This window comes from Streptomyces sp. NPDC001914, assembly GCF_042891215.1.
Taxonomy (GTDB): Bacteria; Actinomycetota; Actinomycetes; order Streptomycetales; family Streptomycetaceae; genus Streptomyces.
Window position 1 is genome coordinate 296,515 of the sequence record NZ_JBIASW010000009.1, and the last position, 55,240, is coordinate 351,754.

General features: G+C 72.2%; 52 protein-coding genes and 1 pseudogene (2 of these 53 running past the window's edge). 24 read left to right on the forward strand and 29 right to left on the reverse strand.

Translation table 11 applies throughout. The features are described from left to right. The 7 genes from ccrA to pssA form a co-directional block, all read left to right on the forward strand. Nucleotides 1-189: the 3' portion of a crotonyl-CoA carboxylase/reductase gene (ccrA, locus tag ACFYYF_RS25975; protein ID WP_388779716.1), read on the forward strand. It extends 1,149 nt beyond the left edge of the window; the window shows 189 of its 1,338 coding nt (coding positions 1,150-1,338); its start codon lies beyond the left edge, outside the window; its stop codon occupies nt 187-189. Nucleotides 190-198: 9 nt separating this feature from the next. Beyond that, on the forward strand, nt 199-2,226 hold the full coding sequence (locus ACFYYF_RS25980; RefSeq protein ID WP_361693791.1) for a protein meaA: 2,028 nt from the start codon (nt 199-201) through the stop codon (nt 2,224-2,226). Then, entirely contained in the window at nt 2,223-3,188 is a 966-nt protein-coding gene (locus tag ACFYYF_RS25985) for a CoA ester lyase (protein ID WP_103551078.1), read from the forward strand. Before ACFYYF_RS25980 ends, ACFYYF_RS25985 begins: the two co-directional genes overlap by 4 nt. A 5-nt stretch (nt 3,189-3,193) precedes the next feature. Further along, nucleotides 3,194-3,721 carry a MaoC family dehydratase gene (locus tag ACFYYF_RS25990; protein WP_037621470.1) on the forward strand — a complete coding sequence of 176 codons (528 nt, stop codon included), beginning with the start codon at nt 3,194-3,196 and terminating at the stop codon, nt 3,719-3,721. 2 nt (nt 3,722-3,723) lie between these two features. Further along, on the forward strand, nt 3,724-4,929 hold the full coding sequence (locus tag ACFYYF_RS25995) for an acyl-CoA dehydrogenase family protein (RefSeq protein ID WP_103551079.1): 1,206 nt from the start codon (nt 3,724-3,726) through the stop codon (nt 4,927-4,929). A gap of 170 nt (nt 4,930-5,099) precedes the next feature. After that, nucleotides 5,100-5,747, forward strand: a complete 648-nt coding sequence (locus ACFYYF_RS26000; protein ID WP_328552592.1) for a phosphatidylserine decarboxylase — start codon at nt 5,100-5,102, stop codon at nt 5,745-5,747. A gap of 22 nt (nt 5,748-5,769) precedes the next feature. Continuing rightward, nucleotides 5,770-6,588: a CDP-diacylglycerol--serine O-phosphatidyltransferase gene (gene pssA, locus ACFYYF_RS26005; RefSeq protein ID WP_361693812.1), complete on the forward strand. Its 819-nt coding sequence runs from the start codon at nt 5,770-5,772 to the stop codon at nt 6,586-6,588. A gap of 137 nt (nt 6,589-6,725) precedes the next feature. Here the strand turns inward: pssA and ACFYYF_RS26010 are convergent, their stop codons facing one another. The 5 genes from ACFYYF_RS26010 to ACFYYF_RS26030 all read right to left on the reverse strand — a co-directional run bounded on the left by ACFYYF_RS26010 (nt 6,726) and on the right by ACFYYF_RS26030 (nt 11,765). Next, a complete protein-coding gene (locus tag ACFYYF_RS26010; RefSeq protein WP_388779722.1) occupies nt 6,726-7,988 on the reverse strand; it encodes an ABC transporter substrate-binding protein in 1,263 nt (420 codons plus the stop codon). Next, nucleotides 7,985-9,049, reverse strand: a complete 1,065-nt coding sequence (locus ACFYYF_RS26015) for a branched-chain amino acid ABC transporter permease (protein WP_388779963.1) — start codon at nt 9,047-9,049, stop codon at nt 7,985-7,987. The genes ACFYYF_RS26010 and ACFYYF_RS26015 overlap by 4 nt, the downstream gene beginning before the upstream one ends. Nucleotides 9,050-9,110: 61 nt before the next feature. Next, a complete protein-coding gene (locus tag ACFYYF_RS26020) occupies nt 9,111-10,001 on the reverse strand; it encodes a branched-chain amino acid ABC transporter permease (RefSeq protein ID WP_365486576.1) in 891 nt (296 codons plus the stop codon). Continuing rightward, on the reverse strand, nt 9,998-10,783 hold the full coding sequence (locus tag ACFYYF_RS26025) for an ABC transporter ATP-binding protein (protein ID WP_365486686.1): 786 nt from the start codon (nt 10,781-10,783) through the stop codon (nt 9,998-10,000). Before ACFYYF_RS26025 ends, ACFYYF_RS26020 begins: the two co-directional genes overlap by 4 nt. 175 nt (nt 10,784-10,958) lie before the next feature. Then, nucleotides 10,959-11,765: an ABC transporter ATP-binding protein gene (locus ACFYYF_RS26030; protein WP_361693818.1), complete on the reverse strand. Its 807-nt coding sequence runs from the start codon at nt 11,763-11,765 to the stop codon at nt 10,959-10,961. A gap of 180 nt (nt 11,766-11,945) precedes the next feature. Between ACFYYF_RS26030 and ACFYYF_RS26035 the strand changes: the two genes are divergently transcribed. Next, nucleotides 11,946-13,175: a PucR family transcriptional regulator gene (locus ACFYYF_RS26035; protein WP_388779725.1), complete on the forward strand. Its 1,230-nt coding sequence runs from the start codon at nt 11,946-11,948 to the stop codon at nt 13,173-13,175. Between the two features lie 92 nt (nt 13,176-13,267). Here ACFYYF_RS26035 and ACFYYF_RS26040 read toward each other — a convergent pair whose 3' ends face one another. Beyond that, nucleotides 13,268-14,419, reverse strand: a complete 1,152-nt coding sequence (locus ACFYYF_RS26040) for a glycerate kinase (protein WP_388779727.1) — start codon at nt 14,417-14,419, stop codon at nt 13,268-13,270. A gap of 134 nt (nt 14,420-14,553) precedes the next feature. On the opposite strand from ACFYYF_RS26040, the gene ACFYYF_RS26045 reads away from it, so the two are divergent. Then, on the forward strand, nt 14,554-15,621 hold the full coding sequence (locus ACFYYF_RS26045; RefSeq protein WP_388779730.1) for an ADP-ribosylglycohydrolase family protein: 1,068 nt from the start codon (nt 14,554-14,556) through the stop codon (nt 15,619-15,621). A gap of 28 nt (nt 15,622-15,649) precedes the next feature. After that, nucleotides 15,650-16,141 (forward strand): NUDIX hydrolase, encoded by a 492-nt coding sequence (locus tag ACFYYF_RS26050; RefSeq protein WP_361693804.1) that lies wholly within the window; start codon nt 15,650-15,652, stop codon nt 16,139-16,141. Nucleotides 16,142-16,362: 221 nt separating this feature from the next. Here ACFYYF_RS26050 and ACFYYF_RS26055 read toward each other — a convergent pair whose 3' ends face one another. After that, a complete protein-coding gene (locus ACFYYF_RS26055) occupies nt 16,363-16,650 on the reverse strand; it encodes an SHOCT domain-containing protein (RefSeq protein WP_361693806.1) in 288 nt (95 codons plus the stop codon). 342 nt (nt 16,651-16,992) lie between these two features. Between ACFYYF_RS26055 and ACFYYF_RS26060 the strand changes: the two genes are divergently transcribed. Then, the gene (locus tag ACFYYF_RS26060; protein ID WP_388779734.1) at nt 16,993-17,427 is read left to right on the forward strand and encodes a hypothetical protein; all 435 of its coding nucleotides are present in this window, start codon (nt 16,993-16,995) and stop codon (nt 17,425-17,427) included. Between the two features lie 123 nt (nt 17,428-17,550). Here ACFYYF_RS26060 and ACFYYF_RS26065 read toward each other — a convergent pair whose 3' ends face one another. Further along, nucleotides 17,551-17,967, reverse strand: coding sequence for a DUF6325 family protein (locus tag ACFYYF_RS26065; RefSeq protein WP_388779965.1), 417 nt, complete (start codon nt 17,965-17,967; stop codon nt 17,551-17,553). A 133-nt stretch (nt 17,968-18,100) separates the two neighbouring features. Then, a complete protein-coding gene (locus tag ACFYYF_RS26070; RefSeq protein WP_388779967.1) occupies nt 18,101-18,745 on the reverse strand; it encodes a GAP family protein in 645 nt (214 codons plus the stop codon). Nucleotides 18,746-19,179: 434 nt separating this feature from the next. On the opposite strand from ACFYYF_RS26070, the gene ACFYYF_RS26075 reads away from it, so the two are divergent. Together ACFYYF_RS26075 and ACFYYF_RS26080 are read left to right on the forward strand one after the other, a co-directional pair. Next, entirely contained in the window at nt 19,180-20,598 is a 1,419-nt protein-coding gene (locus ACFYYF_RS26075) for a DUF2252 domain-containing protein (protein WP_388779737.1), read from the forward strand. A 107-nt stretch (nt 20,599-20,705) separates the two neighbouring features. Beyond that, nucleotides 20,706-22,523, forward strand: a complete 1,818-nt coding sequence (locus ACFYYF_RS26080; RefSeq protein WP_388779740.1) for a glycoside hydrolase family 15 protein — start codon at nt 20,706-20,708, stop codon at nt 22,521-22,523. Here ACFYYF_RS26080 and ACFYYF_RS26085 read toward each other — a convergent pair. Continuing rightward, nucleotides 22,474-23,778, reverse strand: coding sequence for a chloride channel protein (locus ACFYYF_RS26085; RefSeq protein ID WP_361686562.1), 1,305 nt, complete (start codon nt 23,776-23,778; stop codon nt 22,474-22,476). The genes ACFYYF_RS26080 and ACFYYF_RS26085 overlap by 50 nt on opposite strands. Nucleotides 23,779-24,236: 458 nt before the next feature. Here ACFYYF_RS26085 and ACFYYF_RS26090 point away from each other — a divergent pair, with 458 nt between their 5' ends. Beyond that, nucleotides 24,237-25,691 (forward strand): FG-GAP and VCBS repeat-containing protein, encoded by a 1,455-nt coding sequence (locus ACFYYF_RS26090; RefSeq protein ID WP_388779742.1) that lies wholly within the window; start codon nt 24,237-24,239, stop codon nt 25,689-25,691. Nucleotides 25,692-25,738: 47 nt separating this feature from the next. Here ACFYYF_RS26090 and ACFYYF_RS26095 read toward each other — a convergent pair whose 3' ends face one another. The 3 genes from ACFYYF_RS26095 to ACFYYF_RS26105 all read right to left on the reverse strand — a co-directional run bounded on the left by ACFYYF_RS26095 (nt 25,739) and on the right by ACFYYF_RS26105 (nt 30,329). Beyond that, nucleotides 25,739-28,159, reverse strand: a complete 2,421-nt coding sequence (locus ACFYYF_RS26095; RefSeq protein ID WP_388779745.1) for a SpoIIE family protein phosphatase — start codon at nt 28,157-28,159, stop codon at nt 25,739-25,741. 301 nt (nt 28,160-28,460) lie between these two features. Further along, the gene (locus tag ACFYYF_RS26100) at nt 28,461-29,564 is read right to left on the reverse strand and encodes a hypothetical protein (RefSeq protein WP_388779747.1); all 1,104 of its coding nucleotides are present in this window, start codon (nt 29,562-29,564) and stop codon (nt 28,461-28,463) included. Between the two features lie 336 nt (nt 29,565-29,900). Then, nucleotides 29,901-30,329, reverse strand: coding sequence for an organic hydroperoxide resistance protein (locus ACFYYF_RS26105; RefSeq protein ID WP_388779748.1), 429 nt, complete (start codon nt 30,327-30,329; stop codon nt 29,901-29,903). A 98-nt stretch (nt 30,330-30,427) separates the two neighbouring features. Here ACFYYF_RS26105 and ACFYYF_RS26110 point away from each other — a divergent pair, with 98 nt between their 5' ends. Genes ACFYYF_RS26110 through ACFYYF_RS26120 form a run of 3 tightly spaced genes read left to right on the forward strand, consistent with a single transcriptional unit; the run spans nt 30,428 to nt 32,766 of the window. Then, nucleotides 30,428-31,375, forward strand: coding sequence for an LLM class flavin-dependent oxidoreductase (locus ACFYYF_RS26110; RefSeq protein ID WP_388779750.1), 948 nt, complete (start codon nt 30,428-30,430; stop codon nt 31,373-31,375). Beyond that, nucleotides 31,372-32,070: an alpha/beta fold hydrolase gene (locus ACFYYF_RS26115; protein WP_388779752.1), complete on the forward strand. Its 699-nt coding sequence runs from the start codon at nt 31,372-31,374 to the stop codon at nt 32,068-32,070. The genes ACFYYF_RS26110 and ACFYYF_RS26115 overlap by 4 nt, the downstream gene beginning before the upstream one ends. Nucleotides 32,071-32,079: 9 nt before the next feature. Then, nucleotides 32,080-32,766, forward strand: coding sequence for a winged helix-turn-helix transcriptional regulator (locus ACFYYF_RS26120; RefSeq protein ID WP_388779754.1), 687 nt, complete (start codon nt 32,080-32,082; stop codon nt 32,764-32,766). 138 nt (nt 32,767-32,904) lie between these two features. Here the strand turns inward: ACFYYF_RS26120 and ACFYYF_RS26125 are convergent, their stop codons facing one another. Further along, nucleotides 32,905-33,258 (reverse strand): hypothetical protein, encoded by a 354-nt coding sequence (locus ACFYYF_RS26125; protein WP_388779757.1) that lies wholly within the window; start codon nt 33,256-33,258, stop codon nt 32,905-32,907. A 280-nt stretch (nt 33,259-33,538) separates the two neighbouring features. Here ACFYYF_RS26125 and ACFYYF_RS26130 point away from each other — a divergent pair, with 280 nt between their 5' ends. Beyond that, on the forward strand, nt 33,539-34,282 hold the full coding sequence (locus tag ACFYYF_RS26130) for an NAD-dependent deacetylase (RefSeq protein WP_388779759.1): 744 nt from the start codon (nt 33,539-33,541) through the stop codon (nt 34,280-34,282). Nucleotides 34,283-34,355: 73 nt separating this feature from the next. Here ACFYYF_RS26130 and ACFYYF_RS26135 read toward each other — a convergent pair whose 3' ends face one another. The 10 genes and pseudogenes from ACFYYF_RS26135 to ACFYYF_RS26180 form a co-directional block, all read right to left on the reverse strand. Continuing rightward, entirely contained in the window at nt 34,356-35,594 is a 1,239-nt protein-coding gene (locus ACFYYF_RS26135; RefSeq protein WP_388779762.1) for a cytochrome P450, read from the reverse strand. A gap of 31 nt (nt 35,595-35,625) precedes the next feature. After that, nucleotides 35,626-37,017, reverse strand: coding sequence for an NAD(P)/FAD-dependent oxidoreductase (locus ACFYYF_RS26140; RefSeq protein ID WP_388779764.1), 1,392 nt, complete (start codon nt 37,015-37,017; stop codon nt 35,626-35,628). Then, complete coding sequence (locus tag ACFYYF_RS26145) at nt 37,007-37,291, reverse strand: ferredoxin (RefSeq protein WP_388779767.1); 285 nt, start codon at nt 37,289-37,291, stop codon at nt 37,007-37,009. The genes ACFYYF_RS26140 and ACFYYF_RS26145 overlap by 11 nt, the downstream gene beginning before the upstream one ends. Before the next feature lie 209 nt (nt 37,292-37,500). Then, nucleotides 37,501-38,133, reverse strand: coding sequence for a hypothetical protein (locus ACFYYF_RS26150; protein ID WP_388779770.1), 633 nt, complete (start codon nt 38,131-38,133; stop codon nt 37,501-37,503). Nucleotides 38,134-38,236: 103 nt separating this feature from the next. Further along, complete coding sequence (locus tag ACFYYF_RS26155) at nt 38,237-39,160, reverse strand: transferase (protein WP_388779969.1); 924 nt, start codon at nt 39,158-39,160, stop codon at nt 38,237-38,239. A gap of 2 nt (nt 39,161-39,162) precedes the next feature. Then, nucleotides 39,163-40,425 (reverse strand): glycosyltransferase family 4 protein, encoded by a 1,263-nt coding sequence (locus ACFYYF_RS26160; protein ID WP_388779773.1) that lies wholly within the window; start codon nt 40,423-40,425, stop codon nt 39,163-39,165. Between the two features lie 92 nt (nt 40,426-40,517). Next, nucleotides 40,518-41,003, reverse strand: coding sequence for a methylated-DNA--[protein]-cysteine S-methyltransferase (locus ACFYYF_RS26165; protein ID WP_388779776.1), 486 nt, complete (start codon nt 41,001-41,003; stop codon nt 40,518-40,520). Nucleotides 41,004-41,095: 92 nt separating this feature from the next. Continuing rightward, a pseudogene (locus ACFYYF_RS26170) lies at nt 41,096-42,589 on the reverse strand (DNA-3-methyladenine glycosylase 2 family protein); the annotation flags it as partial. A gap of 503 nt (nt 42,590-43,092) precedes the next feature. After that, entirely contained in the window at nt 43,093-44,019 is a 927-nt protein-coding gene (locus ACFYYF_RS26175) for a M48 family metalloprotease (RefSeq protein ID WP_388779779.1), read from the reverse strand. Further along, a complete protein-coding gene (locus ACFYYF_RS26180; RefSeq protein WP_365486523.1) occupies nt 44,016-44,411 on the reverse strand; it encodes a BlaI/MecI/CopY family transcriptional regulator in 396 nt (131 codons plus the stop codon). Before ACFYYF_RS26180 ends, ACFYYF_RS26175 begins: the two co-directional genes overlap by 4 nt. Before the next feature lie 118 nt (nt 44,412-44,529). Between ACFYYF_RS26180 and ACFYYF_RS26185 the strand changes: the two genes are divergently transcribed. The 4 genes from ACFYYF_RS26185 to ACFYYF_RS26200 are packed head-to-tail and all read left to right on the forward strand — an operon-like array spanning nt 44,530 to nt 47,923. Next, nucleotides 44,530-45,204: a DedA family protein gene (locus ACFYYF_RS26185; RefSeq protein ID WP_388779783.1), complete on the forward strand. Its 675-nt coding sequence runs from the start codon at nt 44,530-44,532 to the stop codon at nt 45,202-45,204. Further along, the gene (locus ACFYYF_RS26190; protein ID WP_388779786.1) at nt 45,201-45,824 is read left to right on the forward strand and encodes a phosphatase PAP2 family protein; all 624 of its coding nucleotides are present in this window, start codon (nt 45,201-45,203) and stop codon (nt 45,822-45,824) included. The genes ACFYYF_RS26185 and ACFYYF_RS26190 overlap by 4 nt, the downstream gene beginning before the upstream one ends. A gap of 9 nt (nt 45,825-45,833) precedes the next feature. After that, the gene (locus tag ACFYYF_RS26195; protein ID WP_388779789.1) at nt 45,834-46,496 is read left to right on the forward strand and encodes a response regulator transcription factor; all 663 of its coding nucleotides are present in this window, start codon (nt 45,834-45,836) and stop codon (nt 46,494-46,496) included. After that, nucleotides 46,493-47,923: a sensor histidine kinase gene (locus tag ACFYYF_RS26200; protein ID WP_388779791.1), complete on the forward strand. Its 1,431-nt coding sequence runs from the start codon at nt 46,493-46,495 to the stop codon at nt 47,921-47,923. The genes ACFYYF_RS26195 and ACFYYF_RS26200 overlap by 4 nt, the downstream gene beginning before the upstream one ends. A gap of 39 nt (nt 47,924-47,962) precedes the next feature. Here the strand turns inward: ACFYYF_RS26200 and ACFYYF_RS26205 are convergent, their stop codons facing one another. From ACFYYF_RS26205 to ACFYYF_RS26215, 3 genes are all read right to left on the reverse strand, one after another. Further along, nucleotides 47,963-48,811 carry a hypothetical protein gene (locus ACFYYF_RS26205; protein ID WP_388779794.1) on the reverse strand — a complete coding sequence of 283 codons (849 nt, stop codon included), beginning with the start codon at nt 48,809-48,811 and terminating at the stop codon, nt 47,963-47,965. A gap of 79 nt (nt 48,812-48,890) precedes the next feature. Beyond that, a complete protein-coding gene (locus ACFYYF_RS26210) occupies nt 48,891-49,796 on the reverse strand; it encodes a YbhN family protein (RefSeq protein ID WP_388779797.1) in 906 nt (301 codons plus the stop codon). A gap of 110 nt (nt 49,797-49,906) precedes the next feature. Continuing rightward, on the reverse strand, nt 49,907-51,412 hold the full coding sequence (locus ACFYYF_RS26215) for a hypothetical protein (RefSeq protein ID WP_388779800.1): 1,506 nt from the start codon (nt 51,410-51,412) through the stop codon (nt 49,907-49,909). 228 nt (nt 51,413-51,640) lie between these two features. On the opposite strand from ACFYYF_RS26215, the gene ACFYYF_RS26220 reads away from it, so the two are divergent. Further along, nucleotides 51,641-52,024: a BlaI/MecI/CopY family transcriptional regulator gene (locus ACFYYF_RS26220; RefSeq protein WP_388779802.1), complete on the forward strand. Its 384-nt coding sequence runs from the start codon at nt 51,641-51,643 to the stop codon at nt 52,022-52,024. A gap of 383 nt (nt 52,025-52,407) precedes the next feature. After that, nucleotides 52,408-53,352, forward strand: coding sequence for an endonuclease/exonuclease/phosphatase family protein (locus ACFYYF_RS26225; protein WP_388779805.1), 945 nt, complete (start codon nt 52,408-52,410; stop codon nt 53,350-53,352). A gap of 50 nt (nt 53,353-53,402) precedes the next feature. Here ACFYYF_RS26225 and ACFYYF_RS26230 read toward each other — a convergent pair whose 3' ends face one another. Then, nucleotides 53,403-53,912 carry an O-acetyl-ADP-ribose deacetylase gene (locus ACFYYF_RS26230; RefSeq protein WP_388779807.1) on the reverse strand — a complete coding sequence of 170 codons (510 nt, stop codon included), beginning with the start codon at nt 53,910-53,912 and terminating at the stop codon, nt 53,403-53,405. Further along, nucleotides 53,909-55,240, reverse strand: partial view of a phytoene desaturase family protein gene (locus ACFYYF_RS26235; RefSeq protein WP_388779810.1) — the 3' portion only. 78 nt of this gene lie beyond the right edge of the window; only the last 1,332 of its 1,410 coding nucleotides appear in the window; its start codon lies beyond the right edge, outside the window — the gene reads right to left on this strand; its stop codon occupies nt 53,909-53,911. Before ACFYYF_RS26235 ends, ACFYYF_RS26230 begins: the two co-directional genes overlap by 4 nt.

A 55,240-nucleotide genomic window follows, 5' to 3' on the forward strand; every position in this document is an offset into this window, starting at 1 on the left:
ATCCACCCGACGCTCTCCAAGACCTACTCCCTGGAAGAGACCGGGCAGGCCGCCTACGACGTGCACCGCAACCTCCACCAGGGCAAGGTCGGCGTCCTCGCGCTGGCGCCCGAGGAGGGCCTGGGAGTCCGCGACCACGAGAAGCGCGCCCAGCACATCGACGCCATCAACCGCTTCCGGAACGTCTGAGGTCCACCCATGACAGAGCGCCAGAAGGACCGGCCGTGGCTCATGCGCACGTACGCCGGCCACTCCACGGCCGAGGCGTCCAACGAGTTGTACCGGCGTAACCTCGCCAAGGGGCAGACAGGGCTCTCCGTGGCCTTCGACCTGCCGACGCAGACCGGCTACGACCCCGACCACATCCTCGCCCGCGGCGAGGTCGGCCGGGTCGGTGTCCCCGTCTCGCACCTCGGTGACATGCGCCGGCTGTTCCAGGACATCCCCCTGGAGCAGATGAACACCTCGATGACCATCAACGCCACCGCCATGTGGCTGCTGGCGCTCTATCAGGTCGTCGCCGAGGAGCAGGGTGCGGACATCACCAAGCTCCAGGGGACGACCCAGAACGACATCGTGAAGGAGTACCTCTCGCGCGGGACGCACGTGTTCCCGCCGGTGCCCTCCCTCCGTCTCACGACGGACATGATCACGTACACGGTCAACCACATCCCCAAGTGGAACCCGATCAACATCTGCAGCTACCACCTGCAGGAGGCGGGCGCCACACCGGTCCAGGAGATCGCGTACGCGATGTCCACCGCGATCGCCGTCCTGGACGCGGTGTTCGCGTCCGGGCAGATCGCCGAGGACCGCAAGGGCGATGTGGTGGCCCGCATCTCCTTCTTCGTGAACGCGGGTGTCCGCTTCATCGAGGAGATGTGCAAGATGCGCGCGTTCGGGCGGATCTGGGACAAGATCACGCGTGAGCGGTACGGCATCGAGGACCCCAAGCAGCGGCGTTTCCGGTACGGCGTCCAGGTCAACTCCCTCGGTCTGACCGAGGCGCAGCCGGAGAACAACGTCCAGCGGATCGTCCTGGAGATGCTGGCCGTCACCCTGTCGAAGGACGCCCGCGCGCGTGCCGTCCAACTGCCCGCCTGGAACGAGGCGCTGGGCCTGCCCCGGCCCTGGGACCAGCAGTGGTCGCTGCGCATCCAGCAGGTGCTGGCGCACGAGAGCGACCTGCTGGAGTACGAGGACATCTTCGAGGGCTCGCACGTCGTCGAGGCCAAGGTGAACGCCCTCGTCGAGGAGTCGCTGGCCGAGATCGCGCGGATCGAGGAGATGGGCGGCGCGATGGCCGCCGTCGAGTCCGGCTACCTCAAGTCGCAGCTCGTGTCCTCGCACGCCGAGCGCCGGGGCCGTATCGAGTCCGGCAAGGAGAAGATCGTCGGCGTCAACGTCTTCGAGTCGACCGAGCCGAACCCGCTCACGGCCGACCTCGACGCGGCGATCCAGACCGTCGACCCCGCGGTCGAGGCCCGGGTCATCTCCGCGCTGACGACCTGGCGCGACACGCGCTACCAGCCTCCCTTCAACCACCCGCGCCCGTGCAAGGCGCTGGAGCGGCTGAAGGAGGCCGCGAAGGGCACCGCCAACCTCATGGAGGCCACCCTGGAGTGCGCCCGCGCCGGTGTCACCACCGGCGAGTGGGCCGGGGCCCTGCGCGAGGTGTTCGGCGAGTTCCGCGCCCCGACCGGCGTCTCCTCGGCGCCCGTCGCGGTCACCGCGGAGGAGGGCACCGCGCTCGCCCTGGTGCGCCGCAAGGTGGAGCTGACCGCCAAGGACCTCGGCGCCGGCAACCTCCGGTTCCTGGTCGGCAAGCCCGGCCTGGACGGGCACTCCAACGGCGCCGAGCAGATCGCCGTGCGGGCGCGTGACGCCGGCTTCGAGGTCGTCTACCAGGGCATCCGGCTCACCCCGGAACAGATCGTGGACGCCGCCGTGGCCGAGGACGTGCACGCCGTGGGTCTGTCCATCCTGTCCGGCTCGCACGCCCAGCTCGTGCCGGACGTCCTGGAGAAGCTGCGCGCGGCCGGTGCGGCCGACATCCCGGTGATCGCGGGCGGGATCATCCCGAACGCGGACGCCGAACAGCTGCGGGCCGCGGGAGTGGCCGCGGTCTTCACACCGAAGGACTTCGACATCACCGGAATCATCGGCCGTATCGTCGACGAGATCCGGAAAGCGAACAAGCTCGACCCCCTGGAGGTCCCCGCATGACCACGCCCGTCAACCGTCTGCGTCCCAGGCGTTCCTGTCTCGCCGTGCCGGGCAGCAACCCCCGCTTCCTGGAGAAGGCCCAGGGGCTGCCCGCGGACCAGGTCTTCCTGGACCTGGAGGACGCGTGCGCGCCGCTGGCCAAGCCCGACGCCCGGCACACCATCGTCAAGTTCCTCAACGAGGGTGACTGGACCGGCAAGACGCGGGTCGTGCGCGTCAACGACTGGACGACCGAGTGGACGTACCGCGACGTCGTCACGGTCGTCGAGGGCGCGGGGCAGAACCTCGACTGCATCATGCTGCCGAAGGTGCAGACGGCCGAGCAGGTCGTGGCCCTCGACCTCCTGCTGACGCAGATCGAGAAGACGATGGGCTTCGAGGTCGGCAAGATCGGCATCGAGGCGCAGATCGAGAACGCCCAGGGCCTCAACAACGTCAACGCGATCGCCACCGCCTCGCAGCGCGTGGAGACCATCATCTTCGGCCCGGCCGACTTCATGGCGTCGATCAACATGAAGTCGCTGGTCGTGGGCGAGCAGCCGCCCGGCTACCCGGCGGACGCCTACCACTACATCCTGATGAAGATCCTGATGGCCGCGCGCGCCAACAACCTCCAGGCGATCGACGGTCCCTACCTCCAGATCCGCAACATCGACGGCTACCGCGCGGTGGCCCAGCGCGCCGCGGCCCTCGGCTTCGACGGCAAGTGGGTGCTGCACCCCGGTCAGGTGGAGGCCTCGAACGAGATCTTCTCCCCCTCGCAGGAGGACTTCGACCACGCCGAGCTGATCCTGGACGCGTACGACTACTACACGTCCGAGGCGGGCGGCAAGAAGGGCTCCGCGATGCTCGGCGACGAGATGATCGACGAGGCCAGCCGCAAGATGGCGCTCGTCATCTCGGGCAAGGGCCGCGCCGCCGGCATGCAGCGCACCACCTCGTTCGAAGCCCCGGAGGCCTGAGCACCATGCAGTTCGGACGCACCTACGAAGAGTTCGAGGTCGGGGCGGTCTACAAGCACTGGCCCGGAAAGACGGTCACGGAGTACGACGACCACCTCTTCTGCCTGCTGACCATGAACCACCACCCGCTCCACATGGACAGCAACTACGCGGAGAAGACGACCGATTTCGGCAAGAACGTCGTCGTCGGCAACTACATCTACTCGCTGCTGCTGGGCATGTCCGTGCCGGACGTCTCCGGCAAGGCGATCGCCAACCTGGAGATCGAGTCGCTGAAGCACGTGGCGCCGACCTTCCACGGCGACACGATCTACGGCGAGACGACCGTCCTCGACAAGACGCCCTCCCGGTCCAAGTCGGACCGCGGGATCGTCTACGTGGAGACCAAGGGCTACAAGCAGGACGGCACGCTGGTCTGCGTGTTCCGCCGCAAGGTGATGGTCCCCACCGAGACGTACATCAAGGAGCGCGGCGGCGAGCAGCCCGGCCGGCCCGAACTCACCGCCCCGGCGGAGAAGAAGACGGAGAAGTAGTCATGGCGCGACTCGCCCAGACCGCCGGTCTGACCGATGTCCAGCAGGAGATCCTCTCCACGGTCCGCGATTTCGTGGACAAGGAGATCATCCCGGTCGCCACCGAGCTGGAGCACCGCGACGAGTACCCCCAGCAGATCGTCGACGGACTCAAGGAGCTGGGCCTCTTCGGGCTGATGATCCCCGAGGAGTACGGCGGTCTCGGCGAGTCCCTCCTCACGTACGCGCTGTGCGTCGAGGAGATCGCCCGCGGCTGGATGTCGGTCTCCGGCATCATCAACACCCACTTCATCGTGGCGTACATGCTCAAGCAGCACGGGACGCAGGAGCAGAAGGACCACTTCCTGCCCCGCATGGCGCTCGGCGAGGTGCGCGGCGCCTTCTCGATGTCGGAGCCGGGCCTCGGCTCGGATGTGTCCGCCATCACGTCCAAGGCGGTCAAGGACGGCGACGAGTACGTCCTGAACGGCCAGAAGATGTGGCTGACGAACGGCGGATCCTCGACTCTGGTGGCCGTTCTGGTCCGAAGTGACGAAGGACACCCCGAGGGCACGGCCCCCCACAAGTCGATGACGACCTTCCTCGTGGAGAAGGAGCCCGGCTTCGGAGAGGTCCGCCCGGGTCTCACCATCCCCGGGAAGATCGACAAGATGGGTTACAAGGGGGTCGACACCACCGAACTCATCATGGACGGACTGCGCATTCCGGCCAATCGGGTCCTCGGCGGCACCACCGGCCGAGGGTTTTACCAAATGATGGACGGAGTCGAGGTCGGCCGCGTCAATGTCGCGGCTCGTGGCTGCGGCGTCGCACAGCGTGCATTTGAGCTGGGTGTCTCATATGCCCAGCAACGTCACACTTTCGGCAAGGCGATCGCCCAGCACCAGGCCATCCAGTTCAAGTTGGCCGAGATGGCTACCAAGGTCGAGGCCGCCCATGCAATGATGGTGAACGCGGCTCGCAAAAAGGACTCCGGGGAACGAAACGACCTCGAAGCAGGGATGGCGAAGTACCTCGCCTCCGAGTACTGCAAAGAGGTCGTGGAAGATGCGTTCCGGATCCACGGCGGCTACGGCTTCTCCAAGGAGTACGAGATCGAGCGCCTCTACCGTGAGGCACCGATGCTGCTGATCGGCGAAGGTACCGCCGAAATCCAGAAAATGATCATCGGGCGCCGGCTGCTCGAAGAGTATCGACTCCAGGGCTAGATGTCCGGGTTCGGGGTGTTTTCTTCGCGAAGAAGATCACACCCCGTCAGCTCTCTTCAGCCGTCGACTCCGCATCTTGGCTTGCCCAGTTGCGGTCTGCGACCGGTACGATCGCGTGAAAGCCGCCGTCCCCCGTTCGAGCGCGGCATCATCCGCTACGAAGGTCATCCATGCCCCACAGCCAAACCTCTGCACCTCGCGGCCGGGTCCGCCTCGCGCGCGGAGCATCGCCGTGGCTTCTCCCGACCGTTGCCACCGCAGCACTCAGCCTGGCCCGTTCGCGCCGTTCCGGCGCGGCCAAGGCCGTGGCCGTACCCGTCACCGCGCTCGCGGCCGGGATGCTGTGGTTCTTCCGCGACCCCGAGCGCGAGATCACGCAGGGCCGTGTCATCTCGCCCGCCGACGGTGTGGTGCAGAGCATCATGCCGTGGAAGGACGGACGCACCCGCGTCGCGATCTTCATGAGCCCGCTCAACGTCCACGTCAACCGCGCGCCCCTCTCCGGCACGGTGACGTCGGTCGAGCACATCCCCGGCGGGTTCGTTCCGGCGTTCAACAAGGAGAGCGAGAACAACGAGCGCGTCGTCTGGCACTTCGACACCGAACTCGGTGACATCGAGATGATCCAGATCGCCGGCGCCGTCGCCCGCCGCATCGTGCCCTACATCCCGCAGGGGACGAAGGTCGAGCAGGGCGACCGGATCGGTCTGATCCGCTTCGGCTCGCGCGTTGACATCTACCTCCCCGAGGGTGTCGAGGTCGACGTGGAGGTCGGTCAGAAGACCGTGGCTGGGGTGACTCGAATTGACCGTGATTGATCCCGAGACACAGGCCGGCTGGGTGCCGGAGGCCGACGAGGTGGACGACGAGGAGGAGATGCCTCTCTCGCTCCGCCTGTCGATAGCGGACACGCTCACGCTCGGCAACGCCACGTGCGGCTTCATGGCGGTGTACTACACCACCACCGGCATCCTGATCCCGCACCTCACGGGCAGCGACGAGTCGGGCATGGCCCGTCACTCCGCCGCGACGGCCGTGATCCTCATGCTGTGCGCCGCGATCTTCGACCTGTTCGACGGCCTGGTGGCGCGCAAGCTGCGCTCCTCCCCCATGGGCGCCGAGCTGGACAACCTGTCCGACCTGATCAGCTTCGGCCTCGCGCCGGCGTACTTCGTGCTGGTCTACGGCATGGTCGCGGACGACGCCTACCAGAAGGTGGCGGCGGTCGGGGCGATCGTGGTGCTCCTGGCCGTGGTGCTGAGGCTCGCGAGATTCTCCTGCGTCACGGTGAAGGACGGCACGTTCCAGGGCATGCCGAGCCCGTTCGGCGCGCTGACGGTGGTCTCGATCATCCTGCTGGAGCTGCCCTTCGTGGCCACGCTGCTGGCGATCATGGGCACCGCCTGGCTGATGGTGAGCCGGGTCGAGTACCCGAAGCCGCGCGGCCGCCTCGCGGTGGCGATGCTCTCGTGGATCGTGCTCTCGATGGCGCTCCTGGCGGCCTGGGCGTTCGACGCCCCCGGCGGCCAGCTCCTCCTCCAGACCGGCTGCGCGCTGCAGCTCGTCATGGGCGCGGTGATCCCGCTGTTCGCCACGGCCCGCCGGGTGAACAACTTCCGGGGCAACCGCCGTGAGGCACGGGCGGCACAGCTCCCGTAACACCCCGTACGACATGGAAGGGCCCCGAACCGGACGGTTCGGGGCCCTTCCGCTTGGGCGGGTCCTCCGCGGGTTCTTCCGCACCGTGCGCCCCCGCGCCGGGGCGCATGGGATCACGCGCCGGGCGTGCGCCGGGGTCAGGCGCCGGGTGTGTAACCCTGTGCGACGGACGAGGCCGCCGCCTCACGGACGACCTTCATGCCGCCCACGGCGTTCTTGTCGGGCCGCAGGATGACGCTCTCCTTCGACGAAGCCGACTTCGGGTCGCTGAAGTCCTGGGTGATGCCGAAGCCCGGGTCGAACGCCTTGACGGTCAGCAGGGCCTTGTCGACGCCCTCGCGGGTGAGGTCCTTGGCCGCGCAGGCCTTCTTCAGCGCCTCGCCGAACGCCGACGCGGCCGTCCAGCCCGCCACCACGCCGTTGTCCAGGGAGTCCTTCGGATAGGCGGCCTTGTAGTCCGCGACCAGCTTCTTCGCCTCGGGGGTGTCCGCGCCGATCGGCAGCGAGGGGCTCGCGACGTAGTAGTTCGCCTCCAGGGCCGGGGCCGCGGCGGTGGCCAGGAGCTGCGGGGCGAAGGCCGAGTTGTTGCCGATCACCGGCACGCCCAACTTGACGGCGGCCGCGACCCCGACGAGCGAGGCCGCCTGCCGCGGGCCCGCGCTGATCACGACCGCCTTCACGCCGGCCTTCTTCAGCGCGACGACCTGGCCGGTCATGTCGTTGTCCGTCGGCTTGATCTTCTGTTCCACGACCTTGAGCCCCGCCTGCTTCGCCATGTACCGGGAGCCGGTCAGGGCGTTCTCGCCGTAGTCGCCCTCGAAGTACACATGGCCGATGCTGTCGCCCTTCTTCAGCCCCTTCTCCTTCATCAGGAAGTCGATCGCGTTGATCGTCTCGATGTCGTACGTGGAGCCGATGGGCCGGATGTACGGGCTGCCCAGCAGGGTGGCCGACCAGGCCTGCGGCAGGACCAGGGCCTTGTCCTGGCCGTCGATGCGCTGCTTGACGGCCGCGACGAACGGCGAGCCGATGAACTGCGTGAAGCCCAGCACCTTCGGCGCCAGCTCCGTGTAGCCGGAGACGGCCTTCTGCGGGTCGTACCCGTGGTCGCGGACCGTCAGCGCCAGCTTGTAGCCGCAGACGCCACCGGCGGCGTTGGTCTGCTTCACATAGAGCTGCTGGGCCTGGGTCACGCTCTTGCCGAGCGTCGCGTAGACGCCGCTCATGTCGGTGAGGACTCCGAGACTGATCGTCTTCCCGGAGATCCCCTTGCCGGTCCTGACCCCGCCGGCCGCCCCCTCGCCGTCGTCGCCGTCCTTCGCCTTGGAGCTGCATCCGGCCAGCACGAGCAGGGCGGCCAGCGCCCCGGCGGCCACCCTCGCGGTGTGTGTCGTTCTCATCGTTCCTCCCCTTCAGTGGCCCCGGGACGGGGTGTGACGCGAAGCCGGGCGGCCACACTGACCAGGCCGCCCGGAAGAAAGAGCACCACCGCCACGACGGCGGCGCCGTACAGGTACCGGGCCGCCTCGCCCGGCGCGATCCCGCCCATGCCCGGGTCGGAGACCAGGGGAAGCGTGTCGCTGTAGCGGGTCAGCACCTGGGGCAGCAGCGAGACGAACACGGCCCCGGCCGCCGCCCCCGCCACCGAGCCGAGCCCGCCGATGACGATCATGGCGAGGTAGTCGAGCGAGAGGGTGATCCCGAAGTAGTCCGGCACCGTGCGCTGGAAGACCAGGGCGAGCAGCACCCCGGCCAGGCCCGCGTACATCGAGGACAGGACGAAGACGCCGGCGCGGTAGCGGGCGACGGGGACGCCGATCACCCCGGCGGCGATCCGGTGGTCGCGGATGGCGTTCATCGCCCGGCCGGGCCGGCCGCGCAGCACCCCGCGGGCGAACAGCCCGCAGCCGAGGAGCAGCAGCAGACCCACGTACCAGAGCTTCTCGGCCGAGCCGAAGGGCACGTTCGCGACGAGCAGCTCGCGGTCGTCGAAGGTGAGACCGAAGAGGCTGAGCGGCGGTACGTCGCGGCCGTTGAAGCCGCCCGTGAGATCCCGGGCGTTGAACAGGACGTGCTGTCCGATGAAGATCAGGGCGAGTGTGGCGATGCCCAGGTAGGCGCCGCGCAGCCGTCCCGCGATGGGGCTGAACAGGCCTCCGGCGATCCCGGAGACGGCCACGGCGAGCACGGCCGCGAGCCAGGCGGGCAGTCCGAGCCCGGTGAGCCCGTCGCCCCCGTCGCCGGCGAACACGCAGTAGCCGTACGCGCCGACCGCGAGGAAGAAGGCGTGCCCCATGGAGAGCTGCCCGGTCGCGCCGGTGAGGAGGTTCAGGCCGATGGCGCCGATCGCGGCGGCCATCGCGAACAGTCCGGCCTGCAGCCAGAAGCGGTCGACGTAGAAGGGCAGCGCGAGGAGCAGGACGATGCCGACGGCCCCGGTGGCGGTCCGGGCCGCGGGCAGCCGGACCGTGCGCCGGCGGGCGGGGCGGGCTGTGCTGCCCGCCTCGTCGTGGGTGAGGACCTCAGACACGGGCGAGCTCCTTCGTGCCGAACAGCCCGGCGGGCCGGATGAGCAGGATCGCGACCATGACCAGGTAGGGCGCGAGGTCGCCGAGACCGCGCCCGAGGAAGGTCAGGTCGCTCTGGTAGCCGGTGGCCAGGGACTCGGTGACGCCGACGAGGAGTCCGCCGACCAGCGCGCCGGTCGTCGAGTCGAGGCCGCCGAGGATCGCGGCGGGGAAGGCCTTGAGCGCGGCGAGCGAGGTGGCGCGTTCCAGCCCGGGTGTCGGGAAGACGGTCAGGAACAGCGCGGCGACGGCCGCGAGGCCGCCGGCCACCGCCCAGGCCCCCAGCGAGACCCGCCCGAGCCGGACCCCCATCAGGGCGGCGGTCTCCGGGCTCTCGGCCGCGGCACGCATCGCCACGCCCCAGGAGGTGTACCGGAAGGCCAGCAGGAAGACCGTGATGAGCAGGGACGCGGTGACGAAGGCCGCGATCCGGGTGTGGGCGACGGAGACGGGGCCGACGGTGAGGACGGCGGCACCCCAGGGGTCGCCGAGGGCCAGGACGTCCGTGCCGATCCGGCGGGTGAGTTCGGTGGTGAGCAGGATGTCGACGCCGATGGTGACGATCGCGAGGACGCTCTGGTCGGAACCCCGGTAGCGGCGCATCACCAGGAACTCGACGGCGGCGCCCACCACCGCGGCGCCCGCGACCCCGGCGAGCAGGGCGGGCCAGAAGCCGATGTCGTCGTGGAGGGTCGCGGTGACGTAGCCGCCCGCCAGGAGCAGGGAGGCGTGCGCGAAGTTGACGACCTCGGTGGCCCGGAAGATGACGACGAATCCGAGGGCCACGAGGGCGTAGACCGATCCCATGGACAGGCCGTTGAGCAGGAGTTCGACGAAGGTGCTCATGACGCGGTCTCCTCCGGTTCGGCGCGCTCGCCCAGGTAGGCCCGTACGACGGCCGGATCGTTCTGTACGTCCGCGGGGGCGCCGTCGGCGATCCGGCGCCCGAAGTCGAGTACGGTCACCGCGTCCGCGAGCCGCATCACCACCCCCATGTCGTGTTCCACGAGCACGATCGAGATGCCGAGGCTGTCGCGGACCCCCGCGACGACCGCGGCGGTACGGCGCCGTTCGTCGGCGGTCATGCCGGCGACGGGTTCGTCCAGGAGCAGGACCCGGGGTTCCATGCACAGCGCCCGGGCCAGCTCGGCGAGCTTCTGCTGTCCGTACGGGAGCGAGCCGGCGGGCCGGTGGAGCTGTCGCTCCAGGCCCACGAACGCGGCGATCTCGCGGACGCGTTCGCGGTGGCGCCGGTCCTCGCGGGCCGCCGAGGGCAGCCGCAGGCCGGCGGCGAGGAATCCGGCGCGGGTCAGCCGGTGCCGGCCGAGCAGCAGACAGTCCTCGACGGTGGCGTGCGGGGGCAGGGCGAGGTTCTGGAAGATCCGGGCCACGCCGAGCGCGGCGATCCTGTGGGGCGGCAGGCCGGTGAGCTCGTGCTCCCCGAGGCGGACGCTTCCGGCTGCGGGCCGGCACACACCGGACAGCACGTTGAAGCAGGTGGACTTGCCCGCGCCGTTCGGTCCGATGAGGGCGTGCACGGTGCCCGGCCGCACGGTGAAGCCCACCGCGTCGAGCGCGGTCAGCCCGGCGAAGCGGACGGTCACGTCCCGGACGTCGAGCGCCGGGATGCCGGGGGGCACGTCCGCGTGCACGGCCGGACGGGCGGCGGTCGCCGGGGCGTCCGTACGAGCGGCGCTCGCCGGAATGTCCGGACGGGCGGGGGTCTCCGGGGTGCCCGGACGGGCGGGGGTCGCCGGGGCGGCGGTGCGGGCCGCCTTGTCGTCGTGTTGCTCCACGCCGTGTTCACCCCTTCCAGCGGGACAGTGACGGAAGGCCGTCGGACGGGGCCGCGCCGTCTGCCGCGGCGTCCTCGTCGACCACGCCGAGATAGCGCCGGCGCACCTCGTCGGAGGCGGCGAGCTCGTCCGCGGGGCCGGACAGGGTGACCTCGCCGACCTCCAGGACGTGGGCGCTGGACGCGAGGCGCAGCGCGAGGGCGGCGTTCTGTTCGACGAGCAGGACCGAGGTGCCCTGTTCGTTGATCTCCCGCACGGTGTCGGCGATCCGCGCGGCCATCAGCGGGGCGAGCCCGAGGGAGGGCTCGTCGAGCAGCAGCACCCTGGGCGAGCCCATGAGCGCCCGGCCGACCGCGAGCATCTGCTGCTCACCGCCGGACAGGAGTCCGGCCCGCTGGCCGGCGCGGTCGGCGAGGACGGGGAACAGCTCGTGCACCCGCCGCAGGGCGCGCGCCCGGCCGGCCCGCCCGCCGGTGCCGCCGAGGGCTCCGGCGCGCAGATTGTCCGCGACCGTCATCCGGCTGAACACCCGCCGCCCTTCGGGGACTTGGGACACCCCGGCGGCGACCACCCGGTCCGGCGGCAGCCGGTCCAGCGGGCGTCCGCCCAGGGTGACCGTGCCGCCGGTGACCGCGCCCCCGTGGAAGGAGAGGGTCCGGCACACCGCCCGCAGCAGCGTCGACTTGCCCGCGCCGTTGCCGCCGAGGACCGTCACCACGGCCGCCTCGGGCACCTCCAGCGACACATGACGCAGTGCGCGTACGGGGCCGTATCCGACCGACAGATCCCGCACGAGCAGAGCGGAACCGCCCATGGCATCTCCCTTGTTCTGGCTCGGTGTGGCGCTCACCTCAGCACCGGAGGGCACCCCCGTCCACGGGCTGCCGCCGAAACGCGGCGGGAGCCCACCGGTGGCGCCCGCCCGTTGTGCACGCGCACAACACCGCGTGTCAGGGGCCTGTGCGACCCCGGGTCCCGGTGGCATCCTCCGGCCATGGGAGGGCGCAGACCGCGGACCGGTCATGACTGGAAGCTGCTCGCGGAGTCGTGCACGGCTCTGCTGGAACGGCTGCCCGAGCTCGTCGACGAGCACGTCAGGCAGCTCACCGAGTACTCCCCCGTCTACGGACAGGTGCTGCCGTACGACCAGCAGTGGCGGGAGGCGGAGACCGCGATGCGCATCGGCATCAAGGCGATCTCCGCGCCCCGGGACTCACCGCGCCGCGATCTGGAGCACGCCGAGGAGGCGGGCCGGCGGCGGGCCCACCAGGGGCTGCCCCTCGAACTCCTCGTGCACGCCTACCGTGCCGCGGGGTATCTGGTGTGGGACGCGCTGATGGAGAGCGCGGCGAGCCGTGAACCCGAGCGGCTCGCGGTGCTCATGCGGTGCGCCACGATGGTGTGGTCGGCGGTGGACGCGCAGGCCGCGACCGCCTCGGAGGCCTACCTCGCCACGGAACAGGAGCTGCGGCGGCGCACGGACGAGCAGTTGCAGGCCCTGCTCGACGCGCTGCTCGACGGTCATCAGGCCCCGGGGCTCGCGGCCCGGGCGGCGGCCGGTCTCGATCTGCCCGAGCACGGGCCGTACGCCGTCGTCGTGCTGCGCACGGAGCGCCACGACGGACGGGACGTCTGTGTCCGGCCGGTGCTGGGCGCGGGGCTGCGGTTCATCTGGCGGATGCGGGCCGACTGCGAGATCGCGGTGGTGGCACTGGACGCCGGACAGGGCCTCGACGGGGTGGCCCGGGTGCTGGACGGGCGGCGTTCGGGCCCGGGCGGCATCTCTCCCGTGGTGTCGGGTCTGGGTGAGCTGGGGCGGGCCCGGCGGTGGGCCGAACTGGCGCTGCGCACCTGCCCGCCGGACGCGACCGGTGTCGTACGCCTCGATCAGCGGATGCCGACGGCGCTCGTGGTGAGCCAGCCCGAGCTGGCGGGCAGGCTGGTGTCGGACGTGTTCGGCGCGTTGCTGGAGCTCGAACCCGGGGACCGGGCCGTGCTGATCGAGACGCTGGACATGTGGCTGGCCTGCGAGGGGTCCGCGGGACGCGCCGCAGGACGTCTGTACTGCCACCGCAACACGGTCTTCAACCGGCTGCGCCGACTGGAACAACTCACCTCACGCTCCCTGGCCCGCCCCCGCGACCTGATCGAGATGACCCTGGCCCTGGACGCCTACCGCCTGGCGGGAACACCGGCGGCCACCGGGGCGGGACCGGGCCGGTGAGCCGGGGGCCGCGAGGCCGCAGGCCCCCGGAGCGAGCGCCCACCAGCCCGCAGGCAAGCGGGCGCCGGCCCCCGGCGCCGGGCCGGCGGGGCTCAGAGCAAGAAGTCCCGGCCGATGTTCTCCGCCACTCGCTCCAGGATCGGGCCGGCTTCGGTGAGGCATCGGGTCAGGTCGGGTTCGGCCTCGGTCAGGGGGTAGGCCCGCCGGATGCCGGCCCGGCCGAGCGCCTCGGGCGCGAGCGCGAGACGGCCGCAGACCGCGACGACCTCCTTGCCCCCCGCCCGGGCGGCCGCCGCGACCCCGGCGGGCGCCTTGCCGTGCAGGGTCTGTTCGTCCAGCGACCCCTCACCGGTGATCACCAGCGTGGCGCGCTCCAGCGCGGACGCGAAGCCGAGGACGTCGAGCATCACCTCGATGCCGGGCCGGAAGCGGGCGCCGAGGACCAGAGCCCCGTACCCGACCCCTCCCGCGGCACCGGCGCCCGGCGCGGTGGCGTACCCGGCCGCCCGCGGCCCTAGCTCCTTCTCCAGGACGCCGGCGAAATGCGCGAGGGCGGCGTCCAGCACCGCCACGTCGTCGGGACCGGCGCCCTTCTGCGGGCCGTAGACGGCGGGCGCGCCCTTCGGACCGGTGAGCGGGTTGTCCACGTCGCTGGCGAGGACGAGGTCGACCCCGGCGAGCCGGCCGTCGAGGCCGGACAGATCGGCGCTGTGCACGTCGGCCAGCGCGGCGCCGCCGGGAGCCACCGGCTCGCCCCCCGCGTCGAGGAAGCGCGCGCCGAGTGCGGAGAGCATGCCCGCCCCGCCGTCCGTCGTCGCGCTGCCGCCCACGCCGAAGACGACGGTGCCGGCACCCGCGTCGAGCGCGGCGCGCAGCAGTTCCCCCGTGCCGTACGTGGAGGAGGAGAGCGGCGCGAAGACGCCCCTGGGCAGCCGCTGGAGCCCGCTGGCCTCGGCCATCTCCACGACCGCGGTCCGCCCGCGCAGCGCGAACGCGGCCGTCACCTCGTCGCCCAGCGGTCCGGCGACGCGCACCTCGTGGCGCTCGAACCCGGCCGCGACCGCCGCGTCGACGGTGCCGTCGCCGCCGTCGGCCACGGGCAGCGACTCGACCCGGGCGTGCGGGGCGGCCCGGCGCAGGCCGGCCGTCACCCGCTCCGCGACCTGCACGGCCGTCAGCGATCCCTTGAACTTGTCCGCCGCGATGAGCACACGCGGGGTCCGATCCACAGCAGCGTCCGCCACCTTGCATTCCCCTTGCTTCCGGGCCTTGCACACGTCAAGGCAGTCGCGCCGCTGCGACCATAACCGGACCGGACCCTTGCCGTCATGCCCCTGCCCAGCCTGCGGGACCGCCCGGAATTGGGTAGACCGGAGCCATGACCCCTGTGGGCAACGACCTCGCCGACCGCGTCCTCGGCGGCTGGCTCGGCCGGATCGCGGGCAACATGCTCGGCAAGCCGGTCGAGCAGGGCGACCACTGGACGCGGGACCGGATCGACCGCTATCTGCGGCAGGCCGCGGCCCTGCCGCTGACCGACTATCTCCCCGGGCCCGCCGACGACGGCGCGGCGGGCGAGTTCGAGCTGCGGCCCGAGTGGCGCGAGTGCGTGCGCGGCCGCATCCACGGCAGCTGCCGCGACGACGACGTGGACTACGCAATCCTCGGACTCGACCTGCTGGAGACGCACGGCTTCTCGTTCAGCACCGAGCAGGTCGGCGACCTGTGGCTGACGCGGCTTCCGTATCTCCAGACGTTCACGGCGGAGCGCGCCGCCTACCGCAACCTCGCCCACGGTCTGAAGCCACCGGTGACGGCGACGTACGAGAATCCGTACCAGGAATGGATCGGCGCGCTGATCCGCGCCGACGTCTACGGCTGGACGTCCCCGGGGATGCCGCTGCGCGCGGCCTCCCTGGCCCGCCGTGACGCCGTCCTGTCCCACACCGGCAACGGGGTGTACGGGGCGATGTGGGCGGCGGCGCTGATCTCCGCGGCCTTCACCACGCCCTGTGTCCGGGACGCGCTGGAGACGGCGCTGACCGTGGTCCCCGCGAGCAGCCGCCTGTCCCGCACCGTGCGCCGGGTGCTCGCGCTCCACGAGACGCGGATGTCCTGGGAGGACACCCTCACCACCGTGTCCGAGGAGAACGCGGGGATGGGCTGGATCCACACGGTCCCGAACGCGGCCGTGCTGACCGCGGGGCTGCTGTACGGCGACGGCGACTTCACCAGCACCATCGCGCTGACGGTCCGCGGCGGCCTGGACACCGACTCGAACGGCGCGACGGCGGGCTCCGTCGCGGGTGTCCTGTGCGGGGCGCGGGCGATTCCCCCGCAGTGGAAGGACCCGCTGGAGGACACCGTCCGCAGCGCGGTGTTCGGCTTCGACGGGGTACGGATCAGCGAGCTCGCGTCACGGACGGTCGCGCTGGTCGAGGTCTGAGCGGGGGTCTTCTCGTTACCCTTCCGGGGTGAGCACTTCGGACTATGCCGCATATATCGCCGGGCTGCCCCGCGTCCTCCTCGGGGCCGCCGCCCTCTTCCGCGACGCCGACGGGCGGGTGCTGCTCGTCGAGCCGAACTACCGCGAGGGCTGGACGCTCCCGGGCGGGACCGTGGAGTCGGACGACGGCGAGAGCCCCCGGCAGGGGGCGCGCCGCGAGACGGCCGAGGAGATCGGGCTCGACGTCGAGCTCGGACGGCTTCTGGCGGTCGACTGGATCCTGGGGCCGGAGCGCCCGCCGCTCGTGGCCTATCTGTACGACGGCGGGGTGCTGGACGACCGGGACCTCAAGTCGATCCGGCTCCAGGAGGAGGAGCTGCTGTCCTGGCGGCTGGTGCCGCGCGGGGAACTGACGGCCCATCTGGCGGGCGCCACGGGCCGCCGCGTGCTCGCCGCGCTCGACGTCCTGGCGGACGGCTCGGGCACGGCGGAACTGGAGAACGGTCACCGCGTGGGCTGACGAGGGCCACCACGACGAACGAAGACGGCGCCCGCGCGGGCCGGCACCCGAGCGGGCCGGCAACGCTCACCGGGGGCCGTCAGGGGCCGCGCACACCGCGGCGGCCGGGGGCTCGGCCCCCGGCCGCCGGGCCGGTGTCCGCGAAAGCGGTCCCGGTCGGGGCTCCTGGCCGGGGTTCGTCAGGGACCTCGACGAGAGACCTCGACCGGGCGTCTTGCGGGTCAGCCGAGGATCCGGGCCTTCTGCGCCTCGAACTCGGCCTCGGTGAGCACGCCCTGGGCCTTGAGGTCCCCCAGTTGCTTGAGCTGATCGATCTTGCCGGTCATCTCGTCGGCCGGGGCGGCGGGCGGGGGCGGCGGCGGAGCCTGCTGCTCCTGGTACTGGTACTGCTGCTGTGCTTCCTGCTGCGCCCATCGTCCCTGCTGACGACGTGAGACGCGGTTCGAGACGGCGGTGGCCGTACCGGCCACCACGGCGGTGCGGGCGACCCCGCGAAGGAGACCTGGCACGGTGGATTCCTTTCCGGCACGCGGCATACGGAACTGGCCCGGCAGGGTTTCGGACCCGGTTTCGGTCCCGGGTTTCCGACCCCTCGCGCGCGCCGAATCCGTCTCGGCGCACCGGGCACAACCATTCGAGCACCGAACCCGTTCCCCCGCACCTCGATCTCGCCCAGGGCGCGGTTTTCGACGGCTCAGGACCACGGTTTTCGAGTGCGGGAGCGCGGTTTCGACGGCGCAGGAGCGCAGTTTTTCGACGATCTGCCGGTCTGTCATTCCCATGGCAAGCTGAAATGTGGGCCGCCGACCGTCGCCCGGCCGGTGGCGAGGTCTACGCGGGAGGAGCTCGCAATGGCTACGACGGGAATGCACCGGGAGGGAACCACCTCCAGCGGTTCGGGCGCATGGGTGTCCGGCTGGACGGCCTTCGCCGGAGTCATGATGATCTTCGGGGGTGCGATGGCGATATTCCAGGGCATCGCCGCCATCGCCCAGGACGACGTGTTCGTCACCACCGGCAACTACGTCTACACCTTCAACCTCACGAGCTGGGGCTGGATCCACCTCACCCTCGGCGTCCTGGTCGTCCTCGCCGGTGTCGCCCTGTTCCGCGGGATGGTGTGGGCCCGGGTCGTCGGCATCACGCTGGCGGGACTGGCCATGGTCGCCAACTTCATGTGGCTGCCGTACTCCCCCGTGTGGGCCAGCGTGCTGATCGCCATCGACGCCTTCGTCATCTGGGCGCTGTGCGTCGGATCCGGCCGCGACGCGGCCCGTACCGCGTAGCCGTCCGCGACCTCCCCGGAATCTCCGGCCGTCGGCGGCCCCGCACCGAGGTGCGGGGCCGCCGAGGACTGTCCGACGCGAGAGCCGCCGCCCCCGCGTCACACGGATGCCGGTTCTCCGGAGTCAGGCGTCCGTCTCTTCGAGGGCGGCCAGCACGGCCGGCACCGGGATGCGCCCGGAGGCCACCATCTGGGCGCCGCCGCGTCGCAGCGCGGCGGCGAAGGGCGCCGCCCACAGGTTCTCGTAGACCAGGATTCCGGCGGAGTTGCCGGGCTCCAGCGCCTTCCCGGCCTCCTCGATGTCGTCCTCGCCGAGCAGGCCGGAGGACACGCCCTCGAAGACGGCGAGGTCGAGCGCTCCGTCGCCGTCGAAATCGGCGACCTCCATGCCGACCACGGAACCGTCCTCGTCCTTTCTCACGAACAGAAGGTCGAGAATCCGAATGATGCCGCGGTCGACCAGATCGACCAGGATCGGAAGTCCCTCGCCGGTCATCCGGTTACCGGGAAACTCCACGACGATATAGTCGATCGGTCCCATCTCGACGAATTCATCTTCGCTCACGGCTTCACCCCTGCGTGGTCATGGTTTTCCCCTGCCCCTGGTCCATGCCATTGCAGCACCGGTCGGATGCCGCCGCATTTCGGCTTCCCGCCGGATCGTGCCGAACCGTTCACGCGGTGAGCTGGTAGATGCTCTTGCCGACCAGCCACAGCCCCAGGAACAGGCACAGCGACACCAGCGCCTGGTCCTGGTGCCCCTCCATCCAGGCGCGCAGCCTCCCGAGCCGGATGTGGGCCGTCCGTGGGGCGAAGGTCGCGTAGAGCTCCATCGTCAGGATGCTGGAACTGGCCAGCAGCACATAGCCCATCAGGGCCGCGTACGACGCGGCGTGGTTGAGGTTCGCGTCCACGACGGTGGAGGCCCCGGCCGCGATCATTCCCCACGGCTGGAGGAGCAGTGCCAGGCCTGCCGCCGTCCAGGGGGAGATGTGCTCGATCCGGGACATGAAGCCGGAGGACTTGGGCCGCTTGCCGCGGTTGCGCCGTCTGCGTTCCGCGTAGAGGACGAGTCCGACGCCGATGGCCAGTTTCACGGCCAGCGCGGCCGTGGACGGCGCGGACTTGGGCGCCGGCGGCTCGCCGCCGGTCATGAGCAGGACGGCGGCGATGATCGCGACGAAGGAGGCCAGCCAGGTCAGGATGAAGGCGAGTCCCTTCCAGATGCCCCTGTCCGCGGAGAGCACCAGGACGAATCCGGTGACCGGCAGGGGGTCCAGGGCGATCGCCAGGGCGATGAGAAGCAGGTCAAGGACCATCGCCGCCCCCGCCTGGTCCCGCGCGGCCGAGCGCCGCGGTTTCGCGCATGCCCCAATCGTCACCTCCCCCACGGACGTCCACAAATCCGCTGCCCCGCCAGGAACGCCCCCGGCACGCCCCTGGCACATCAACGCTTGGCGCCACCCTCCCCGTACGGTCGTTCGGCGCCGTTCCCCTGCGCGGCCGGCCGGTCGCAGGGGCCACCACCCCGGGGACGGTCTTCGCCGCGCCGCCCCGGCTCGCCCGACCGACTCGACTCGACTCGACTCGACTCGCCGGACATATCGCCCAGGACTACCTTGGTGATCCGGGCCGGACGCCTCTCCACGGGCGGGCCCGCACCACGATCCGAGGACGGTGGCCGGCGGCATCGACCGCCGCGCGCCCTCACCGGCGCCAGCCGCGTCGGCGACCACATCGCGGAGCGTCCCCCATGACCCCCAAGCACCCGGCCGGCGGCCGTCACGCGCACCACACCCCGGCGGAGCGAGCCGCCCTCGGCAAGGCCGCCCGGTCCGCCGTACCGCGCTCCAGCCACGCCGACTACACCCCTTCGCCGAAGCGGGCCGACCCCGTGGACATCGTGGAGGCGCAGTCCGCCACCCGGGTGCCCGAGCTCGTACCGATCCGCTACGGCAGGATGACCGAGTCACCGTTCCGCTTCTACCGCGGGGCCGCCGCCATCATGGCCGCGGACCTCGCCGGCACGCCCCGTTCCGGGATCAGGGCGCAACTGTGCGGTGACGCGCACATGTTGAACTTCAGGCTGCTGGCCTCGCCGGAGCGCCGCATGATGTTCGACATCAACGACTTCGACGAGACGCTGCCCGGCCCCTGGGAGTGGGACGTCAAACGACTGTCCGCCAGCCTCGTCATCGCGGGCCGGGCGAACGGCTACAGCGGCAAGGAACGCGCCGACATCGTCCGTACGACGGTCAGGTCGTACCGCGAGTGGATGAGACGCTTCGCCGGGCTCGGCAATCTCCCCGTCTGGTACACGCACTTCGACGAGGACTGGGTACGGACCCACATCGCCGGGGAGCTGGGTTCGCAGGGCCGCGCCCGCTGGAAGAAGACGACCGACAAGGCGCGCAGCCGTGACAGTCTCCAGGCGTTCAACAAGCTCACGCACGTGGTCGACGGCCAAGCCCTGATCGCCGCCGATCCCCCGCTCGTCGTACCGCTGCACGACCTGCTCACCGACCTCCAACGCGGCGGGCTGGAGAAGCAGCTCCGCCGGCTGATCGGGAGCTACGGCCGGAGCCTGCCCTCGGACCGGCGGTTCCTGCTGGATCAGTACCGGTACGCCGACGCGGCGCGCAAGGTGGTCGGGGTCGGCAGCGTGGGCACCCGCTGCTGGATCATCCTGCTGCTCGGCCGGGACGACTCGGACCCGTTGCTGCTGCAGGCCAAGGAGGCGGACGAGTCGGTGCTGGCCCCCTTCGCCGGGGCGAGCGAGTACCGGACCCAGGGCGAGCGTGTGGTCGCGGGCCAGCGCCTCATGCAGGCCACCAGCGACATCTTCCTGGGCTGGGAGCGGGCCGACGGCATCGACGGCCGCCGACGCGACTTCTACGTACGGCAGTTGCGGGACTGGAAGGGCATCGCCGAACCCGAACTGATGGTGCCGGCGGGCATGCGGGCCTTCGGCGAGCTGTGCGGTGCCACGCTGGCCCGCGCGCACGCGAGGTCGGGCGACCGGATCGCCATCGCCTCCTATCTGGGCGGGGGCGACGTCTTCGACCGCGCGCTCGTCCCGTTCGCCGAGGCGTACGCGGACCAGAACGAGAAGGACCACCGGGCACTCGTCGACGCCGTCCGCTCGGGGCGCGTCAAGGCCGAATCGGCCTGACGGACACCCCGCGGCACGGGCCCCTGGGCCCTGCCGCGCCCGGCCCCGCCGCGCCCGGCCCCGCCGCGCCTGCCCGGCCCGGCCTTCCCGGCCCGAAGGAGACCCGCATGGATCGCTACCCGCCCATCGCCGACCACGGTCTGGTCGGTGACCTGCAGACCGCGGCCCTCGTGTCGTCCCGGGGCGTGGTCGACTGGTTCGCGGCCCCGCGCTTCGACTCCCCCAGCGTCTTCGCCTCGCTCCTCGACCACGACGGCGGCGGATTCTTCCGCCTCGCGCCCGACCATCCGGAAGGGACCTGGAAGCAGCTCTACTACCCGGACACCGCCGTCGTGGTGACCCGGTTCATGTCCCCGGACGGCGTCGGCGAGATCATCGACCACATGCCGGTCCTCCCGGGGCCGACGCCGACCGACCGGCACACTCTGGTGCGCATCGTCCGCTCGGTGCGCGGCACCGTGCACTTCGGTCTGGAGTGCCGGCCGCGGTTCGACTACGCGCGGGCCCGCCACGAACTCGAACTCGACTCCCGTGCGGCGGTGTTCAGATCCCCGGTGGCGACCGCGCACCTCCAGGGCAACATCCCGCTCGAACGCGACGGCGAGGACGTCCGGGGCGGCATCACCCTGCGGAACGGCGAGAGGGCCGCCGCCGTGTTCACGGTGTGCGCGCCCGGCGGCGAGGCCCCGCCGCCGCCCACCATCGACGGGCTCACCGAGGACCTGTGGAGCAACGTCGACTTCTGGCAGAAGTGGGTCCGCACCTCGAACTACCGGGGCCGCTGGACGGAGATGGTCCACCGCTCCGCGATCACCCTCAAGCTCCTGACGTACGCCCCGACCGGAGCGCCGGTCGCCGCCGCCACCATGGGGCTGCCCGAGCAGATCGGCGGGGAGCGCAACTGGGACTACCGGTACACGTGGGTGCGGGACGGCTCGCTGTCGGTCCGGGCGCTGCTCGACCTCGGCTTCGTGGAGGAGGCCACCCACTTCACCCGCTGGCTGGGCGAGCGCCTCCAGGAGCGCGAGGGGCCGGACGACGAACCCCTGCAGATCATGTACCGGGTCGACGGCGACCCGCATCTGACGGAGGAGATCCTGGAGCACTTCGAGGGCTACCGGGGGTCGTACCCGGTACGCGCCGGGAACGGAGCCGCGGGCCAGTTGCAGCTCGACATCTACGGCGAGGCCCTGTACGCGCTCGCCGAGGGCCGCACGATGGGCGAACAGGGCGGCTACCACGGCTGGAAGGCGCTCAGCGGCATCCTCGACTGGCTCGCGGTCTCCTGGGACCGCCCCGACGAGGGCATCTGGGAGACCCGCGGCGGGCGCAAGGACTTCACCTACAGCCGCGTCATGTGCTGGGCCGCCTTCGACCGGGGCCTGAAGCTGGCCGTGGAGTTCAGCAGACCGGCCGACACCGCCCTGTGGACGAAGGCGCGGGACGACATCTTCGAACAGGTCATGGCGCGCGGCTGGGACGACAAGCACCAGGCGATGGTCCAGCACTACGGCGGTGACGTCCTGGACGCCTCCCTGCTGCTGGCGCCCCGCGTCGGTTTCGTCTTCGCGCGGAGCCCCGGCTGGCTGCGCACCCTGGACGCGATGGAGCGCGTGCTCGTCTCCGACAGCCTCGTCTACCGCTACGACCCCGAGGCCTCCCCCGACGGACTGCGCGGCTCCGAGGGGACGTTCAGCCTCTGCACGTTCCTGTACGTCGACGCGCTCGCCCGCGCGGGACGGCTCCCGCAGGCCCGCTACACCTTCGAGAAGATGCAGACGTACGCCAACCATGTCGGCCTGTTCGCCGAGGAGATCGGCCCGAGCGGGGAGCAACTGGGCAACTTCCCGCAGGCCTTCACCCATCTGTCCCTCATCATGGCCGCGACGACGCTGGACGAGGCGCTCGACGCGCTGCGGCCCTGAACGGCGGGATGTCCGGGCCCTGCGGAAGCAGTTCCACGGTCACGAAGGACACCACGGCGGCGAGCACGATCACCGGCACCGTTCCCGAGTTGCCCACGAGGAGCACGACCAGCACGACACAGCTCACCGGCAGCCTGAGCGCGGCGGCGGACGCGGCGGCCATGCCCGCCGCCATCGCCGGCGCCACACCGAACCCCGGGAGCGGTGCCAGCAGGGCGCCCGTCGCGCCGCCGAGGAACAGCGCCGGAAACACCGGGCCGCCCCTCAGGGTGCCCAGACACAGCGCGTACGCCACGGACTTGAGCAGCACGACGGCCACCAGGCTGCCGACCGACCACGCGTGCGGATGGGCGGCGAGCTCGGAGAGGGTGCTCTGGCCGGACAGCGCCACCTCCGCCGGCGAACGCCCGGTGAGAGCCGCGTAGAGCGCCGCGCAACCGCCGGCGCCGAGCGCGCACAGCACCGTGGTCCGCAGGGTGTGGGCGGACACGGCACGGGCCGCGTACCGGCCTCCCACGATGATCCAGTGGACACCGAAGCCGATGACCAGCGCCATGAGCACCGACCAGACCACGTCCCCGGTGTCCAGGGTCGAGGGCGCGGGGATCCCGACCCTGAGGCTGCCGGTCTGCAGTCCGGTCCAGCTGCCGAACCCGGTGAACACGATGGCGCCGACCCCGCTGGCCAGCAGCGCGGGCAGCATCACCGCGAACAGCTGCGGCCCGCCGACACCGGCGACCTCCATCAGCAGCACGGCGGCGACCAGCGGGCTGCCGAAGATCGCCGAGATGGCCGCCGCGGCGCCCGCCGCCCCGAGCAGCGCCGTGCTCGCCGGGGTCGCGGGCGCCCGTACGAGATCCCGGAAGAGCAGCGCCAGGCCTCCGCCGAGGGCGATCAGCGGCGACTCGGGGCCGAGCACGGCTCCCAGCGGAAGGCTGGCCAGCGCGGCGAGCGCCACGCCCGGCAGAGCGGATGTCGACGCCCCGCCGGCGTGCAGGCCCGAGGCCGGGATGTGTCCGCCCCTTCCCGGGAACCACAGCACGATCAGGCCCACCAGCACCCCTGCCAGCAGCATCGGGGGAAGCGGCCACCACCACGGCGGATCCGACCACCCGAGGTCGTGCGGCCACTGCTCCCACATCAGGTGTTCCAGCTCGTGGAGGAGCACCAGGAACCAGAACGCGGCGAGCGAGACCGGGACGCCGATCACGGCGCAGAACACCAGCGCCCGCCGGTAGGCGGGCTGGACCAGCATGTTCCTGAGCTGCTCGGCCTCCGTGGGCTGGTTGCCCGGCGGGGACTCGGCCCCGGCGGACTCCCCCGGAGTGGGCCCGTTCTCCTCGGACTTCGGCTCGGTGATGGATCTTCTCCTGTGTCCGCTCGCAGGGATGCCGCCGTGAACTGCCGTACGACCGCCACGGGGTGGCCCTGCGGCCGCCGTGGACAGGCCGTGCGCGCCGGCCTCGGGACGGCGGCGTGACGGCCACCGCGACGGCCGGTGTCCCGGCCGTGTCGTGACCGCCCGGACGCTGCCGCCGGGGCGCGAGCGTACCCACGGCCTCCGCCGTTCCCGCGCGGCCCGCCCGCCGGACCCCGAAAACCCTCCGGGTGGACGCGCGATCCCCACTCCGTCGGCCCAACCCCCGCTCCCCGTACAACCTTTCGAGATCATCGGGAGTCTCCGAACCGTACGTACGTCACGGAGAGGAACCCATGTCCCGGTCGCACCACAAGCGCTCCCCGCGTTCCGTCGTTCTCGGCGCCACCGTCGTCGCGGCCGCCCTGGCCGGCGGTCTGCTCGTCACCCTGCCCGACTCCGCGAGTGCCGCGCCGTCGGGGCTCGCCGACGACTTCAACGGTGACGGCTACCGCGACCTGGCGACCGGCGCCCCGGGCGCCGTCGCCAACGGGACGGCGAAGGCGGGGGCCGTGGTGGTCAACTACGGCTCGGCGAGCGGGATCAGCGCCGCCCGTCACAAGACCACGTCGCAGAGTTCCTCCGGCGTGCCGGGCACCTCCGAGACCTCCGACCGCTTCGGCACCGAACTCGCGCACGGCGACCTCAACCGCGACGGCTACGGCGATCTCGTCGTCGGCACACCGCTGGAGGACGTCGGCGGCGACGTCGACGGCGGCTCGGTCACGATCCTGTGGGGCGGCGCGTCCGGACTGTCGGGCGGCACGACGATCGGCGACCCGAACGCCTCGGGCCACGACCGGTTCGGCCAGTCCCTCGCGGTCGGCGACTTCACCGGCGACGGCAAGGCCGATCTGGCGGTCGGCTCCACCGGCAAGGACGTGTGGATCTTCAAGGGCGGCTTCACGAAGGCCGGCGGCGCGGCCGGCAAGCTGCGCCTGGACGCCGCGATCGATTCGGGCGCGTACCCCGACGGCGCCGTGCAACTGGCCGCCGGGGACTTCGCGAACGACGGCACGGACGACCTGGTGGTGGGTTCCGCCGCGGGCAACTTCGTCTACCGGGGCGCCTCGACCGGACTCACGCTCCAGACCGAGGCGGGCCCGGGATACACGAGCGCGTTCGCCGTCGCCGACTTCGACCACGACGGGCACGACGACCTGGTCGTCGGCACCGACTTCGTCGGCATCTCGGCGCCCGCCAGGGGCGGCTACGCCACCGTCTTCTACGGCGGCACGGCCGGCGTCGACACCACGCGCAGCGCCGTCTTCAGCCAGGACACGGCCGGGGTGCCGGGGTCGGACGAGTCCAACGACTGGTTCGGCGCCTCGCTCGCGGCGGGCGACGTCAACGGCGACGGCTACCCGGACCTCGCGGTCGGCGCGGACAACGAGTCCATCGGCTCGACGGACGGCGCCGGCAGCGTCTGGGTGCTGCGCGGCGGCGCCTCCGGCCTGACGGGGACCGGCGCGCAGTCCTTCAACCAGGGCACCGCCGGAGTACCGGGCTCCAACGAGCAGTCGGACATGTTCGGCGACGCCCTCCACCTCGCCGACCACAACAAGGACGGCCGCGCCGACCTGTCGGTGGGCGCGGGCGGCGAGAACAGCGACGACGGCTCCGTCTGGGTCCTGCGCGGCTCCACCGGCGGTGTCACGACCACCGGGGCGGTGAGCTTCGGCTCGGGGTCGGTGGGCATCGGCGCGTCGGGCCAGGACCCGATGTTCGGTGACACCATGTCGGGCTCCTGACACACACCGCACGAGGCCGGCGACCGCGGCCTGCTCGACGGCCGCGGTCAGGCGGTGGGCAGCGGCTGCTCCGTCCAGACCGTCTTGCCCTCGTGGGTGTAGCGGGTGCCCCATCGTTCCGTGAGCTGCGCGACCAGGAAGAGCCCGCGTCCGCCCTCGTCCGTGCTGAGGGCCCTTCGCAGGTGGGGGGAGGTGTGGCTGGTGTCGGACACCTCGCAGATCAGGCACTGGGCACGGATGAGACGCAGGGTGACGGGGCCGTCCGCGTACCGGTAGGCGTTGGTGACGAGCTCACTGGCGACCAGCTCGGTGGTGAAGCTCAGCTCCGACAGGCCCCATTCGGCCAGTTGGGCCGTGGTCAGCTCCCTGGCGCGGGCCGCGGCGGTCGCCTCCAGCGGCAGGTGCCATACGGCGACGTTCTCCGGCGGCAGCACCCTGGTACGGGCCATGAGCAGCGCGATGTCGTCGATGGGGCGGCGGTCCGTGGGCAGCAGCGCTTCGACCACTCCGTCGCAGGTGCGCTCCAGGGGGTCGGCGCTGTGGGCGAGACATGCGTGCAGCTTCTCCAGCGCGGCGTCGATGTCGCCGTCGCGCGCCTCCAGGAGGCCGTCGGTGTAGAGCGTGAGCAGGCTGCCCTCCGGGAGGTCGAGGTGGTACATCTCGAACGGCAGTCCGCCCAGGCCGAGCGGTGGGCCCGCGGGCAGGTCGAGCACGGTCACCTGGCCGTCCGGCGTGGACATCAGGGGTGCCGGGTGACCGGCGCGCGCCAGGGAGCACTGCCGGGAGACCGGATCGTAGACCGCGTACACGCAGGTCGCGCCGACCACCTGCTCGATCGCCGCCTGATTGCCCTGGGCGTTCGTCTCCAGCTCGGCGGCCAGCAGACTGACCAGATCGTCCAGCCGGGCCACCACCTCGTCCGGTTCCAGGTCGAGGCTGGCCAGGGTGCGCACGGCGGCGCGCAGCCGCCCCATCGAGGCCGCGGCGTGGATTCCGTGGCCGACCACGTCGCCCACGACGAGGGCGACCCGGGCCCCCGACAACGGGATCACGTCGAACCAGTCACCGCCGATGCCCGGTTCACCGCTGGCCGGGAGGTACCGGCAGGCCACCTCTACGGCCGGCAGGTCCGACATCGTGCCCGGCAGCAGACTGCGCTGGAGCGTCAGAGCGGCGCTCTGCTGCTGGGTGAAGCGGCGCGCGTTGTCGATGCAGACGGCAGCGCGTGAGGAGAACTCATGGGCCACCGCGGCGTCGTCGTCCTCGAAAGGCTCCGAATGGCGTACGCGCCACAGGCTCACCACGCCCAGGATCTGGCCGCGTGCCATCAGCGGCACCGCGATCAGGGAATGCACGCCGAGGCCGGAGGCGACCTCGATCCGCCGCCGGTCCATGGCGTACCACTCGGGGCGGAGGGAGAGCAGCCGTTCGAGAACGGGGCGACGCTCGGCCAGGCACCGCGCCTGCGGAGAATCCGGTAGGAGCGGGACCACGTCCCCCTCCTGGAACGGGACCTGGGGTTCCGGGGGCGAAAAGGCCACGCGCAGGAGCGCACCTGCCATGTCCGGGGGCAGTTCGTCACCCAGTGTCACCGGCCTCAGGAGGTCCACCGAGCAGTAGTCGGCCAGGCCGGGGGCGGCCACCTCCGCGAGTTCCCGGGCCGTCTGCGTCACGTCCAGCGAGGTTCCGATCCGGGCGCTCGCCTCGTTCAGCAGGGTGAGCCTGCGGCGGGCACGGTAACGCTGGGTCACGTCCTCGATCGTCTCCGCCACGCCGAGGACCTGACCCTCGGAGTCCTCCATCCGGAACGCGGAGACGGACACCATCCGCTCCTGGCCGGGAGCGAGGCGTGTACGGGCCGACTGCTCCGTGAAGATCAACGGCTCGCCGGTCTCCAGGACGTGGCGCACCCGCTCCTCGGCCGGGCCCGCGTCCTCGTCGACCAGGAACTCACCGGAACGGCGGCCCACCGGCATCTCGGCCGTGATGCCGCTCGCCTTCTGGATCGCGCGGTTGATCCGGACGACCTTCCTGTCCGGGCCGTGGATGGCCAGACCGATCGGGGACCGGTGGTACAGGCCGTCCAGCAGCGCGCGGTCCCGCTGCCAGGCGATGACTTCCGCGGCGGGGGCACCGACCAGGAACCACTCCTGGCGATCTCCGTCGCGGGTGATCGCGCGGGCCCGGAAACCCATCTCCATGCGCCGTCCGTCGTGGTGCCGGACGCGCAGGACGCCGAACCAGCCCCCCGACCTCATGGCGTCCACGACGACGGCGCGCGCGACCGGGAGGTCACGGACGTCGACCAGGAGGTCCCGCCACGCCCGCCCGATCACTTCCTTGGCCGGGTAGCCCAGCACTTCCTGCGCACGTACGCTCCAGCCGACCACGGTGCCGTGCTCGTCGAGCACGGCCGAAGCGGCATGCCCGAGGGCGAACGGATCCTCCGGACTCTCGCTGAAATGCATCGACGGCGTCCCCATAACCACCACTCTGTCTCCGTGCCTCCGATGTTCCTCCTCCCACTCCGGGTCCGCGACTCTCCGTAGGCCGTGGCCCGGGGAGGCCGAGGTCGCCCGGGGCCGGGCGGAGGCACCTGATCATGGGGGGCGCCGAACAACCGGGAGGCGCGGCGGACGGACGACAGGGAACAGCGGCATCCGGCTTCACCGGCAACGCCGAGCAGAGCGACAGCCCGGCGACTGCTCCCTCTTATGTGTGCCGACTTATGTGTGCCGACTTATGTGTGCCGACTTATGTGTGCCGAATTTATGCGTGCCGAACGGCTTGCGCCCTCGCTCTTTCGACCGATGCCCGGCTGAACACATGCACCAGTGACAGATGGAACAATGCCGGCGCGAGCGGAGCCCATCGGTGAATCCGGTCGGGGCGAAGCATGTACTTGACCACGGTCGCGGGCCGGAAGGGTATGTAGTCGATGGTCTGATGCTCCCAGCGATCCGACACTCCTCTGCTCATGCGTTCCTGCAGATTCTCCCGGTTCAGGTCGTTCAGCCTGGCGTAGAAGTGGGCACTCCAGTGGCGCTTCTCGATGTCCAGCACAAAGGCGAGCAACTCAAGGGAATAGTCGATCGGTTCGAGGGACAGTTCCTCGCGCATCCCGCGCCGGGCGACCGCATACAGGTCCGGGGCACTCCTGCCGGACGAGTCGATGTGCCGAGACATGCCCTCGTTGACCGAGGAGTTCCAGACACCAGGTGCCATGCGGACCCGGTCACTGCGTTGGCTGACGACCAGCATGTCGTCGGCGGTCACCACCGCGACGTTGACGGCGAAACTGCATTGCAGGAACGCGGGCGCCGCCAGCGGATCGTCAGGGTCGAGGTAGCGCGAACGGGGACTTGTTCCGTCGGCCAGCCGACGGTCGAGTTGTTGAGCCGCGAGAAAGGTGTAGTAGTCCGTCGGGCGCAGACGCAGGTGGACTTCGGGCTGCTCGTCGAGTGCGGTCCGCGACACGTCGAACGACTCGACCGCGTAGCGAGGGCCGTTCCACAACGGTGTCCGGCCTTCTGCTCGTAAACGGGTGCTCTCCGCTTCGATTTCCGCCCGCCAGCCGACCATGTCCGAAGGCAATTCGATGGGCTGGTCGAGCACTTGGATGTAGACGGCTTCGGCGGGAATGGCGGATTCGCCGTCCCCTTCGACGATCAGGGCGGAGGTGTGCAGCGGGCCCAGGGAGAAGGTTCTCCACGCGGGACTGGACTCCTCCCGCTGTCTCAGGCCGCGTACCGCACGCGTCGAGCGGGATTGGAGCCTGTACCAGGTGTTCTGTAAGGGTTGCTGGAACAGCACCGCGAACAGCATCCCGAGCACAGCGCCGACGACTCCGTTGGCCACATCGATCCCGCCCATGTCAGGCAGGGTAGACAGGGGCACCGCGGCGCGTGTGCGATCTTGTCCCCTTCGTTACAGCACTGGTCACGGCACCCCGGGATCAGTTGGAGGTCCCAGGCGCCGGGACCCGACGCCGGCACCTGATCCTTGACCGTTGCCCCCACCGGTGTTCAGGCCGGCCGACCGCGGCCGTGGGCCCTGCAGTGCCGCGCGAGGTCACCTGCGTCGCCGCCACCAGCTTCGGTTCGGTCGGGCGAGGACCGGGTTCGTTGCGCGAGTCACCCCCACATGGACAACTCCTTTAGCTCGCAAGGGGGATGCGCAACCATCCGGCCAGGAGAAGCGGGGCCGGTGTCACAGCCGTGTGCCGTTGACCACCAGCGTCACGTCGATGTTGTCGCGCGTGGCGTTGGAGTACGGGCAGATCTGATGGGCCGTCCTCGCCAGTTCGACCGCCTGCTCCCCGGCGAGCGAGGGAAGCGAGATCCGCAGCTCGACGCCGAGCTTGAAGCGGCCGCCGTCGACCGGGATCAGCGAGACCCACGAGTCGATCTCCGCGTCGTCCGCCTTGAGCTCGCCTCGCTGCCCGACCAGGGCGAGCGTCGTACCGAAACAGGCGGCGTACCCGATCGCGAAGAGCTGCTCGGGGTTGGCGCCCTCGCCGTCCCCGCCCAGTTCCTTGGGCATCCGCAGATCCAGATCGAGCCTTCCGTCGGACGTGCTCCCACGGCCGTCCCTGCCCCCGGTGACGCGAGCCTGCGCCGTGTAAACCGCCTTGGACATCCTGAACTCCTTCAGTCGCTACCGTAGTTCGAACTTGGCACTTCAAAAACAAGAAGTCAACCACTAGGGTCGGGAACCCGCGACGACCGGGAGGGAAGATGCCGAAGCTGAAGGTCGGCTACCTGCTGCCGACACGTGATCAGTCCGTTCTGGGAGAGCACGACTTGAGGCGGCTCGTCGTCCAGGCACGGCGGGCGGAGGAGCTGGGGCTGGACTCGGTCTGGGCGGGCGACAGTCCCGTGACCAGGCCGCGCGCGGATCCACTGCTGCTGTTGGGCGCCGTGGCCCAGGCCACCGAACGGGTCACGCTCGGCACGGCGGTACTCCTGCCGGCGCTGCGCCATCCGATCCTGCTGGCCCACCAACTCGCCACCCTCGACCGGCTGTCGGAGGGGCGGCTGATCGCGGGCATGGGCGGCGGGTTCCCCAACCCGGCGACCCGGGCCCAGTTCGCGTCGATCGGCATCGGGTTCGCACGCCGCGCCGGCCGCATGGCGGAGTCGATCGAGGTCATGCGGAAGCTCTGGTCGGGGGACACGGTGTCCTGGCGGGGCGAGCACTTCGCCTTCGAGGACGTGCGGATCGCGCCCTCGCCGGCCCGCCCCTCGGGCCCGCCCATCTGGCTGGCCGGAAGCGGCGTACCGGCGCTGCGGCGCGCGGCCCGCCTCGCCGACGGCTGGCTCCCCTATCCGCCCGAGTGGACGACGTACGCGCAGGAACATCAGGTCATCGAGCAGGCGGCCGTGTCCCGCCCGGTCACCCCCGCCCTGTACGCGACGCTCTGCCTGGACCAAAACCCGGAGAAGGCACGCCGACGCCTGCGGACGAGCGTCGAGCGCTACTACAACGCGCCGTTCGACGTCATCGCCGGGATCCAGGCCCTGTTCGCCGGTACCGCCCGCCAGGCCGCCGACTGGCTGACCGGCTACGTCACGGCCGGCGCCCGCCACCTCGTGATCCGCCTGGCCACCGATGATCAGGACGCCGGCCTGGAGGAGTTCGCCGACCGGGTCCTGCCCCTGCTGCGCGAGGAGCGTCACCGATGACCACGTTCGTTCTCGTCCACGGCGCCTGGCACGGCCCGTGGGCCTGGGACCGGATCGTTCCGCCGCTGCACGCCGCCGGGGCGCGCACGCTCACCCCGGACCTGGGCGCGGTCGGCGATCGCGGGCTCCACGACGACGCCAGGACGGTCGTCGCCGCCATCGACTCCGTTCAGCACGAGAGCGAACTCGTACTGGTCGGACACAGTTACGCGGGTCTGGTCGTACGGGAGGCGGCCGACGCGCGGCCCGACGCCGTCGGCCACGTCGTCCTCGTGGACGGATGGGCCGGGCCCGACGGCTCCGGCATGTTCACCCTGGCCCCCGACGCCTTCGCCGACGCGATCCGCGCGAGGACCGAGACGTCCGGGAACGGACGGCGGGTCCCGCCCCCACCTCCGCAGGCGTTCGGCATCACCGACGCCGACGACGCGGCCTGGCTCGCCGCGCGCCTGCTCCCCCAGCCGCTGCGTACGTTCACCGAAGTCACCCGCCTGACCGGGGCCGTCGACAGGGTCCCCGGGACGGCCGTCCACTGCAGGCCGGGGACCTACCCGTTCGACCGGTTCGGTGAGGCCGTCGGGTACCGGACCCGGGCGCTGGACGGCCCGCACGACGTGATGCTCACCCGGCCCGGGCCGCTCGCCCGGATGCTCATGGAGACCGCTTCGTTCAAGAACGGGAAGCGCCGAGTCTAGAGTGATGAAGTGGAACAGCGAACGTACAACCAGTACTGCGCGACCGCGCGCACCCTCGACCTCGTCGGCGAGCGCTGGACGCTGCTTCTGATCCGCGAACTGCTGACCGGGCCCAAGCGGTTCGGCGAACTGCAGGCCAGCCTGCGCGGCCTCGGCACCGGACTGCTGGCCGCGCGCCTGAAACATCTGGAGCGCGAGGGCCTGGCCCAGAAGATCACCCTTCCCCCGCCCGCCCGGACCGCCGCCTACGCCCTCACCGAAGCCGGTGAGGAACTCGGTCCCGCGATCCTGGAGTTGGCCCGGTGGGGACTGAAGTGGGCGATGGGCGAACCGCGCCCGACCGAGACGTTCCACCCGGGCTGGGCCGTGCTCGGCCTGCGGGCCTGCTTCGACCCGGAGGCCGCCACGGGACTGCGCGCGGTGTACGAGTTCCGCATCGACGACGAGATCTTCCACGCCAGGATCGACGACGGGACGATCGAGGCGCTGCACGGCCCGGCCCAGCACCCGGACGCGACCGTCACGACCAGCACCGACGCGTTCCTCGGCCTGACCGGCCAGGGCCTCACCTGGGCCGAGGCGATCGAAACCGGTGCCGCGTCGACAACGGGCGACACCGAGGCGCTACGCAGACTGGGCAGCCTGTTCCGCATGCCTCCCCCACACACCCGACGACCGAACCAGCCCCCACGCTGACCACCCTCCCGACCCCACCGGAACGACCGCTGACCCGAGGCCCCCTCGCCGGAAGCGGTCTGCGAGCGCCGCTTGATGACCCATGTCAAGCCGGCTCTTGGTCGTGGTCAGGGTCGTACTCCCAGTGCCAGTCCGAACTCACCGGGTCGGGAGACCGACGGCCGCGTGGGCTTCATCGAGAAGCCGTCCGATCTCGGCGGCGGCCTGTCGCGCCTGCGCGGCGTCGCCCGCTTCGGCGGTGTTCTCCCAGCGGCGGAAATCCGCTGCCAAGGCGGGCTGGCGTTGGATGTGGACATAGACGGCCCATTGGACGACGAATCGCCGGAGAGGGGCAAGATCGGAGCCCTGCCGGGACTGGTCGGCCGCCTGGTCCAGCTCCCGTGTGAAGGCGGGGAGCGAGGCAGGCGCGATCTGACTGATGGCCTGCCGTAGCGTGGCGACCGTTGCAGGCGGCTGAGGAATGAGTGGCTGCTCAGCGGCTGGGGTGGTCATGGCTGCTCCCATGGGCGCGATTCTGTCCCACGCCTCAGCCTAGCGGGCAGGAGCACTTTCGCTCCGCTCGAACGAGTGAGGGAGAACCGATTCGGCTGTCGCCCGGACCGGCCCGGGGGCTCGGCCAAGGCGTGGATCACGTGGAGGGATGGGGTGACGTCACGGATGGCGACGCAGTGGACTGGTGGGCGTCGATCTCGGCGAAGCGGTAGAGGCGGCCGCGGGCTCGTACACGGATATCCGGTCGCTCCGGGCAGGTGGGCGCCGTACCTTCGTGTTCATGAACAGGCCACTCGTCGCCATCCTCAGTGGGGCAGGCATCTCGACCGACTCCGGCATCTCCGACTACCGCGGGCCCAACGGGCTGTGGCGGCGGGATCCCGAGGCCGAGAAGCTGGTGACGTACGAGTACTACATGGGTGATCCGGAGATCAGGCGACGGGCGTGGCTGATGCGGCGGGATGCCGGTGCGCTCCATGCACAGCCCAATGCCGCTCACCGGGCCGTGGCCGAGCTGGAGCGGGCCGGGGTGCCCGTGCGGGTCCTCACCCAGAACGTCGACGGCCTGCACCAGCTCGCCGGCATGCCCGCCCGCAAGGTGCTCGAACTGCACGGCACCGCAAGGGCGGTGGTGTGCACGGGATGCGACGCGAGGACTCCCATGGAGGACGCTCTCGCCCGGGTCGACGCCGGCGAGGACGACCCGGACTGCCCGGCGTGCGGCGGGATCCTCAAGCCGGCGACCGTCATGTTCGGTGAACGCCTCGATCCCGTGGTGCTCGGCGAGGCCGCCGCCATCGCCAAGGCCTGCCAGGTGTTCATCGCGGTCGGCAGCAGTCTGCAGGTCCACCCGGCGGCGGGCCTCGCGGGGGTGGCCGCCGACCACGGGGCCCGGCTCGTCGTGGTCAACGCGGAGCCGACCCCGTACGACGACATCGCGGACGAGGTGATTCGCGAACCCATCGGCACCGCCCTGCCGGAGCTGCTGCGCCGGATCGGCGCGGGCAGTGGGCAAGTGTCCTGATCCGAGGCGTCGTTCGGGCGACCGGTCGCAGGCTGTGCGCCAAAGCGTGTCCGCAAGGCCGCGCCTGCACGACCTAGGGGCGGATTCCGTCGCAGGTGATGGGGAGGTGGCGGGGGCCGCGCAGTACGGCGTTCTGGCGGTACGGGGGCACCTCCTCCAGCAGACGCGGGTTCTCCAGCCTCCGGGCCAGTTCCGACAGGGCGAACTGGGTCTCCAGGCGGGCCAGCGGGGCGCCGAAGCAGCTGTGGATGCCGCTGCCCAGGCCGAGATGCTGGATGTCCTTGCGGTCCGGGTCGAACCGGTCCGGGTCCTCGAAGCGCTGGGGGTCGCGGTTGCCCGACGCCAGGACCAGCCAGATGGGAGCACCCTTGGGGATGGTGACCCCGCGGACCTCGATGTCCGCCAAGGCGGTGCGCTGCGGCACCAGTTGCACCGGCGGCTCGAAGCGCAGCAGTTCCTCGACGATGGGCACCGCCAGCCGCGGATCGGCGCGCAGCCGCTGGAGTACTCCGGGGTTGCGCAGCAGGGTCAGCATCCCGTTGGTGATCAGGTTGACCGTGGTCTCGTGCCCCGCGATCAGCAGCAGCGCCGCGGTGCTGAGCAGTTCCATGGTGCTCATCGGGCCGTCCTCCCCCTCGGCGGTGGCCAGTTGGGAGAGCATGTCCTCCCCGGGGTTCTTGCGGCGCTCCTCGATCAGCCCGGCGAGGTACATGCCCAACTGCATCCGGGCGTCCTGCGCCCCCTCGCCCCGCTTGGCGGGATCGGCGTCCGGGTCGGGGTCCAGGCTCGCCGCCAGGGTGTCCGCCCAGACGTGGAAGCGTGCCTCGTCCTCGCGCGGAATCCCGAGCAGCCGGCAGATCACGGTCACCGGGAAGGGGTACGAGAACTGCTCGACCAGGTCGATGCGTTCGGGGTCGCCGATGCCGTCGATGAGGCCGGTGACGATGTCGCGGAGTTCGCCGCGCATCCCGTCGACCCGGTGAGGGGAGTGCGGCGGGCCGAAGGGACGGTTCGTCATGCGCCGCAGCCGGTCGTGCTCCGGCGGGTCGAGCCGCAGGAAGGCCGGCGGGAGGGTGGTCTCCTGCGGGGGCGCCTCGGAGGCCAGCGGATCGGCGGCGTTCGAGGCGAGGTTGCGGGCGTCGGAGCTGATCCGGGGATCGTGCAGCAGGCTGCGGATCTCGTAGTACGTACTGACCACATAGGGCCCGTCGGCCTCGTGGTGGACGGGCGTCTTCCGCAGCTCCTTGTAGATGGGGTACGGGTCGGCCCGGTTGGCGTAGTCCAGGATCTGGTGCAGCAGGGATTGCGTCATGGCGAGTCCTAGAGTCCTCGTGGCCGTACGGTCAGTGCGCCGGGGTGAACGTCATCCGGCGGTCGGCCGGCGAGTATCCGCTGAGGGTCACGGTGGGGCCGTGGGAGGGGACCGAGGGGTCGGGGAAGTCCGCGTCGAGCGGCCGCTGTCCGTCCGGGCGCCGGTCGACCGTGGCGAACGGCGGCGGGAAGGGCGCGGTGGCCTCGATCAGCTCCTGGTAGAACGGCAGCCATCGCCCGTGGTCGAAGGCGACGGCGCCGATGACACGCCCCTGGTACCCGTAGACGCCGAGGAACCGGTGATCCGCCAGGGAGCCCTGGGAGATGAGGATCTCCGTGCCCATCGACGGGATGCCGACGGACTTGATGTTGATGCCGAACTGCGAGGACCAGAACGCCGGAACCTCCATGTGGGGCAGCCGGTCGACGCTCTCGCTCAGCATGTTGTGCGCCGCGATCCGGGCCTGGGAGACGGCGTTGCCCCAGTGCTCAAGGGAGAGGAACTGGTAGCCGAACAGGGCGTGCGGGCTGCGGGCCACGTCGCCGGCGGCGTAGATGTCGTCGGTGACGATCCCGCGGATGTCGAAGGCGCGGCAGCCGGCGTCGCAGGCGATGCCGCGGGGACCGGCGCCGAGTCCGGACCCGGCGAGCCATTCGGTGTTGCGGAGCGCGCCGAGCGAGACGATCACCACGTCGGCCTCGACGGTGGAGCCGTCGGACAGATGCGCGGCGCGCACCCTTCCCGAGGCGTCGCCCTCCAGGCGGGTCACCATGACCCCGCAGCGCAGGTCCACCCCGTGCTCGCGGTGCATCTCGGCGGCGACCGCTCCGACCACCCCGCCGAGCGCGCCGACCAGGGGCGCGGCGCCGCGCTCGGTGACGGTGACGGGCAGGCCGCGTTCGCGGCAGGCGGAGGCGATCTCCGAACCGGTGAATCCGGCCCCGACGACCAGGACCCGCTGGGGGCCCTCCTCCAGCCGCCGAGCGAGCGCGGCACTGTCGTCCCGGCCACGCAGCACGAAGACGCCGTCGAGCTCCGCCTCTTCCTCGTGCGGCCACGGTCGCGCCCGGGTGCCGGTGGCGATCAGCAGCCGGTCGTACGGCACCTCGTCGCCGTCGGCCAGCCGCACCCGCCGGGCGGCCATGTCCAGGCCGGTGGCCGGGGTGCCGAGCCGCCAGGTCGCGTCGACGGCCCGGAGCCTGGGCAGCGCGGTCCGGTCGGCGCTCGCCCTGCCGAGCAGCACCTGCTTGGACAGCGGGGGCCGGTCGTACGGTTCGCAGGGCTCGTCGCCGATCATGGTCAGGGACCCGGCGAAGCCCTTCTCCCGCAGGGTCTCGGCCGCCCGCAGACCGGCCAGCGAGGCCCCGACGACGACGATGCGGCCGTCACGCCTGAGCCGTTCCAGGGTTCCGTCACCGGACACCGGACACCGCCTCGGCCGAGGCGTCCGCGGCGCGGCGCGTGCCGTCGGGTCCGGCCCCACCGGGTTCCACCGGGCCGGGTTCGACGGCGTCGACGAGCACGGCCTGGACCGGGCAGGCCGCGGCGGCCTGCGCCAGCTTCTCGCGGTGGGCGTCGTCGGCGTCCGGGTCGTACAGCAGCGCTTCCTGACCGTGCATCGCGAAGATCTCGGGGGCGAGGAACGCGCACTGCGCGTACCCCTGACACCGGTTCAGATCGACGGCAATCCTTACCACGGGATCGGTCCTCTCCAATGGCCCTCTCAACCCTCTGCGACCACTGTCGGTGGCGGTGGGGGAAGCCGCGACGAGGAGAAGACCGTTCGAGTGAGCGGTGCGGCCGGGCAGGCGGTACGGCCGGGCGGGCGGTACGGCCGGGCGGGCGGTACGGCCGGGCGGGCGGTACGGCCGGGTGAGGTCGGGGCGGGCAGACCCGCCCCGTCGGGTCAGGCCGGTGCCGCCGGCCGGGCCGGGGCGGGAGGCCGGCCCCAGAGGATGTTCAGGCTGAGGAGCAGAGCCCAGGCGGGGAACACCATCTCGGACCAGGGCACGCCCGAACCCGCCACGAGCAGGGTCAGTCCCGCCAGGTAGCCGACGACGACGAGCGGGCGCGGGAGGGCGCCGAGGCGGCGGCCGATGGTCGAGGTCGCGATGGCGAACACCGCCGCCATGCGCATGGAGTACGTCGTCAGCAGGGCGTACGCGAAGTGGCTGCCGAAGGTCGAGTCCTCCCGGCCGTCGCCGAGCACGGTCCCGGCCGCGGCGGCGGCGCCGAACAGGGTGGCGACGAAGACCACGCCGCTGCCGAGGAACACGGTCGCGACGAACCGGTCCTCGGCCCGGCCCGACTGCTCGCGGAGGGCGCCCATGAACCACAGGAACGCGATCCCGGCGAACGGCACCAGTTCCAGGGCCGCCCGGAGGCCGCTCCGCTGCCCGCTGTCGAGAGTGACGTCGTCCCCGCCGCCGGGCAGGGCGAGGCGCACCAGCGTGATCGCCGCGGCCATCAGGATCGCGAACACCACCCCGGCCACCCCGGCGGCCCGCCGTGTCGCGAGGCGCTTGTGCTTCCGCTCCATGGTCTCCCGCTTTCTGCCTGCTCTCCCTTCGTACAGACATCAGCGATCGCGGGGGCCCGCCACCGGGGTCACCCGGGAGGAAGGCCGCGGTGCGCCATACAGGTCATGACGTCGCGCTCACCTCGACCGAGAGGTCGTTGTCGACGGTGTAGTACGGGCGCAGGGCGGCACCACCGGCCTCGGCCGTCGGGTAGACGACGATCGCCTTGCGGTCCGCCAGGTCGTCGAGCAGCCGGCCGACGCGTACCGCGGGCGCGTCGGCCGAGGGACGGACGGAGACGTCCCAGACGCCCGCCCCGGACGGCGTCCCGGCAGCCAGCTCCGCGTAGTCGACGGTGAAGGAGAAGGTGCGTCCGTCGTCCTCGGTCAGCGGCTCCACGGTGTGAGCGACGGGGCCGGTACCCCGCAGACGCAGGCTCACGACCGCTCCCTCGTGGAGCGAGGCACCGTGCAGGGATGCGCTGACCGTGATCGAACGACCGGTGACATCGACGCGTTCGGCCTCCGCGTGGGCGGTGCGCAGCCAGGCGCGCACCGCGAGATGGCCGTCCTTGGTGACGTAGGGGATCCGGACGGCGAGCGGGGACTGCCGACGGCGACGGTGTCCGTCGACGAGTGCCCGAAGATCGCGCAGACCGGCGCGCGGACGCTGCCGCTCGGCTCCCGGTTCCCTGAGCAGGTACACGTCCCAGCGGCCTTCCACGAGGACCGGTCGCGCGTCGAGAACGGCGCACCGGCGATCACCCGCGGTCTCGAAGTCGAGGACGTGGACGGTCTTTTCGGGCTGTCCCTTCTTCGGGCGCAGGCGCAGCAGCAACTGGTGCTCGTCGGGCGACCCGGGCGGCAGGTCGAAGGTGATCCGGCCGCCCGCGTCGATGGCGCAGCCGACGTGCGGCTGCGTCTCAGTGTCCGTATCCGTATCCGTGCCCGTGAGCTGTTCCCTGTCCGTGAGCTGTTCCCTGTCCGCGCGCTTGTCCGTGTCCGCGCGCTGTTCCCTGTCCGTGAGCTGTTCCCTGTCCTTGTCCATGGTCACCGCTGCCTCCGCAGGGTGCGCAGCACGCCGTCGGTGGCACCGTGCGCGGCGTCGCGCATCGCGAAGCCGTGACCGACCAGGACGCCGTGCACGCCGGAGCGTTCCCGCAGCACCGGCCGGCCCGCCCTTCTCGCCGACACCGCCTCGGCGAACAGGCGTTCCGCCTGGGTGACGACGGGGCCCGGGGCGAAGCGCCGCGCGCTCTTCCTGGCCGCACGACCCGCTCGCAGGCGCCACTCGTCGTCGCGGACCAGTGCCCGCAGCGCCTCGCCGAGCGCGTCGCGGTCGCCGACCGGCACGAGCCGGCCGTCGACGCCGTCCTCGATGATCTCGCCCGGCCCGTGGGGGCAGTCGGTGCTCACCACCGGCAGACCGCAGCTCATCGCCTCGATGATGGTCATGCCGAAGGCCTCGTAGTCGGAGGCGGCCACCGCGATCGAGCCCTTGACCCACTCCGCCTCCATGGGGGTGGCCGCGCCCATCAGGAGGACCTTGTCGTAGAGGCCGAGTTCCGCGATGAGCTGCCGCAGCCTCTCGTGCTCCTGGCCCTTGCCGTAGATGCGCAGCCGCCAGTCGGGGTGCTCGGCGGCGACCATGGCGAACGCCTCGATGAGCAGGTCGTACCGCTTGACGGGGACCAGACGGCCGGCCGCGATGATCATCTTGGCGGCACCGTCGGCGGGCGCCAGCACGGGTTCCGGCACGCTGTTCGGAAGGGCCTCCACCCGGACTCCGGGCATCCGCACCTTGCGCCGATAGGCGGCGGCGTCCGCCTCGGTCACCGTGGTCAGCGTGTCGAGCCGGCGATAGGCCCGGCGCAGCGCGGAACGGAGCCGGGGCGGATGGCCGTCCAGGGTCAGGTGCTCCTGGCCGACGCGCGCGACGTCCCGCGGAGCCTGGAGGGCCAGATGCACGTTGAGGCCCGGCCTGGTCCCGACCACCACGTCGGCGTCGGTCTCGGCGAGACACGCGCCGATCCGCCGGTCGGTCAACTCGCTGTACTGCCGGTACCGGTACTCGGCGCGGGGGAACACCCGCGCCGGTATCAGGTGCGCCGGATGCTCCTTCTCGTGTCTCAGATCCACCAGCGACCGTAGCGAGACCCTGGGGTCCAGCGACAGGGTCGGCCGCTCACGGTGCCGCAGCACCGAGACGATCTCCACCTCGTTCCGTGCGGCGAGCGCACGGGCCAGATTGAAGGTGGTGGAGATCGTGCCCCCGATCCCGTAGGCGTTGTGGAGCAGGAAGGAGATCTTCATGGCTGTTCAGACTCTGTCAACTCCCCATGGGTTGCGGCCTGTTACCAATAAGTTTCGATCGCCTGCCACCGCACCCCGCCGTGCGGGAACGGTCAGAAGAGCGCCGATCCGCTTTCGAAGTCCAGGAGTTGCCGCTTGCGGTCCAGGCCACCGCCGTAGCCGGTGAGGCCTCCGCTCGCGCCGATCACCCGGTGGCAGGGCACGATGATCCCGATCGGATTCTTGCCGTTGGCGAGGCCGACCGCGCGCGAGGCACCCATGTTGCCCAGCGCTTCCGCCAGTTCGCCGTACGATCTGGTCTCGCCGTAGGGGATCCCCCGCAGCTGGTCCCACACGCTGCGCTGGAAAGGCGTCCCGGTCAGCCGCAGTTCGACGGTGAACTCCTTCAACTCGCCCTCGAAGTAGGCGTTCAGCTGCTCGGTCACCTCGTCGAAGAGGGTGTCGTCGCGCTCGCCGAAGGTCTCCTCCGCCGGACGGTGGCGCTGGCCGACCATGTGGAGGCCGCACAGGACCCCGTCGTCGTCGGCGACGAGCGTGAGGGGATCGTAGGGGCTGTCGATGACCGTGTGCCGTTTCACTGGGCGTCCTTGGTGCGTGAGGTGCGGGAGGTGCGTGAGGTGCGGGAGGCAGGTGCGGTGGCTTCCGGGAGGTACGGGGTGCCGCTCCGCGTCGGCATGAAGTTGATCGGATGGCCGTCCGTCGCCCACAGGTACTGGACCGCGTAGGCCCTCCACGGGCGCCAGGCCGCGGCCCGGGCCGTCAGCGCGGCGGGTGTGGACGGAAGCCCCAGCTCCCCTGCGGCGCGCCGGATTCCGAGGTCGGTGGGGAGGAAGGCGTCCGGGTCCCCGAGGGCGCGCATCGCGATCACGTCCGCGGTCCAGGGGCCGAAGCCGGGGAGCGCCAGAAGCCTGGCCCTCGCCTGTTCCCAGTCGCTCTCCACTCCCAGATGGAGTGTTCCGTCGGCGAGTCGGCCCACCAGCGTGGTGAAGGTCGTGCGCCGGGTGCGGGGCATGGCGAGCGATTCGGGGTCGACCCCGGCAAGCGCCTCCGACGAGGGGAACAGGTGGGTGAGGCCGCCCTCCGCGTCGTCGACCGGATCGCCGTACGCGGTCACCAGGCGGGCGGCGTGCGTACGGGCGGCGGCCGTGGAGACCTGCTGCCCCAGCACCGCCCGTACGGCGAACTCGGCCTCGTCGACCGTGCGCGGCACCCGGCGGCCGGGGGCCTTGTCGACCAGGGGCGCCAGCAGCGGATCCGTGCGGAGCTGGTCGTCGACCGCCACCGGATCGGCGTCCAGGTCCAGCATGCGGCGGCAGCGGCTGATCGCGACGGACAGGTCGCGCAGGTCGCTGAGGGTCAGCCGGCACGCGATGTGGTCCGGCATCGGTGTCAGGCCGACGACACCGTGCCCGTACGGCAGCCGCAGCGTCCGCCGGTACGCGCCGTCGCGCCACTCCTCCACCCCGGGTACGGCGGTGGCCGCGAGGTGCCCGAAGAGGTTGTCGGGGTTGAGCGGGGCGCGGAAGGGGAGCCGGAGGTTCAGGACCCCCGGCGCGCCCGGGGTTCCGGCCGCGGCGCCGGCCCGGTTCCGGGGCAGACGGGCGCGCAGCTCGCTCGGGGACAGCGCGAAGACCTCACGGACCGTGTCGTTGAAGGTCCGGATGGAGGAGAAGCCGGCGGCGAAGGCGATCTCGGCCATCGGCAGCGGTGTCGTCTCGATGAGCAGCCGTGCCGTCTGGGCGCGCTGAGCGCGGGCGAGGGCCAGGGGTCCCGCGCCCATTTCGGCGAGGAGCTGCCGCTCGATCTGGCGGGTGCTGTAGCCGAGCCGGGCGGCCAGGCCCGGTACACCGTCCCGGTCGACGACCCCGTCGCCGATCAGCCGCATCGCGCGGGCCACGAGGTCGGCACGGTGGTTCCATTCGGGTGAGCCGGGGCTGGTGTCCGGGCGGCAGCGCTTGCAGGCCCGGAACCCGGCCTGCTGGCAGGCGGCGGCGCTCGGGTAGAAGGTCATGTTCCGGGGCTTCGGCGGTACGGCCGGGCAGCTCGGCCGGCAGTAGATCTTCGTCGTCGTCACCGCGGTGAAGAACCATCCGTCGAAGCGCGCGTCCTTGGACTGGACGGCACGCACGCAGCGCTCCGTGTCCGTGTGCATCCCGTTCTGCATGCCTCAAGCATCGGGCACCCCGGAGGACCGGGCTGGCGAGAATCCGACATCAACGTCGCGCCGCCCGACACCCCGGCCAACCCGGGCCGGCTGGGATGGGCGGGCACGAGGACAGACGCCATCGGAGTCATCGAGCCGCCACGCGATCCTGCCGGCGAACACCTCGCCGTTCCATCGGCAGGCCGGCGCGAACGGGGTGGCCGGTTCGACCCGGGCGGCGGGCCCCGACCGACACGGCCGGCGAAGCCGTTCTCGTCCGTCGGCGAGCGGGGTTCGCGTGAAAGAGGAGGCCAGGAGCAGCGCCCCGTCAGGGGCGCGGGGAACTGCGCGACCAGCCACGACGGGCCCGGCGGCCCGCGTCCCACGAAGCGGGGCAGACGCGACACGGCGGACCCGACGGGGCCGAGCCACCCCAGCGAGGGACCCCATCGAGAGAACCCGCCGAGGGACCCCGCCTCCGGGAAACAGCCCCGCCGCAAGGGCCAGGCCCCTACCCCGACCCCTCAGCGAACCGCCTCGCCCTGCGCGACCTCCACCTCGTGGTGGAACTCGATGACACCCGCCCCCGACGCACCGGCCGACAGCACGGCACAGGCGGCGAGGAGGACGGCGATCCGGGCGGCGGCGCGGGGCCGCCGCCGGGGGGCGGAGAGCAGGGCGGCGACCCGCTGGGGCACGGGACCCGTGGTGGCCGCGGGCGCGAAGCCGGGGCGCTCGGAACGGGCCTCGCCGATGGCCAGGGCGGCACGGGCGATGGCCCGCGCGGTCAGCCGCCGGTCCCCCACGACGACGGCCGCGGCCTCGTCCGCGGCACGCTCCGCCGCGAGCGCGACGGTCGCGCGGACCGACCGCAGGCCCGGGTGGCAGTGCGCCGCGAGCTCGGCCACGACGAGGAAGCGGTGGTGGCCGGCCGCGTTGTGCGCCCGCTCATGGGCGAACAGGGCCTCGCGCTCGTCGGCGCCGAGGCTGCGCAGCATCGCGGTGGTGACGACGATGCGGTGCGGCCGGCCCGGGAGCGCATAGGCGTCGGGGTGCGGCGACTCGATGACGCACAGGTCGCCCGCGGCGGGACGGCGGTCGGCCTGGCTGCGCGCGGTGCGGAAGGCACGGAACTGACGCAGGGCCGAGCGGACGACCGTCCAGGCGCCGACGGTGAGCACCCCCGTCGCGGCGGCGGCCGCGGGCAGGACGACGAGGTCCGAGGCCGTGCGCAGCGGGTGGACGAGTTCACCGAGGCCGGCCAGGAAGGGCACCTTGAGCAGGCCCGTCAGGACGAGCGCGCCCAGCGAGGCCACGGAGGCCGCGGCCAGCACGACGAGCGCGAGGGTCACCGACCACAGCGCGGCCACCGGCCCCAGCCGGTCGAGGCTGCGGCGGGCGAGCGGTCCGAGCGCGAAGGGGACCAGCAGGGGGACCAGGAGCAGGATCATTCCCGACCCGGTTCCGGTCGCGTGCCGAGATCCGGCTCCAGCAGGTCCCGCAGCAGCCGCTCGTCGTCGGGGCTGAGCTGGGCGACGAAGCGGGCCAGCGCGGTCTCCCTGTCGTCGTCGCGGTCGAGCTCGGTGTGCATGCGGCGCGCGGTGAGGCCGTGCGGGTCCTGGACGGGGAAGTACGCGTACCCCCGGCCCAGCCGCTCGCGGCCGACGATGCCCTTCTCGTGCAGCCGGGACAGGATCGTCGTCACTGTCGTGCGGGCGAGGCCGGAGTCCAGCTCGGCCTGCACGCGTCCCGGCGTGAGCGGCACGCCCGCGGCCCAGAGAGCCGCCATCACGCCGGCCTCCAGCTCGCCCGCCGGCCGGCGCTCGTCCTTGTCCCTGCTCATGGGAACGATCCTCACCCCACCTTCGTCTACAGTTCAGTAGACCGTCTACAGAATTGTAGTCAGTCGGGCACGGGTTTCGTCCGTGCCTGCCCCTTCCAGTATGAAAGGGTCCGCGACGATGGCCGCATCATCGTTCACGGCGTCCGACCTCGCCGTGAATCTTCTCAGCGCGCAGTCCCTGCTCGCAGCGTTCGGTGTCCTGGGCGTGGGCGTGGTGATGTTCGCGGAGACCGGCCTGCTGGTCGGCTTCTTCCTGCCCGGGGACTCGCTGCTGTTCACGGCGGGCCTCCTGTGCACCGGGTCGGGCCAGGACGGCCTGAAGCTGTCACTCCCCGCGCTGCTGATCGCCGCGGCCACGGGCGCGCTGCTGGGCGCCCAGACGGGCTATCTGATCGGACGGAAGGCGGGCGGCGCGCTGCTGGGCCGCGGTACCTCCCCACGGCTGGCATCGGGGGCGCACCGGGCCGAGGAACTCCTGGAGCGGTACGGACACGCGAAGGCGATCGTGCTGGCCCGCTTCGTCCCCGTCGTGCGCACGGTCCTGAACCCGATGGCGGGCGCCCTCGGTGTTCCGGTGCGGACCTTCACCGTGTGGCAGGTGGCCGGCGGCCTGGTCTGGAGCCTCGGCCTCACCCTCGCCGGATACGCGCTGGGCTCGTCCATCCCGAACGTCGACCGCTATCTGCTCCCGGTCGTCGCGGTCATCGTCCTGGTGTCCCTGACCCCGCTCGCCGTGGAGCTGTACCGCTCGCGCCGCCGGGGCGCCCCGGGCGAGGAGGAGGTGCGGGGATGACCCTGGCGTACGACGGATCCCCGATCGACGGCTCCGCCTACCGGTACGTGACCGGTCTCGCGAAGTCCTCCCCCTCGTGGCTCGACAGCACGGTGTCCCTCTGGTCGACGTACGGGCTCGGCCTGTTCGGCGTGCTGATGCTGCTGACCTGGTGGCAGGCGCGCCGCGAGAGCCCGCGGGCCGCGCTGGCGGCGCTCGCGGTGCCGGTCGTGGTCCTCATGGCGTACGCGATCGACCTCGGCCTGAAGCTGCTGGTGCGCGAGGACCGGCCCTGCCGGAGCCTGCGGGTGGCGACGCTGGAGGCGTGCCCGGCCCAGGGCGACTGGTCCTTCCCCAGCAACCACGCGGCGATCGCGGCCGCGGCGGCCGTCGCGCTGTTCTTCGTCTCCCGCCGCGTCGGCGCCGTGGCCGTGGTGGCCGCCGGAGCGATGGCCGCCTCCCGGGTCTGGGTGGGGGTGCACTATCCGCACGACGTGGCGGCCGGTGTGCTCGTCGGGAGCCTGGTCGCGATGGCCGCGTCGTCGCTCCTGCGCGCGCTGCCCGACGTGTCCGGCCACCCCCTGGCCGCCTCGCGGCTCGGCGTCCTGCTCATCGCTCCCCGCCTCGCGAAGAGCGGGTGAGCGGGCCGTATGCGCCGGCGGATCCTGGTCGTCGAGGACGACCACGCGCTGCGTGACGTGCTGCGGCGGGGACTGCGGGACGAGGGCTTCGACACCGTCCCGGCTCAGGACGGCGCGACCGCGCTGCGGCTGGCCGGGGACGGCATCGACGCGGCCGTCCTAGACGTCGGCCTGCCCGACGCCGACGGACGGGACGTGTGCCAGGCGATCCGGGCGGGCGGCTTCCTCTCCCCCGTGATCTTCCTGACGGCCCACCACCACCTCACCGACCGGCTGGCCGGCTTCGCGGCCGGAGGCGACGACTATCTGCCCAAGCCGTTCCATCTGACGGAGCTGGCGGCCCGGCTGCGGGCGGCCCTCAGACGCGCGGGACCGGTCGTGTGCCGCACCGCGGGCGACCTGGTGCTGGACCCGGTCGCGCACAGCCTGACCGTGCGGGGCCGCCGGGTCGCGCTGAGCCCGACGGAGTTCCGTCTCCTGGCGGCGCTCATCGCGGCGGCCGGTGCGATCGTCGGCCGGCGGGAGCTGACCCGGGCCGGCTGGCCGGAGGGCGCGCAGGTCAGCGACAACACGCTCGACCAGTATCTGACCCGGCTGCGCCGCAAGCTCCGGCAGAGCGGCAGCGAGCTGACGGTCACGACCGCCCGGGGCATCGGACACCGCCTGTCATGAAACAGCGCCTCGCGAACAAGCGGCCGAGGACCGGGGCGGGCGCCTCGTCGCGAGCGCTGCCCTGGCGGGCACTCGCCTCCCGCTGGGCTCCGGGCACCCTCCGGGGCCGGCTCTCGCTGGTCGCGCTGACCACCGCCGCCCTGTTGATGGTGATCCTCACGGTGGCGTTCAACACGGTCGTACGACTGCGCCTCCAGCACCAGGCGGACGACGAACTGCGTACCAGGGCCACCGCGGTCGCCGCGACGGTGGACACCGGCGGCGCCCGGGTGCGCCTCCTGGAGACGCCGGGCGAGGAACTGCTCGACGCGAACGTGTGGATCTACGACTCCGGCCGCCTCCTGGAGAAGCCGCCGACGGCCGGCGCCACGGGCCCGCTCACCCGCGCGGCCGGCGCCCTGGCCGCCCGCGGCGGGCCGGGCTGCCTCACCTCCGGCGCGCACGGCCCGGTCCGGCTGTGCGCGCGCCCGGTGCCGGGCGACCGCACCGGCGCGACCGTCGTCACCGCCCTCGATCTGACTCCGTACCGCAGTTCGGCCGACACCCTGCTGCTGGCGTCGCTCGCCCTCGACGCCGTCATGCTCGCCTGCACGTACGCGCTGACGCGCCTGGCGGTGGGGCGTGCCCTGCGACCCGTGCGCACCATGACCGGCCAGGCCACCCGGTGGAGCGCCGTCGCCTCCGAGGAACGCTTCGGGAGTGCCGCCCGGCCCGACGAACTCGCCCGGCTGGGCGGGTCGCTGGACGCGCTCCTGGACCGCATCCGGGCCCTGTTGCGCCACGAGCGGCAGCTCACCCGGGAGCTGTCGCACGAACTGCGCAATCCACTCGCCCGGATCACCGCCGAGCTGGACTGGCTGCGGTCCCGGCCACGGTCGGCCGACGAGACCCTGGCCGCGCACGATGCCATGGCGGACGCGGCCCTCTCCATGCGGACGATCTGCGACACGCTGCTCGACGACGCCCGTGACAGCGCCGCCGCCGTACCGGGCACCGGCGAGGTCGTGTCCGTACTGCTCCGGCTCGCGGACCGGGCCGCGCCGGCCCGGCCGGAGGTGGAGATCACCGTCCGGGGTCCTGGAGAGGGTCTGGTGGCCGGGGTTCCGGACGCTCTGCTGGAGCGCATCGTCGGCCCGCTGCTCGACAACGCGCTGCGGTACGCCCGCTCCCGCGTCGAGATCCGGGCCGCAGCGCGGCCCGGTGGCGTCCGGGTGGAGGTCGGCGACGACGGACCGGGCGTACCGGCGTCGTTCGCGCCGCAGCTCTTCCTGCCGGGGCGCCGCGCCGATCCCGGGGACGGACACGGCGGAGCGGGCCTCGGTCTGCCGCTGGCGCGGCGCCTGGCCCGCTCCGCCGGCGGCGAGGTCCGTCACGAGGAGGCGGGCGCCCCGGGCGCGACCTTCGTGGTCGGGCTCCCCTCGGGGTGAGGGGCCCGACGACGCGCCGCCTCCGCGGACGGTCCCCCGTCAGCCCGACCGGAGCGCGGCCCGGTCGGCGCCGCTCACGTCGCGCCGGGTGATCGAGAGGTGGACGACCAGCCCGAGGATCACGGCCAGGAACAGCACGCTGGTCACGACGGTGCCGAAGCCCAGGCCGCCGTCGCCGGTCGGCTGCGAGAGGTAGTCGCCGACCGAGGCGCCCAGCGGCCGGGTCAGGACGTACGCGATCCAGAAGCTGAGCACGGCGTTCAGACCGAGGGCGAAGTGCGCGACGGCGACCGCGGCGATCGCGAGGGCGAACAGCACGGCCGAGACCCAGTACCCGAGGGCCATGCGCTCGGCGACCAGGTCACCGGCCGCGGTGCCGAGGGCGAACGTGAACAGCACCGCCAGCCAGTAGTAGGCCTCGCGGGCGAGCGTGTCGACGCTGTGGATGGAGAGCGTCCCCTCGCGGCGGTACCAGACGAGGAACGTCACCGCGAGGGCGACGGCGAAAACGGCGGTGCTGGTCTCCAGCGGCACGCCCAGGTTGTCGGTGAGGTTGTCGCTGATCAGCGTCCCGACGACGCTGATCAGCGCCACCGCGAGCCAGTACACGCCCGCCCGGTAGGCGGTCGTCCGGAACTGGACCACCAGGACGACCGCCAGCAGCTCGCTCATCAGCAGGGAGACACCGGTCAGTCCCATGCCCATGTTCTCGTTCAGGAGGTCCGCGGCGGTCTCGCCGACCGTCGTGCACAGCACCTTGATGATCCAGAAGTACGCGGTGACCTCGGGCACCTTGTTCCAGCGCAGTCGGTGTCCTGTCGGGTCCGGGACACCGGGGCGGCCTTGGGCCCCGGGAGTCCCGTCGGTCTCTGTCGTCTCGTAGCTCATGAGGCCCGAGGCTGTCAGCGGAAGCCTGAACGGTTCCTGACCGTCGTACGCCCCCGGGCCGGGCCCCTGAGCCTGCCGTTCACAGCACCCGGCGGCGGATCAGCACGCCCAGTGCCACCAGACCCGGGAGCAGGGGAAGCCAGACGGTGAGCAGCCGGTAGCCGATCACCGTGGACGCCGCCGCGTCACCCGGCGCTCCCGCGAGGGTGAGGGCCAGCGCGAGGGCGGCGTCCAGGGAGCCGAGGCCGCCCGGGGTGGGCAGCAGGACGGCGGCGCTGCTCGCGGCCAGGTAGACGAGGGCCACCCGGGCCGGGGACAGCGGCAGACCCACGGCCTGGGCGACGGCGACGACCACGGTGGTGTGCAGCGCGGCGAAGGCCAGCGAGCCGCCCCACAACGCGGCGGCCCGCGCGGGGAGTTCGTGCACGGCGCGGACGTCCAGGAGCACGCACCGCAGCGCCCGCCGCAGCGGTCCGGCGAAGAACACCGCGGCGACCGCGGCGACCAGGACGCCTGCCGTCCAGGCGGCCACCGTCCAGACGCTCGCCGTCAAAGCCGGGAGACGGAGCGCGCCGGGACAGGCGAGGGCGAGTCCGCCGATGAGGCAGCCGCGTACGACGGTCCCGGAGCAGGCCTTGACCGCGAGGGCGGTCGCGGACCGGGCGAGGGGAAGCCCGCAGCGGGTGAGGAAGCGCAGATTGACGGCTCCGGCGCCGAGGCCCGAGGGCAGCACGTGGTTCGCGGCGGCCGCCGCGAACTGCACCGCGACCAGCCGTCCGGCGGGCAGCGGCTGCGCCACCGCTCCCTGCTGGGCTAGCGCGGAGCACACCCAGGTCATGAGGGTCGCCGCGGCCGCCACCAGCAGCCAGCCCCGATCGGCGTGGGCCAGCCGGCCGACGCCCGCCTCGATCACCGGCCAGTGCCGGTGGGCGAGAAATCCGGCGCACACCAGCACGAGCAGCGAAAGGGCAGCGTGCCGCCCCACCCGCCCGCTCCTCCCGCCGAGTCGCCGCCCGACCGCCGTCCACCCGCCGCCGGCCGCCGCCGCGGAGCCGTCCGGCCCGAACGCCGGTGACGGCGTCTTCGGCCGTGGGCTCACGGCGTACGGCTCCCCGCTCCCGGAGCGACGTAGATGTCGACGGCACCGGCGCGGTGGGATGTCCAGGCGCGGGCGTATCCGGGCGGCTCGGTCCCCGGCGTCGCGATGAGGGCGACCGGCACGCGCCGGGCGGAGCGCACGACGTCCGCCGCGACGGCATCGGCGTCACGGCCGCCGGCCGGCACGGAGGAACATCCGGCGTAGACGGCGATGGGGACGGACCGGTACCCGGCCAGCGTGCAGGGCGGCCGTACGCCGAGCCGGTGCAGTTCCGCCGCCGTCGCCGCCCAGCCGCGGTGGCTGTCGGCGGTACGCCGCACCGTGTCCTGCAACACCGCGAACTGCGCGGCCAGATGCCCGGCGAGTGCGAGGGCCACCAGCGTCACGGTGACCGGCCGCCACCGCCCGCCCGGCGCGGTGACGAGGCGGACGATCGCGTCGGCGACGGGGATCGCGACGAGCGCGTACAGCGGCAGCAGGAAGCGCGGCGCCGCGTAGCCGATCATCAGCAGGTACGGGATCCCGGCCGTCGTGGCACAGGCCAGGAGGACCAGGGTGGGAGCCGGGCGGCGGGCCCGGACGGCGATCACCAGGCCGAGGGCGGCGATCAGCGGCAGGACGAACCACCACACCATCACCGCGGTGTCCGGCATCCCGCCCGTGCAGGGCCGGCACAGCACGCGTCCGCCGAGGCTGCGCATCTGGTCGCCGACCGCGATGTTCCAGCCGAGGCCGCCCTGGATGCGCGAACCGTCGGCGAGCCGCTGCCCCGGCCCGCCGTAGCTCACGTACGCCTCGACGATCCACTCGGCCGCTCCGGAGGACAGACCCGCGACGAGCGCGAGCAGCGGCCGGGCACGACGCCATCCGGGGACCGCCACGGCGAGGACGAGGAGCGGCAGCGTCACCCAGACCGCGTCGGTCGGCCGCATCCACGCCATCAGCGCGGCACCCAGTCCGGTCCCCCACAGCGCCGCCCGGTCCCGTCCGCCCGCCCGCGCCCGGACGAAACCCCCGACGCAGACCAGGGCGCCGATCGCGACCCAGTAGTTGGGCATGACCTGAGGGCCGTAGAAGACGGTCACCCACAGCGTCGCGAACAGGGCGCCCGCCAGGGCGAGGACCCGCACCGGGAACAGTCCGCGCCAGGCCCGCAGGGCCACGAAGAGGCCGAGCCCGGAGAGCAGGGAGAGGTAGATCCGCAGCAGGGTGGTGGAGGAGGACCAGGAGGCCACCGGCGCGGCGAGCAGGGAGACCCCGCGGGCCCGCGGCGCGCTGAAGAAGGCCGCGGGGGCGTGCGAGGAGACCTGGCTGACGTACACGGTCTCGTCCCAGCCGAGACCCATGTCCGGGTGCACGAGGACCAGTTGGGCCAGGGCGAAGGCGGCCGCGACCAGCGCGAGCACGCCCGTGCCACCGATCCTCCGGGGCGCCGGGGCCGTCCTGTCCGGCGGTCCGGCCCGCCGGGTGCCGACGAGCGGGACGTTCAGGGTCTTGACCATCGTCCACCCTTCAGCCCTACACGCTGTAGGGTTCCTTCACCCTACAAGACGTAGGGTGAGACGGGAGCCGGGGAAGCATGGACAAACTACCGCTCATAGGAGGAAGGTGCCGAACGGGACATTCATTCGACGCGCACCCGGTGGTGGTACGCGACCCCGCGCGACCCCGGGCGCACACCCCGGACCGGCTCCGTTCCAGGGTTGACTACGCGCTGTAAGGTGACGGGCATGGCTGGCACAGGTCCCCACGGAAGGGCGGAACGGCGGAGCGCGGGCGAGCTGGAGAGCGCCGTCCTCGCCACCCTGTGGGCCACCGACGACGCGCTGACACCCGCCGAGATCCAGGCCGACATCGGTGGCGGACTCGCGTACAACACCGTGCACACCATCCTCAAACGCCTGTACGACAAGGGACTTGTGCTCCGGGATGTTGACGGCCGGCGCGGCGCGTACCGCCCCGTCAAGAACGCGGCCGAGCTGACCGCCGAGGCCATGCACGAGGCTCTCGACCGCGGGCCGGACCCGATCGGCGCCCTCCGGCACTTCGTCACCGGGCTGAGCCGCCAGGAGGAGGAAGCCCTGCGCGAGCTCCTGGGAGGAAACGGCCGGTGACCGGGCCGGGCCCGCGACACCGCGCCGACCGGTGATCCCGTACGACCGGACTCCGCGCGCGGCCATCCCGTACGACCGGACATCGTGCGCGGCCATCCCGTACGACCGAACTCCGCACACGGCGTCGATCCCGTACGACCGAACTCCGCGCACGGCCATCCTGTACGACCGGACACCGCGCCCGGCCATCCCGCGCGGCCGGACACCGCGCCCGGCGATCCTGTACGGCCCACGACAGCACGACCGCCAGCGGCCACCCGGCCGGTGACACGGCACGCCGACCCTGTCCGACTCCTTGCCCGGCCCCCTGCCCGGCGCCCGGGCCGTCAGCGCGCCGGAAGACCTGCCGCCGCCCAGTGGCGCCGGCGGGTACGGTCGCGGCCATGACACCTTCCGAGACGGCCGGGCCCGGCACCTCGCGCTCCGGGCGGGTGCGGTTCGCGACGTTCAACGTGCTGCACGGACGGACGTTGGTGGACGGCAGACCCGTCTCCGTCCGGCCCGCGGGCGGTCCGGAGCTCCCGCTCGTGCGGGCCGTCGCGTCCCTGGACGCCGACGTGGTGGCACTGCAGGAGGTGGACCGGCTGCAGGAACGCTCGGGCGGGGTGGACCAGGCGTCCGCCGCGGCCACGGGGTCGAACGCGCCGCACTGGCGTTACGCGTCCGCGTTCCACGGCACGGCGAAGGCGGACGGAGGCTGGGTCCCGGCCCCGTCCGAACCCGGCCTGCGGGTGTACGGACCGCGCGAGGCCGGGGCGGACGGCGGTGTCCCCTCGCACGGCGTCGCCCTGCTGTCCCGGCTCCCCGTCCGGCACTGGAGGGCACGCCGGCTGGCCCCGGCACCGGTCCCCATGCCGCTGCGGACGCCCGGGCACCGGGGACTGACCCTGTCCAGGGACCAGCCGCGGGCCGCGCTGGCCGCCGTCCTGGAGGGAAACCGCGGACCGTTCACCGTGGTCGCGCTGCACCTGTCGTTCGTGCCCGGCTGGAACGTCCGCCAACTGCTCGCCGTCCGCGCCTGGATCGCCGACCTGCCCGGACCCCGGATTCTTCTCGGCGACCTCAACCTGCCCGGCGCGCTGCCGCGGACCGTCCTCGGCCTCGCGGGGCCGGTCGGCGGCAGCCGGACCCGGCCCGCCGGCACCCCGCAGCCGCGGCGCGGCTGGCGGGATCTGGCCCGTACGCCCACCTATCCGGCACACCGTCCCGTCGTCCAGCTCGACCATGTGCTGGCCACCGGGATCGCCGCGGACGCGGCCACGGGCGCGCACGCGCCGAGCACCCCCGTCTCGGACCACCGGCCGCTGGTGGTCGAACTGCCCCTGTGACCGGGCCTCGTCCGTTCACTCCCCGGCGTCCGGCCTCCGCGTCCGGCGCCTCAGCGCAGCTGCCCCGCGAACGCCTCGTACGCCCGCGCGTCGAAGAGCACGAAGCGGACCTCCTCGACGTCTGTCCGGGCGGCCCGGACGGTCTCCACCGCGATGCGCGCCGCGTCGTCCATCGGCCAGCCGTAGATGCCCGCGGAGACGGCGGGGAACGCGACCGTACGGGCTCCGAGCTCGTCGGCGACGCGCAGCGACTCCCGGTAGCAGGACGCCAGCAGCTCCGAGCGGTCGTCCTCCCGGGAGTAGCGGGGACCGACCGTGTGGATCACCCAGCGGGCGTCGAGGTCGCCCGCGGTCGTGGCGACCGCCCGGCCGGTCGGCAGGCCCTTGCCGTAGTGGCCGGCCCGCAGCTTGCGGCAGTCGGCGAGGATGGCGGGGCCCCCGCGGCGGTGGATGGCCCCGTCGACTCCCCCGCCGCCGAGCAGCGAGGAGTTCGCGGCGTTGACGACGGCGTCGACGCTCTGCCGGGTGATGTCGCCCTGTACCAGCGTGATCGTGGTCATGACTCCCTCAGTCTCCTCCACACGGCCTTCGCCGCGTTGTGCCCCGACATCCCGTGCACTCCGGGACCGGGCGGGGTGGCCGAGGAGCACAGGAAGACGGCGGGGTGCGGGGTGCCGTACGGGGACAGGGACGGTCTGGGGCGCAGCATGAGCTGGAGTCCGGAGGCGGCGCCGCAGGCGATGTCGCCGCCCACGTAGTTGGCGTTGCGGGCCGCGAGGACGGGCGGTCCGGCGGTCGCGCGGGCCAGGACCCGGTCGCGGAAACCCGGCGCGAACCGCTCGAGCTGGCGCTCGATCGCGTCGGTGAGGTCTCCGGTCCAGCCGTTAGGGACATGGCCGTAGGCCCAGAAGACCTGCTTGCCCTCGGGGGCGCGGGAGGGGTCGACGACGCTCGGCTGCACCGTGATCAGGAACGGCGCGTCGGGTGCCCGGCCCTCGCGCGAGGCGGCCCGCAGCGCGCTGCCGATCTCCGCCCGGCTCGCGCCGACCTGGACGGTCCCGGCGACACGGGCCTCCTCTGCGGTCCAGGGCACGGGTCCGTCCAGGGCGTAGTCGATCTTGAAGACCCCCGCGCCGTAGCGGTAGCCCTCGTAGTACCGGCCGAAGCCGGCGATGCGGGCCAGGGCCTTGGGCGAGGTGTCGAAGACGTACGCCCGCGCCGGCGGCAGGTCGTCCAGGCGTTTGACCTCGTAGTCGGTGTGGACGGTGCCGCCGAGATCCTTGAGATACGCGGTGAGCGCGTCCGCGATGGACTGCGAGCCACCGCGCGCGACGGGCCATCCCCGGGCGTGCGCGGCGAGCGCGAAGACCAGGCCGACGGCGCCCGTGGCGACTCCCTCGAGCGGCGCTATGACGTGCGCGACCAGACCGGCGAACAGGGCTTTGGCCCGCTCGTCGCGGAAGCGGCGCATCAGCCAGGTCGACGGCGGCAGCCCGGCCAGACCGAAGCGGGCGAGGGTGACGGGGTCCCGGGGCAGCGCGGTCAGCGGCAGCGACATGAAGTCGTGCGCCAGCGTGTCCCACTTGCTCAAGAACGGGGCGACGAGCCTGCGGTACGCGCCCGCGTCCCGCGGCCCGAAGGAGGCCGCCGTCTCGGCCACGGACCGCGCGAGGACCGCCGCCGAACCGTCCGTGAAGGGGTGCGCCATGGGGAGCTGCGCGTGCAGCCACTCCAGGCCGTACCGCTCGAGGGGCATCGCCCGGAAGGCGGGCGAGTTGATGCCCAGCGGATGGGCCGCCGCACACGGGTCGTGCCGGAACCCGGGCAGGGTCAGCTCTTCGGTGCGCGATCCCCCGCCCACCGTGTCCCGGGCCTCGAACACGGCCAC

Excerpts from the sequence above, each read along its gene's own strand:
- ACFYYF_RS25980 (WP_361693791.1), top strand. The coding sequence starts at position 199 with ATGACAGAGCGCCAGAAGGACCGGCCGTGGCTCATGCGCACGTACGCC.
- ACFYYF_RS26135 (WP_388779762.1), bottom strand. The coding sequence starts at position 35,594 with ATGACGCAATCCCTGCTGCACCAGATCCTGGACTACGCCAACCGGGCC.
- ACFYYF_RS26070 (WP_388779967.1), bottom strand. The coding sequence starts at position 18,745 with ATGGTCCTTGACCTGCTTCTCATCGCCCTGGCGATCGCCCTGGACCCC.
- ACFYYF_RS26010 (WP_388779722.1), bottom strand. The coding sequence starts at position 7,988 with ATGAGAACGACACACACCGCGAGGGTGGCCGCCGGGGCGCTGGCCGCC.
- ACFYYF_RS26225 (WP_388779805.1), top strand. The coding sequence starts at position 52,408 with ATGACACCTTCCGAGACGGCCGGGCCCGGCACCTCGCGCTCCGGGCGG.
- ACFYYF_RS26130 (WP_388779759.1), top strand. The coding sequence starts at position 33,539 with ATGAACAGGCCACTCGTCGCCATCCTCAGTGGGGCAGGCATCTCGACC.
- ACFYYF_RS26185 (WP_388779783.1), top strand. The coding sequence starts at position 44,530 with ATGGCCGCATCATCGTTCACGGCGTCCGACCTCGCCGTGAATCTTCTC.
- ACFYYF_RS26150 (WP_388779770.1), bottom strand. The coding sequence starts at position 38,133 with ATGGAGCGGAAGCACAAGCGCCTCGCGACACGGCGGGCCGCCGGGGTG.
- ACFYYF_RS26175 (WP_388779779.1), bottom strand. The coding sequence starts at position 44,019 with ATGATCCTGCTCCTGGTCCCCCTGCTGGTCCCCTTCGCGCTCGGACCG.
- ACFYYF_RS26155 (WP_388779969.1), bottom strand. The coding sequence starts at position 39,160 with ATGGACAAGGACAGGGAACAGCTCACGGACAGGGAACAGCGCGCGGAC.
- ACFYYF_RS26115 (WP_388779752.1), top strand. The coding sequence starts at position 31,372 with ATGACCACGTTCGTTCTCGTCCACGGCGCCTGGCACGGCCCGTGGGCC.
- ACFYYF_RS26065 (WP_388779965.1), bottom strand. The coding sequence starts at position 17,967 with ATGGGACCGATCGACTATATCGTCGTGGAGTTTCCCGGTAACCGGATG.
- ACFYYF_RS26100 (WP_388779747.1), bottom strand. The coding sequence starts at position 29,564 with ATGGGCGGGATCGATGTGGCCAACGGAGTCGTCGGCGCTGTGCTCGGG.
- ACFYYF_RS26085 (WP_361686562.1), bottom strand. The coding sequence starts at position 23,778 with ATGCTGGTCCAGCCCGCCTACCGGCGGGCGCTGGTGTTCTGCGCCGTG.
- ACFYYF_RS26180 (WP_365486523.1), bottom strand. The coding sequence starts at position 44,411 with ATGAGCAGGGACAAGGACGAGCGCCGGCCGGCGGGCGAGCTGGAGGCC.
- ACFYYF_RS26110 (WP_388779750.1), top strand. The coding sequence starts at position 30,428 with ATGCCGAAGCTGAAGGTCGGCTACCTGCTGCCGACACGTGATCAGTCC.
- ACFYYF_RS26060 (WP_388779734.1), top strand. The coding sequence starts at position 16,993 with ATGGCTACGACGGGAATGCACCGGGAGGGAACCACCTCCAGCGGTTCG.
- ACFYYF_RS26095 (WP_388779745.1), bottom strand. The coding sequence starts at position 28,159 with ATGCATTTCAGCGAGAGTCCGGAGGATCCGTTCGCCCTCGGGCATGCC.
- ACFYYF_RS26105 (WP_388779748.1), bottom strand. The coding sequence starts at position 30,329 with ATGTCCAAGGCGGTTTACACGGCGCAGGCTCGCGTCACCGGGGGCAGG.
- ACFYYF_RS26020 (WP_365486576.1), bottom strand. The coding sequence starts at position 10,001 with ATGAGCACCTTCGTCGAACTCCTGCTCAACGGCCTGTCCATGGGATCG.
- ACFYYF_RS26090 (WP_388779742.1), top strand. The coding sequence starts at position 24,237 with ATGTCCCGGTCGCACCACAAGCGCTCCCCGCGTTCCGTCGTTCTCGGC.
- ACFYYF_RS26205 (WP_388779794.1), bottom strand. The coding sequence starts at position 48,811 with ATGAGCTACGAGACGACAGAGACCGACGGGACTCCCGGGGCCCAAGGC.
- ACFYYF_RS26045 (WP_388779730.1), top strand. The coding sequence starts at position 14,554 with ATGACCCCTGTGGGCAACGACCTCGCCGACCGCGTCCTCGGCGGCTGG.
- ACFYYF_RS26230 (WP_388779807.1), bottom strand. The coding sequence starts at position 53,912 with ATGACCACGATCACGCTGGTACAGGGCGACATCACCCGGCAGAGCGTC.
- ACFYYF_RS26195 (WP_388779789.1), top strand. The coding sequence starts at position 45,834 with ATGCGCCGGCGGATCCTGGTCGTCGAGGACGACCACGCGCTGCGTGAC.
- ACFYYF_RS26030 (WP_361693818.1), bottom strand. The coding sequence starts at position 11,765 with ATGGGCGGTTCCGCTCTGCTCGTGCGGGATCTGTCGGTCGGATACGGC.
- ACFYYF_RS25990 (WP_037621470.1), top strand. The coding sequence starts at position 3,194 with ATGCAGTTCGGACGCACCTACGAAGAGTTCGAGGTCGGGGCGGTCTAC.
- ACFYYF_RS26215 (WP_388779800.1), bottom strand. The coding sequence starts at position 51,412 with ATGGTCAAGACCCTGAACGTCCCGCTCGTCGGCACCCGGCGGGCCGGA.
- ACFYYF_RS26035 (WP_388779725.1), top strand. The coding sequence starts at position 11,946 with ATGGGAGGGCGCAGACCGCGGACCGGTCATGACTGGAAGCTGCTCGCG.
- ACFYYF_RS26080 (WP_388779740.1), top strand. The coding sequence starts at position 20,706 with ATGGATCGCTACCCGCCCATCGCCGACCACGGTCTGGTCGGTGACCTG.
- ACFYYF_RS26220 (WP_388779802.1), top strand. The coding sequence starts at position 51,641 with ATGGCTGGCACAGGTCCCCACGGAAGGGCGGAACGGCGGAGCGCGGGC.
- ACFYYF_RS26200 (WP_388779791.1), top strand. The coding sequence starts at position 46,493 with ATGAAACAGCGCCTCGCGAACAAGCGGCCGAGGACCGGGGCGGGCGCC.
- ACFYYF_RS26190 (WP_388779786.1), top strand. The coding sequence starts at position 45,201 with ATGACCCTGGCGTACGACGGATCCCCGATCGACGGCTCCGCCTACCGG.
- ACFYYF_RS26000 (WP_328552592.1), top strand. The coding sequence starts at position 5,100 with ATGCCCCACAGCCAAACCTCTGCACCTCGCGGCCGGGTCCGCCTCGCG.
- ACFYYF_RS25995 (WP_103551079.1), top strand. The coding sequence starts at position 3,724 with ATGGCGCGACTCGCCCAGACCGCCGGTCTGACCGATGTCCAGCAGGAG.
- ACFYYF_RS26075 (WP_388779737.1), top strand. The coding sequence starts at position 19,180 with ATGACCCCCAAGCACCCGGCCGGCGGCCGTCACGCGCACCACACCCCG.
- ACFYYF_RS26125 (WP_388779757.1), bottom strand. The coding sequence starts at position 33,258 with ATGACCACCCCAGCCGCTGAGCAGCCACTCATTCCTCAGCCGCCTGCA.
- ACFYYF_RS26160 (WP_388779773.1), bottom strand. The coding sequence starts at position 40,425 with ATGAAGATCTCCTTCCTGCTCCACAACGCCTACGGGATCGGGGGCACG.
- ACFYYF_RS25985 (WP_103551078.1), top strand. The coding sequence starts at position 2,223 with ATGACCACGCCCGTCAACCGTCTGCGTCCCAGGCGTTCCTGTCTCGCC.